General features: G+C 53.7%; 49 protein-coding genes, 2 tRNA genes and 1 other RNA gene (1 of these 52 running past the window's edge). 30 read left to right on the top strand and 22 right to left on the bottom strand.

Features of this window, described 5'->3' with window-relative positions; all coding sequences use genetic code 11:
- Positions 1–31, top strand: the final stretch of a protein-coding gene (locus QC823_RS05420) for a hypothetical protein (protein ID WP_309655336.1). 206 nt of this gene lie to the left of the window's left edge; 31 of the gene's 237 nt are visible here — the last part of the coding sequence; the start codon falls outside the window, past its left edge; its stop codon occupies positions 29–31.
- A 48-nt stretch (positions 32–79) separates the two neighbouring features.
- Positions 80–2,821, top strand: coding sequence for a sensor histidine kinase (locus tag QC823_RS05415; RefSeq protein ID WP_309655335.1), 2,742 nt, complete (start codon positions 80–82; stop codon positions 2,819–2,821).
- On the opposite strand, the gene QC823_RS05410 is transcribed toward QC823_RS05415, so the two are convergent.
- Genes QC823_RS05410 through QC823_RS05400 form a run of 3 tightly spaced genes read right to left on the bottom strand, consistent with a single transcriptional unit; the run spans position 2,781 to position 5,546 of the window.
- Positions 2,781–3,926, bottom strand: a complete 1,146-nt coding sequence (locus QC823_RS05410) for a DUF294 nucleotidyltransferase-like domain-containing protein (protein WP_309655334.1) — start codon at positions 3,924–3,926, stop codon at positions 2,781–2,783. The genes QC823_RS05415 and QC823_RS05410 overlap by 41 nt on opposite strands.
- Before the next feature lie 9 nt (positions 3,927–3,935).
- A complete protein-coding gene (locus tag QC823_RS05405; RefSeq protein ID WP_309655333.1) occupies positions 3,936–4,271 on the bottom strand; it encodes an HlyU family transcriptional regulator in 336 nt (111 codons plus the stop codon).
- A 54-nt stretch (positions 4,272–4,325) separates the two neighbouring features.
- A complete protein-coding gene (locus tag QC823_RS05400) occupies positions 4,326–5,546 on the bottom strand; it encodes an argininosuccinate synthase (protein ID WP_309655332.1) in 1,221 nt (406 codons plus the stop codon).
- A gap of 176 nt (positions 5,547–5,722) precedes the next feature.
- Between QC823_RS05400 and rnt the strand changes: the two genes are divergently transcribed.
- Both rnt and QC823_RS05390 read left to right on the top strand, forming a co-directional pair.
- On the top strand, positions 5,723–6,394 hold the full coding sequence (gene rnt / locus QC823_RS05395) for a ribonuclease T (RefSeq protein WP_309655331.1): 672 nt from the start codon (positions 5,723–5,725) through the stop codon (positions 6,392–6,394).
- Positions 6,395–6,573: 179 nt separating this feature from the next.
- A complete protein-coding gene (locus QC823_RS05390) occupies positions 6,574–7,833 on the top strand; it encodes a 6-phosphofructokinase (RefSeq protein ID WP_309655330.1) in 1,260 nt (419 codons plus the stop codon).
- An 82-nt stretch (positions 7,834–7,915) separates the two neighbouring features.
- On the opposite strand, the gene QC823_RS05385 is transcribed toward QC823_RS05390, so the two are convergent.
- Positions 7,916–9,637 carry a bifunctional protein-serine/threonine kinase/phosphatase gene (locus QC823_RS05385; protein WP_309655329.1) on the bottom strand — a complete coding sequence of 574 codons (1,722 nt, stop codon included), beginning with the start codon at positions 9,635–9,637 and terminating at the stop codon, positions 7,916–7,918.
- Between the two features lie 798 nt (positions 9,638–10,435).
- Between QC823_RS05385 and ppa the strand changes: the two genes are divergently transcribed.
- The 8 genes from ppa to purH all read left to right on the top strand — a co-directional run bounded on the left by ppa (position 10,436) and on the right by purH (position 19,407).
- Positions 10,436–10,966 carry an inorganic diphosphatase gene (gene ppa / locus QC823_RS05380; RefSeq protein ID WP_309655328.1) on the top strand — a complete coding sequence of 177 codons (531 nt, stop codon included), beginning with the start codon at positions 10,436–10,438 and terminating at the stop codon, positions 10,964–10,966.
- Between the two features lie 220 nt (positions 10,967–11,186).
- Entirely contained in the window at positions 11,187–13,061 is a 1,875-nt protein-coding gene (gene dsbD / locus QC823_RS05375; RefSeq protein ID WP_309655327.1) for a protein-disulfide reductase DsbD, read from the top strand.
- Between the two features lie 339 nt (positions 13,062–13,400).
- On the top strand, positions 13,401–13,856 hold the full coding sequence (gene accB / locus QC823_RS05370) for an acetyl-CoA carboxylase biotin carboxyl carrier protein (RefSeq protein WP_309655326.1): 456 nt from the start codon (positions 13,401–13,403) through the stop codon (positions 13,854–13,856).
- A gap of 30 nt (positions 13,857–13,886) precedes the next feature.
- Positions 13,887–15,224, top strand: a complete 1,338-nt coding sequence (accC, locus tag QC823_RS05365) for an acetyl-CoA carboxylase biotin carboxylase subunit (RefSeq protein WP_309655325.1) — start codon at positions 13,887–13,889, stop codon at positions 15,222–15,224.
- Between the two features lie 119 nt (positions 15,225–15,343).
- Positions 15,344–16,255, top strand: coding sequence for a 50S ribosomal protein L11 methyltransferase (prmA, locus tag QC823_RS05360; RefSeq protein WP_309655324.1), 912 nt, complete (start codon positions 15,344–15,346; stop codon positions 16,253–16,255).
- Between the two features lie 97 nt (positions 16,256–16,352).
- Positions 16,353–17,405 carry a tRNA dihydrouridine synthase DusB gene (gene dusB / locus QC823_RS05355; protein WP_309655323.1) on the top strand — a complete coding sequence of 351 codons (1,053 nt, stop codon included), beginning with the start codon at positions 16,353–16,355 and terminating at the stop codon, positions 17,403–17,405.
- Complete coding sequence (gene fis / locus QC823_RS05350) at positions 17,402–17,776, top strand: DNA-binding transcriptional regulator Fis (RefSeq protein ID WP_309655322.1); 375 nt, start codon at positions 17,402–17,404, stop codon at positions 17,774–17,776. Before dusB ends, fis begins: the two co-directional genes overlap by 4 nt.
- A gap of 50 nt (positions 17,777–17,826) precedes the next feature.
- Positions 17,827–19,407: a bifunctional phosphoribosylaminoimidazolecarboxamide formyltransferase/IMP cyclohydrolase gene (purH, locus tag QC823_RS05345; protein WP_309655321.1), complete on the top strand. Its 1,581-nt coding sequence runs from the start codon at positions 17,827–17,829 to the stop codon at positions 19,405–19,407.
- 205 nt (positions 19,408–19,612) lie between these two features.
- Here purH and QC823_RS05340 read toward each other — a convergent pair whose 3' ends face one another.
- Together QC823_RS05340 and folE are read right to left on the bottom strand one after the other, a co-directional pair.
- The gene (locus tag QC823_RS05340) at positions 19,613–21,070 is read right to left on the bottom strand and encodes an NAD-dependent succinate-semialdehyde dehydrogenase (RefSeq protein WP_309655320.1); all 1,458 of its coding nucleotides are present in this window, start codon (positions 21,068–21,070) and stop codon (positions 19,613–19,615) included.
- A gap of 124 nt (positions 21,071–21,194) precedes the next feature.
- Positions 21,195–21,746 carry a GTP cyclohydrolase I FolE gene (gene folE, locus QC823_RS05335; RefSeq protein ID WP_309655319.1) on the bottom strand — a complete coding sequence of 184 codons (552 nt, stop codon included), beginning with the start codon at positions 21,744–21,746 and terminating at the stop codon, positions 21,195–21,197.
- A gap of 390 nt (positions 21,747–22,136) precedes the next feature.
- Here folE and QC823_RS05330 point away from each other — a divergent pair, with 390 nt between their 5' ends.
- Positions 22,137–22,709: a hypothetical protein gene (locus QC823_RS05330; protein WP_309655318.1), complete on the top strand. Its 573-nt coding sequence runs from the start codon at positions 22,137–22,139 to the stop codon at positions 22,707–22,709.
- Between the two features lie 24 nt (positions 22,710–22,733).
- Here the strand turns inward: QC823_RS05330 and QC823_RS05325 are convergent, their stop codons facing one another.
- Both QC823_RS05325 and QC823_RS05320 read right to left on the bottom strand, forming a co-directional pair.
- Positions 22,734–23,708, bottom strand: a complete 975-nt coding sequence (locus tag QC823_RS05325; protein ID WP_309655317.1) for a serine/threonine protein kinase — start codon at positions 23,706–23,708, stop codon at positions 22,734–22,736.
- A gap of 79 nt (positions 23,709–23,787) precedes the next feature.
- Positions 23,788–24,501 carry a double zinc ribbon domain-containing protein gene (locus QC823_RS05320; protein WP_309655316.1) on the bottom strand — a complete coding sequence of 238 codons (714 nt, stop codon included), beginning with the start codon at positions 24,499–24,501 and terminating at the stop codon, positions 23,788–23,790.
- Positions 24,502–24,575: 74 nt separating this feature from the next.
- Here QC823_RS05320 and QC823_RS05315 point away from each other — a divergent pair.
- Positions 24,576–24,660 (top strand) — tRNA-Leu (locus QC823_RS05315).
- 343 nt (positions 24,661–25,003) lie between these two features.
- Positions 25,004–25,924 carry a hypothetical protein gene (locus tag QC823_RS05310; protein WP_309655423.1) on the top strand — a complete coding sequence of 307 codons (921 nt, stop codon included), beginning with the start codon at positions 25,004–25,006 and terminating at the stop codon, positions 25,922–25,924.
- Positions 25,925–26,078: 154 nt separating this feature from the next.
- On the opposite strand, the gene QC823_RS05305 is transcribed toward QC823_RS05310, so the two are convergent.
- A complete protein-coding gene (locus QC823_RS05305) occupies positions 26,079–26,840 on the bottom strand; it encodes an SDR family oxidoreductase (protein ID WP_309655315.1) in 762 nt (253 codons plus the stop codon).
- A 313-nt stretch (positions 26,841–27,153) separates the two neighbouring features.
- Here QC823_RS05305 and QC823_RS05300 point away from each other — a divergent pair, with 313 nt between their 5' ends.
- The 4 genes from QC823_RS05300 to QC823_RS05285 all read left to right on the top strand — a co-directional run bounded on the left by QC823_RS05300 (position 27,154) and on the right by QC823_RS05285 (position 30,843).
- Positions 27,154–27,651: an FxsA family protein gene (locus QC823_RS05300; RefSeq protein WP_309655314.1), complete on the top strand. Its 498-nt coding sequence runs from the start codon at positions 27,154–27,156 to the stop codon at positions 27,649–27,651.
- Positions 27,652–27,896: 245 nt separating this feature from the next.
- Positions 27,897–28,190, top strand: coding sequence for a co-chaperone GroES (locus tag QC823_RS05295; RefSeq protein ID WP_179930640.1), 294 nt, complete (start codon positions 27,897–27,899; stop codon positions 28,188–28,190).
- An 85-nt stretch (positions 28,191–28,275) separates the two neighbouring features.
- Complete coding sequence (gene groL, locus QC823_RS05290; RefSeq protein WP_309655313.1) at positions 28,276–29,919, top strand: chaperonin GroEL; 1,644 nt, start codon at positions 28,276–28,278, stop codon at positions 29,917–29,919.
- Positions 29,920–30,093: 174 nt separating this feature from the next.
- A complete protein-coding gene (locus QC823_RS05285; protein ID WP_309655312.1) occupies positions 30,094–30,843 on the top strand; it encodes an RNA methyltransferase in 750 nt (249 codons plus the stop codon).
- A gap of 29 nt (positions 30,844–30,872) precedes the next feature.
- On the opposite strand, the gene QC823_RS05280 is transcribed toward QC823_RS05285, so the two are convergent.
- On the bottom strand, positions 30,873–32,222 hold the full coding sequence (locus tag QC823_RS05280; RefSeq protein ID WP_309655311.1) for a Na+/H+ antiporter family protein: 1,350 nt from the start codon (positions 32,220–32,222) through the stop codon (positions 30,873–30,875).
- A gap of 264 nt (positions 32,223–32,486) precedes the next feature.
- On the opposite strand from QC823_RS05280, the gene QC823_RS05275 reads away from it, so the two are divergent.
- Positions 32,487–33,884, top strand: coding sequence for a GntP family permease (locus tag QC823_RS05275; RefSeq protein WP_309655310.1), 1,398 nt, complete (start codon positions 32,487–32,489; stop codon positions 33,882–33,884).
- Between the two features lie 116 nt (positions 33,885–34,000).
- Here QC823_RS05275 and QC823_RS05270 read toward each other — a convergent pair whose 3' ends face one another.
- The 3 genes from QC823_RS05270 to fabI form a co-directional block, all read right to left on the bottom strand.
- A complete protein-coding gene (locus QC823_RS05270; protein WP_309655309.1) occupies positions 34,001–35,233 on the bottom strand; it encodes an acetate/propionate family kinase in 1,233 nt (410 codons plus the stop codon).
- Positions 35,234–35,235: 2 nt separating this feature from the next.
- Entirely contained in the window at positions 35,236–36,660 is a 1,425-nt protein-coding gene (locus tag QC823_RS05265; RefSeq protein WP_309655308.1) for a bifunctional enoyl-CoA hydratase/phosphate acetyltransferase, read from the bottom strand.
- 93 nt (positions 36,661–36,753) lie between these two features.
- A complete protein-coding gene (gene fabI / locus QC823_RS05260; protein WP_309655307.1) occupies positions 36,754–37,527 on the bottom strand; it encodes an enoyl-ACP reductase FabI in 774 nt (257 codons plus the stop codon).
- Between the two features lie 163 nt (positions 37,528–37,690).
- On the opposite strand from fabI, the gene QC823_RS05255 reads away from it, so the two are divergent.
- The 4 genes from QC823_RS05255 to QC823_RS05240 are packed head-to-tail and all read left to right on the top strand — an operon-like array spanning position 37,691 to position 40,077.
- Positions 37,691–38,455, top strand: coding sequence for a DUF1538 family protein (locus QC823_RS05255; RefSeq protein ID WP_309655306.1), 765 nt, complete (start codon positions 37,691–37,693; stop codon positions 38,453–38,455).
- On the top strand, positions 38,455–39,246 hold the full coding sequence (umpB, locus tag QC823_RS05250; protein WP_309655305.1) for a Na,Li,K/H(+) antiporter subunit UmpB: 792 nt from the start codon (positions 38,455–38,457) through the stop codon (positions 39,244–39,246). The genes QC823_RS05255 and umpB overlap by 1 nt, the downstream gene beginning before the upstream one ends.
- Positions 39,247–39,291: 45 nt before the next feature.
- Positions 39,292–39,642 (top strand): P-II family nitrogen regulator, encoded by a 351-nt coding sequence (locus QC823_RS05245; protein ID WP_309655304.1) that lies wholly within the window; start codon positions 39,292–39,294, stop codon positions 39,640–39,642.
- A gap of 12 nt (positions 39,643–39,654) precedes the next feature.
- Complete coding sequence (locus tag QC823_RS05240; protein WP_309655303.1) at positions 39,655–40,077, top strand: CBS domain-containing protein; 423 nt, start codon at positions 39,655–39,657, stop codon at positions 40,075–40,077.
- A gap of 17 nt (positions 40,078–40,094) precedes the next feature.
- Here QC823_RS05240 and QC823_RS05235 read toward each other — a convergent pair whose 3' ends face one another.
- Entirely contained in the window at positions 40,095–40,385 is a 291-nt protein-coding gene (locus tag QC823_RS05235; RefSeq protein WP_309655302.1) for a metal ABC transporter permease, read from the bottom strand.
- A gap of 262 nt (positions 40,386–40,647) precedes the next feature.
- On the opposite strand from QC823_RS05235, the gene QC823_RS05230 reads away from it, so the two are divergent.
- On the top strand, positions 40,648–42,018 hold the full coding sequence (locus QC823_RS05230; protein WP_309655301.1) for a TrkH family potassium uptake protein: 1,371 nt from the start codon (positions 40,648–40,650) through the stop codon (positions 42,016–42,018).
- Between the two features lie 78 nt (positions 42,019–42,096).
- Here QC823_RS05230 and QC823_RS05225 read toward each other — a convergent pair whose 3' ends face one another.
- Together QC823_RS05225 and QC823_RS05220 are read right to left on the bottom strand one after the other, a co-directional pair.
- Positions 42,097–42,876, bottom strand: a complete 780-nt coding sequence (locus QC823_RS05225; protein WP_309655300.1) for a YiiX/YebB-like N1pC/P60 family cysteine hydrolase — start codon at positions 42,874–42,876, stop codon at positions 42,097–42,099.
- A gap of 149 nt (positions 42,877–43,025) precedes the next feature.
- On the bottom strand, positions 43,026–43,304 hold the full coding sequence (locus QC823_RS05220; protein ID WP_309655299.1) for a hypothetical protein: 279 nt from the start codon (positions 43,302–43,304) through the stop codon (positions 43,026–43,028).
- 238 nt (positions 43,305–43,542) lie between these two features.
- Here QC823_RS05220 and QC823_RS05215 point away from each other — a divergent pair, with 238 nt between their 5' ends.
- Entirely contained in the window at positions 43,543–44,655 is a 1,113-nt protein-coding gene (locus tag QC823_RS05215; protein ID WP_309655298.1) for an RNA-guided endonuclease InsQ/TnpB family protein, read from the top strand.
- A 541-nt stretch (positions 44,656–45,196) separates the two neighbouring features.
- Here the strand turns inward: QC823_RS05215 and ffs are convergent.
- From ffs to QC823_RS05200, 3 genes are all read right to left on the bottom strand, one after another.
- An RNA gene (ffs, locus tag QC823_RS05210) (signal recognition particle sRNA small type) lies at positions 45,197–45,293 on the bottom strand.
- Between the two features lie 71 nt (positions 45,294–45,364).
- A tRNA-Met gene (locus tag QC823_RS05205) sits at positions 45,365–45,441 on the bottom strand.
- A 100-nt stretch (positions 45,442–45,541) separates the two neighbouring features.
- Entirely contained in the window at positions 45,542–46,486 is a 945-nt protein-coding gene (locus tag QC823_RS05200; protein ID WP_422823591.1) for a choline ABC transporter substrate-binding protein, read from the bottom strand.
- 191 nt (positions 46,487–46,677) lie between these two features.
- On the opposite strand from QC823_RS05200, the gene betI reads away from it, so the two are divergent.
- From betI to QC823_RS05180, 4 genes are all read left to right on the top strand, one after another.
- Positions 46,678–47,295 (top strand): transcriptional regulator BetI, encoded by a 618-nt coding sequence (gene betI / locus QC823_RS05195; protein WP_309655296.1) that lies wholly within the window; start codon positions 46,678–46,680, stop codon positions 47,293–47,295.
- 144 nt (positions 47,296–47,439) lie between these two features.
- Positions 47,440–48,921 (top strand): betaine-aldehyde dehydrogenase, encoded by a 1,482-nt coding sequence (gene betB, locus QC823_RS05190; protein WP_309655295.1) that lies wholly within the window; start codon positions 47,440–47,442, stop codon positions 48,919–48,921.
- A 9-nt stretch (positions 48,922–48,930) separates the two neighbouring features.
- Positions 48,931–50,604, top strand: coding sequence for a choline dehydrogenase (betA, locus tag QC823_RS05185; RefSeq protein ID WP_309655294.1), 1,674 nt, complete (start codon positions 48,931–48,933; stop codon positions 50,602–50,604).
- Positions 50,605–50,801: 197 nt separating this feature from the next.
- Complete coding sequence (locus QC823_RS05180) at positions 50,802–53,294, top strand: acyl-CoA dehydrogenase (RefSeq protein ID WP_309655293.1); 2,493 nt, start codon at positions 50,802–50,804, stop codon at positions 53,292–53,294.
- Between the two features lie 92 nt (positions 53,295–53,386).
- On the opposite strand, the gene QC823_RS05175 is transcribed toward QC823_RS05180, so the two are convergent.
- The 3 genes from QC823_RS05175 to cobA form a co-directional block, all read right to left on the bottom strand.
- Positions 53,387–55,207: an SLC13 family permease gene (locus tag QC823_RS05175; protein WP_309655292.1), complete on the bottom strand. Its 1,821-nt coding sequence runs from the start codon at positions 55,205–55,207 to the stop codon at positions 53,387–53,389.
- Between the two features lie 194 nt (positions 55,208–55,401).
- A complete protein-coding gene (locus QC823_RS05170; RefSeq protein ID WP_309655291.1) occupies positions 55,402–56,448 on the bottom strand; it encodes a coiled-coil domain-containing protein in 1,047 nt (348 codons plus the stop codon).
- A gap of 163 nt (positions 56,449–56,611) precedes the next feature.
- Positions 56,612–57,445: a uroporphyrinogen-III C-methyltransferase gene (cobA, locus tag QC823_RS05165; RefSeq protein ID WP_309655290.1), complete on the bottom strand. Its 834-nt coding sequence runs from the start codon at positions 57,443–57,445 to the stop codon at positions 56,612–56,614.
- Positions 57,446–57,671 lie beyond the last annotated feature (226 nt).

Here is a 57,671-nt window from a genome sequence, read left to right as displayed (position 1 = left end):
TTGGTTAATGGAGCGTTCCGCCAAGCACTAAAACCCTGGAGCATTGAGACGGGTTTAGCGCCTTTGAGGAGTCACGCCGATGCGTACAGACCCGATAATCCTCACCGCGGCCTTTGGCTACTTAGCCTTGCTTTTTGTGGTGGCAGCGTGGGGGGATCGTCGCGCGGAAACGGGCCGCACGGTGATCGGCTCGCCGACGGTCTATGCGCTATCGATAGCGGTTTATTGCACGGCGTGGACGTTTTACGGCAGCGTCGGGCGTGCGGCAGAACACGGCCCCAGCTTTTTACTGATTTACCTGGGCCCAACGCTTGCCATGCTCACCGCGCCGTTTTTGCTGCGCAAAATGGTCCGCATCGCGGCGCGTGAACGCATCACCTCGATCGCCGACTTCATTAGCGCACGCTACGGCAAAAGCACCGGCCTTGGCGCGCTTGTGGCATTAATGGCGCTGATCACCATCACGCCGTATATCGCTTTGCAGCTCAAAGCGATTACCGTCAGCCACGCGATACTGATTAACTACCCCGATAGTGCTGATAACACCCTGACCAATGAAAGCTTCTGGATGGACAAATCCTTCTGGGTAGCACTCGTGCTCGCGGTATTTATTATTTTGTTTGGCACTCGCCACCTTGATGCCAGCGAACGCCATGAAGGGATGGTCGCCGCCATCGCGTTGGAATCCTTGGTCAAGCTCGCCGCCTTTCTCGCCGTCGGGCTATTCGTCGTTTTCGGGCTATTCGCCGGGCCAGGGGATTTGTTTCGACAAGTCGCCTTAACGCCTGAACTTACCCACTTAATGAGCCTCGACAACGTACCCGGCGGGGTTACCGGCTGGGTGGGTATGCTGATACTGGCGTTTTTAGCGTTTATTACCCTCCCCCGCCAGTTTCAAGTCTTGGTGGTCGAGAACGTTGATGAGCGCCACCTGAAACGCGCCAGCTGGTTGTTTCCGCTCTACATGCTGCTGATCAACCTCTTTGTTATCCCAATTGCACTCGCAGGCTTATTATTAGGCGAGGCGGCTGGCAATCCGGATAGTTTTGTCCTGACGCTGCCCCTGCTCGCTGGCACCGAGGCGTTGCCTCTGTTTGTCTTTATTGGCGGGCTTTCCGCTGCCACCGGGATGGTCATCGTCGAAACCATCGCGCTTTCCACTATGGTGAGTAACCAGCTCGTCATGCCGTTACTGCTTCGGCTTAAGCATCTGCATATCAACTACCAGGGTAGGCTCGCAGGGTGGCTTTTGGGCATTCGCCGCATTTCTATCATCTTGATTTTACTGCTGGGTTATCTCTATCACGCGTTGATAGGCGACTCTTATAGCCTGGTCACCATTGGGCTTGTCTCTTTTGCCGGAGCCGCGCAACTTGCACCTGCTCTTCTGCTGGGCCTTTATTGGCGCGGCGCGACCCGCCAAGGCGCAACGCTTGGGCTCATTGCCGGATTTGCCGTGTGGGGCTACACCCTGCTATTGCCGGGGTTTGCTCAATCCGGGTGGTTGAGCGCCACACTGCTTACCGACGGCCCTTGGGGCATTGGCTGGCTAACACCCTATGCGTTATTTGGTTTAAACGGCTGGGATATTTACACGCATTCATTGCTGTGGAGCATGATGGCTAATGTGGGCTTGATAGTGGGGGTATCGCTGTTCACACGACCAACACCGCTTGAGCAAACACAAGCAGCGCTTTTCACCCAAGCCTTGCACCCCAACCTGCAAACCACCTCACTCTGGCGTGGCCAAACCACGCAAGGGGAGCTGAACGAGCTACTTGAGCGCTACTTGGGAGCGACAGCCACAAAGCGCGTCTTCGCTAACGCCCTCCATCGCGATGATGCCACGGAACAACCAGCCTCCACAGAGCTTATTACGCGTGCCGAACAAGCGCTTGCAGGCTCGCTGGGTAGCGCATCGGCGCGAGTGCTGATCAACTCGGTGGTGCGCGGTGAGGCGCTTGACCTTGAATCCATCTTGAGCATCCTCGACACCACGTCGCAAACGCTAGAGTCCAACCGCGAACTAGAACAAAAATCCCAAGAACTTGCTCGCATCGGCGAAGAGTTACGCGCCGCTAATGAACGCCTACGCGAGCTCGACCGATTGAAAGATGAGTTTGTGGCCATGGTAAGCCATGAACTGCGTACTCCGCTCACCTCCATTCGCGCGTTTGCCGAAATTTTGCGCGACGGCGATGAGATGCCCAACGAAAAACGCCAGCATTTTTTAGGTGTTATTGTGCATGAAAGTCAGCGCCTCTCACGCTTAATTGAGGAGATCTTAGATCTGGCGCGTTTAGAAAGCGGCCGTTTGACGCTTAACCCGGAAACGCTGGATCTCGCTGCGCTTGCCCGTCATAGCGTCGATGCGATCTCGCGTTTGCAAGAAAACCGCGGCGTAACGCTAAACATCAAGATAGACGCCGAGCCCGCCATGATTGTCGGCGACAGCGACCGTTTAGAACAGGTCATCATTAACCTGTTAGATAACGCCGGTAAGTTTGCTGACCGTGACGACCCGCAGATATTGCTACGCCTTTATGCCCACAAAAAACACTTTCGCCTGAGCGTGGAAGATAATGGGCCAGGGATTAGTGCGGAAGAACGTGAGCGCGTCTTCGAGAAATTCCACCAAATCGAACAGTCAAGTGATACAGCCACTCGCGGGCGCCCCAAAGGCAGTGGGCTGGGGCTACCTATTAGCCGTGGGATTGTCGCTCACTTAGGCGGGCGTTTGTGGGCGGACGAAGGCGCGACGCTCGGTGGTGCTTGCCTGATCATGGAACTCCCGAACGCACCCGAGACTGAACGTGATTGACAAATTTGCGAATCTGCTGAAGATCGTATTTAAGCATATGCGTTTGGTCATCGCGCAGCCTCGCACTATCCACCCAGCCATCGGCCACTTGACCGAGCGACAGATTTTGGCGCTGCTGATCAAGCGTCAACTGCTGTAAACGCTCAAGCGTTGTCACAAGTCCTTCTGCCTGATCGCGTGTTACGCCGCTGGCGCTATGCTCCCCTAGTTCATGTAGCCGCTTGCGGGTACTTACTTTTCGCACACTAGTGTGAAGGCTTAAAAGTCGCACCGCGCTAACGAGCGGCATCAGCCCTTGGTGTTTAAGGTCGATAGCTCCAGAATACGGCGCTTCTTTTATGCTACCTTTTAAACGACCTAAGCGGTCTAACGCCACAGGCAACTCATCGAGTAGCGATGCCATTTCATCCATAAATAGCGCACGCTTAGGTACGATATCCGCCACGCTCTTTGATAGCGCCTGGGCTAGGTACGCCTCGCCTGCAACAGGCGTGAAATCCAACAAAATATTCGTTTGCTGCACGCGCTTAACGCGGCGCTCTTGCGTCCACAGCTCCAGCTGAGTACGCCACTCACCGAGACGTTTACGCCACATAGGCCAACGCGCCATCACATGGCCTTGGCAAAGCGGAATCCCGGCTTCATCCAGACGATCAGTAAAACGCTCGCCTAGCGCCTGAAAGTAACCGTCGATTTCCCGATGGCGGCTGTCGGGATAATCGTCGATAATCAGCGCATTGTCTTGATCTGGCCCGAGCAGGCTTTCATTGCGCGCGCCTGAACCAAGAATGAGTACGCAATAATCTACCGGAGGCGCGCCCCATCCTTGGCTTTGCATTTCATCCAACGAGAGCGTAATGGCTTGCCGGTAAAGTAAGGCGTTATGGTCGCTGATCAATTGACTAATACGCCAGGCGGGCAACTCATAACGCACTAGCGTTTCCACCAAGTGCTGCTGCCACTGATAGGCATTATGGAGGGGACTTTCGACGGGCGGTGCCGCGTCTAGCACATTTTTTAACGGCGCAAGAAATGTGCCCACATCGCCAGGCTGCCTATCTTCAAACAGGTTACGCCACGGCGACGAACGATAAACCCAGCGCAAGTAACAGCCCTACGCGCCGGATGAGTCAGCGGGCTTTTGACGCGGGTCGGGCTCAAACATCGCATCGCCCACTTCATCGATATAGCGTTTCGCCTTCGTCACCATCATCTCATCGCAGCCATCCCGGCTGGGCAGCATATCGGAGCGTTCAAAGCGGTGCTCACGCACATCGCCATCGTCTAGGCGTTGACGAATAATCCCGCTTACGCGGTATTGTCCACTTTGGTCATCCGGCTCGGAAATGATCACGTAGCCGTTATACTTGACCGCATCGGCCGCTTGAGGGCGGCTACCTTGCTGCGTTTTGTCACCGCCAAACAGGCCGGCAATTAGTTTTTTCAGCATAAAGGCTCCTTATACGCAAGGCGGCAGCCCTAAGGCTGCCGCAGGTCTTGCGAGTTAGCTTTGCTTACGGCCTTTACCGGCGGCAATACGCAAACGCAACGCGTTGAGCTTAATGAAGCCTTCCGCGTCTTTCTGATCGTAGGCACCGGCGTCATCTTCAAAAGTGGCAATCGATTCATCGAACAACGATTGCTCGGACTTGCGACCCACCGGAATCGCATTGCCCTTGTAGAGCTTCATGCGAACGACGCCACTGACGTTTTTCTGCGTTTCATCGATCGCCGCTTGCAGCATACGGCGCTCAGGGCTCCACCAGTAGCCGTTGTAGATCACCTCGGCGTATTTTGGCATAAGCTCATCTTTTAGATGCGCTTCCTCGCGATCAAGCGTCAATGACTCAATCGCACGGTGAGCGCGCAGCATGATGGTACCGCCCGGTGTTTCGTAGCATCCACGCGACTTCATGCCCACGTAGCGATTCTCAACGATATCCAAGCGGCCAATACCGTTATCGCCCCCCACTTTATTCAGATATTCGAGCACTTCATGCGCTTTCATGGCGGTGCCGTCGATCGCTACGATATCGCCTTTCTCAAAGGTCAGCTCAACGTAGGTCGGCTGATCCGGTGCGGCTTCTGGAGAGACGCTCCAACGCCACATATCTTCTTCGGCTTCGGCCCACGGATCTTCCAGAATGCCGCCCTCGTAGGAGATATGCAGCAAGTTGGCATCCATGGAGTATGGGGATTTTTTCTTCTTGCTGGAAAAATCCACTGGGATATTGTGCTGTTCGCAGTAAGCCATCAGCTTTTCACGCGAGGTCAGGTCCCACTCACGCCAAGGAGCAATCACCTTCACGCCAGGCTTAAGCGCGTAGGCGCCAAGTTCAAAGCGTACTTGGTCGTTGCCCTTGCCGGTGGCGCCGTGGGAAATGGCATCAGCGCCGGTCTCGTTGGCGATTTCAATTAGGCGCTTGGCGATCAATGGGCGAGCGATTGAGGTACCCAGCAAATATTCGCCTTCATAAATCGTGTTGGCACGAAACATCGGATAAACGTAATCGCGCGCAAACTCTTCGCGTAGGTCTTCAATGTAAATTTCTTTTACGCCTAGCGTTTGTGCCTTCGTGCGCGCAGGCTCGACTTCTTCCCCTTGACCGATGTCGGCAGTAAACGTCACCACTTCGCAGTTGTAGGTTTCTTGCAACCACTTGACGATAACGGATGTATCCAGGCCGCCGGAATAGGCCAGCACAACCTTATTAACATCGGACATTCTAAGCTCCTCTTGATCTAAAACGGCGCGGCTTTCGTATGCGCCTAATAGTGAAACAATGAGTATAGCGTTCTCACACCTCAACGAATACCTTCTACGGCGTGTCGACCTCAAAGCTGATAGAATGACTCGTTATTATCTGCTCGCTATTGACTATTTGCTTTAAGGAGAGCTGCATGAGCGAGGCAATTGCCCGCGATTTAATGGCCCAGCGATTTCGCAGTTACCTTCCCGTCGTGGTGGATTTAGAGACGGGTGGCTTTAACGCAAAGCAGGATGCCCTGCTTGAGATCGCGGTCGTAACGCTCACCATGGACCCGGAAGGCAACCTGCTACCCGATGCCACTTACGCTTATCACCTGAAACCGTTCGAAGGCGCCAACATTGAACAATCGGCACTGGATTTTACCGGCATCAGGCTTGATGACCCATTGCGTCAGCAAGTTGCCGTGACCGAAGCCGAAGCGCTGGGAGAGCTGTTTCGCCCCGTGCGCAAAGCGATCAAAGCCCACGGCTGCACCCGCGCGATTTTGGTGGGTCACAATGCCGCTTTCGATCACGGTTTTTTGAACGCTGCGTCCGAACGCTGCGGCATCAAACGTAACCCCTTCCACCCCTTTTCCAGTTTTGATACCGCATCACTTGCTGGATTGGTCTACGGCCAAACGGTACTCGCCCGCGCGTGCCGCGCTGCAGGCATCGAATTCGATAATAAAGCCGCACACTCAGCACGTTACGACACTGAACGCACGGCCGAGCTTTTTTGCGCAATGGTTAACCGCTATAAAGATTTAGGCGGCTGGCGTCTCGCTCAGCGCGAACAAGAAATGGACCGCACTGACGAGTAACGCGACAGATGCAGGGTGACTCCCTTTACGTTAATATGTCGCGCTGAAAACACCGTAATAAACCGATGTACTAACATGCCAGTCTCACAAAGCCAGTCTCTCAAAGCACCAACGCTTTTCGAGAGGCTTGCTTTTATCCTTATGTTATTCGCCCTGTTTCCAGGAGATAAAGCGTTTCCATGGCCCAGCACAATGCCTTTTATGCCCAGTCCGGGGGCGTCACCGCCGTCATCAACGCCAGCGCCTGTGGCGTTATTGAAGCCTGCCGTGAAGCAAACGATCAGATAGGCAAGGTATACGCCGGCCATAACGGCATTATCGGGGCGTTAACCGAAGACCTTATTGACGTCTCCCAAGAGAGTGAGGCGTCAATTACCGCCCTTCGCCATACTCCCGGCGGCGCTTTTGGCTCTTGTCGCTACAAGCTCAAAGATATTGACACCCATCGTGCTCAGTACGAGCGCTTGATTGAAGTATTTAAAGCACACGATATTCGTTACTTTTTTTACAATGGTGGCGGTGATAGCGCCGACACGTGTCTAAAAGTTTCACAGCTTTCGGAGAAAATGGGTTATCCGTTGACCGCTATTCACGTACCCAAAACCGTGGATAACGATCTGCCGGTGACCGACAACAGCCCCGGTTTTGGCAGCGTGGCCAAATATATCGCCACCTCGACCCGAGAAGCGTCACTTGATGTCGCTTCCATGTGCGCCACTTCTACTAAAGTATTTGTACTGGAGGTCATGGGTCGCCACGCTGGCTGGATCGCTGCCTCAGGCGGGTTAGCAGGAGAAAGCGAAGGGGAGCCGCCGCACTTGATTATCTTTCCTGAAATCGCCTTCGACCGCGAAGCCGTCATGGCACGGGTAGATAAATGCGTAAAAGAGTGCGGCTACTGTGTGATTGTCGTGTCCGAAGGGGCGCGTTACGAGGATGGCACTTTCTTGGCCGACGCGGGCAATACCGATGCATTTGGCCACCGTCAGTTAGGCGGCGTCGCCCCGACACTCGCCGGTATGATCAAGCAGGATTTAGGTTACAAATACCATTGGGCCGTGGCAGATTATTTGCAGCGCGCCGCGCGTCACTTAGCCTCAAAAACCGATGTCGAACACGCTTACGCCGTCGGGCGCGAGGCGGTCGCCTTGGCCCTGGCAGGCAAAAACGCGATGATGCCCGCGATTCGCCGTGTATCTGAGTCACCCTATCAATGGGATGTCATTTCAGCGCCGTTGAAAGAAGTTGCCAATCAAGAAAAGTTCATGCCGCGCGATTACATCAGTGAAGATGGTTTCTCTATCACACCGGCATGTCGAAGCTACCTCTCGCCGCTAATCCAGGGCGAAGACTTTCCGCCCTTTGAAAACGGTCTGCCCAAGGTCGCTAAATTGAAACTCGCCAAGGTGGAAAAACGCCTACCCGTTTTTACTCTTTAGGTAACGGCAATTCTAGGTACCGGTACTCACTAAGCAGCGGCATACTTTACGTATAACTGCCATGCATTAAGCTACCTGCGTACTAACGCAACAACCAAGATAGCACCAATAGCAGCAGCAAGATTCCCGCCACTCCTTGCCAGAAACGGCGGGGATCGCTGCGAGCCTCTTGGCGATCTTGTCCCCGCGGGCGCCCTAGCTGCAAACGCAGGGCATGCAAAAACTCTGACATACGCCGAAAACGCAGTTCACGTTGTGGGTCTAACGCCCGACGCAAGGCATCATCTAACGCGGGTGAAACTTCCGGATTAGCGGCCCGCGCACTGCGGTAACTCAACCCTTCCAAATCAGTATGGCTGCGCAAACGGTCGGGCGTTAGCACGTAAGGTGTTTGCCCGGTAAGCAACCAATAGGTGGTGGAGGCAAGTGAATACTGATCGCTGCGCCGACCAACACGATCACCTAAGGCATACTCCGGCGCGGCATGCTCGTTTAAGCCCACTTGGCGCAGCAACTCACCCGAATGGCGATGTCCGTCCACTTCACGCACGTGGCAGGCACTAAAATCGGTCAGCACGAGTTTGCCGTGAACATCTATCAGCACATTATCCGGGTTCACTTGTTGGTGAAGCACTTCACGATGGTGAAGCGCCTGCACTGCTTTGCCTAGTTGATTGGCAATTTCTAAGCGCTGGATCAACGTTGCTTGCGGATGGCGTGCCGCCCACTGGCGCAGCGTCTCGCCTTCTACATTTTCCATTAAGTAATAAAGGTAGCGCCGTGGCCGTGACGGCTCGACCACACGAACAACAAAGGGTGAATTAACGCGCTCGACAACCCACTGCTGCATCAAAAAATGCTCTAGGTAAGCATTGCGCAGAGAAAGCTCAGGACTGGGGGCTTTCATCACCACAGTGCGCTGCGTATTGATATCGCGAACCCGGTATACCCGCGACTGCGCTGTCCGTGATAGCACCTGAAGCACTTCAAAGCCGTCCAAGCGCTCGCCTTGACTCAACTCAGGCGGAATAGGCAAATCACCATACACTTGGCCGGGATGATCGCTCTCTTCGTCAGGTAATTCGTCAATACGCACCAGCTGAAAGCAGAACTGATCGCCACCGTAGCCCCGCTCTTGGGCGCGAGTTTTGGCCTCATTCGCCAAGCGCTCACAAGCAGCATCTAAGTCGCTGGCATCTTGACGAATTAAATGCACATAGTCAGACGGCAATAGCGTGCCGCGCACGGCTTGGGTGGTGAAGAGAAAAATATCCCCCTGCTTGAGCGGCATCTGGGTATAGTCAATATCGACGCTGCCATCTAACCCTAACGCCCGGGACGGATAGCGATAACCACCAATGTCGGTCACGTGGTCCCGTGACACTTGCTCAAACTCAGCGCCCCGTAAGCGAAACACCAAGGTATCGCCCATATGAAACAAGTGCGCTTCCCGTTGGCGAAACACTAACGCTGACATTGACGAAACAAAACTGCCTTCATGTACGTGTTGGCTCTGGCTATAGCACCAGCTATTAAGCGCACAAAGCACGCGGGTCGCTGAGGTTTTGACATCCCAGTGATCAGGAGTGGAAAAGTAATCAGCCAAAAAACCCCTTACGCTGAGATCACCCGCCTGCTTTGCCATGGTGTTGCGAGATATCGAATCACTGATAACGGCACAACCGCCCTTCGCTTGCAGTAGTGGCGTATCAGGGATTTGTACCGACATCGAACTACGGTGTCGACGCCGATCAGGCGCAACGAAGTCTTGGCCATAACTAATAAGCAATTGGGCGTGCGCCAAGTTCACCTCCAGGGAAGCGTGGAAACCGCGGTTAAGAGCCTAGAGCCTTTCTATGCGGCAATGCATTGCGTAGACGCTATGATACACATGCACCATCATAAACACAGTGGCGTAAAAGTGCCTATGAATCCGCCACCGACCTATGTTTTGTAAACCCGATCTATGATTTAGAACCCCGACGTTTTAGAAACCCGACCTATGTTTTAGAAACGTAGGTCGCATTGGCAATTCACTTATCATGTTCGTATAATCCAACGCCATAAATGTTGGCTTATTTTTTACTTAGCCACTTTCACGTTTATCAGTTACGGTCTTTTAAGAACGCTTAAGGAAATCACGGTCAACTACCTCCGCCTGAAGGCGGAGGCTTGTGAAAACAAGCCCGGTTGACCAGCCTAAGCCCGCCTGACAGGGATAGTCGAAAGGGGCTACGTGTGCAACAGGTCGCCAAGACTCACCGCCAAATGCTTCCTCAGTTTGGCGCTCTGAAAGGTCAAGATCATGCTGGCGCAAGGTAAAACGCCGAAGGTTTTGATCGCCGCGCAAGCGGGAGCCGGTTGCACACATTGGCGAGGGGAGATTGGGCGAAAGCCCCGCGACACTAGGCCTTTACGGGCAGAGCTTAACGGCCCAGCAGGTGGAAAGCCTGCACCTTAATTTAGCACGGTGGTGGCAATACCCATCACTTGACACACACTCAGCCAAAAGGAGTCGCGGACAGGGAACCCCACGTCGTGCTGCGCACGACGCGCTATCCCTCCCGGCGCTAAAAGCACCGGGTTTCCCGCGCAAAATCTGATGAATTTTGACAACATCCCCGCCGGCAAAGATCTGCCCAACGACATTTATGTGGTGATTGAGATCCCGGCTCACCATGCACCGATTAAATATGAAATCGACAAGGATATGGGCTCTTTGTTGGTGGATCGTTTCATGGCAACTCCGATGTTTTACCCGGCTAACTACGGTTTTATCCCACACACGTTGGCTGACGATGGTGACGCACTCGACGCACTCGTCGTTACCCCACACCCAGTTCAACCGGGAAGCATCATCCGCGCTCGTCCAGTAGGTGTTCTCAACATGACCGATGAAGCTGGTGAAGACGCTAAACTGGTGTGCGTACCCCATGCCAAGCTTTCTTCGCTTTACGACGATGTTCAAGAAGTGACCGACCTACCGGAACTTTTACGTCAACAAATTGCCCATTTCTTTGAGAATTATAAAGATCTCGAAAAAGGTAAATGGGTAAAAGTGGAATCTTGGGAAGGTGCTGAAGCTGCGCGTAAAGCAATTGAAAAATCCGTTGCGGCATACCAAAAAGCATAACGCGCTAAGGCATTATATGTTATCAGACGGGCTGCCCTCACAGGGGCGGCCCGTTTATCTTTGGTAGGGCCGTTAAGGCATCATTAAATTCTGCGTCATGTTAGCGCACTCAAGCACGCCAACGTATTGACTGAGTTACGCTATTCTACGCTATGGCTATCGCCCCATGGCGAAATTGCGTATTTACCATTTCTCGACGCTGACGATTTAAGGAGAGTTCGTGTTGTCGCTTCGACGTCCGCTACTCGCGCTAAGCCTATTATTGGCATTATGGCTTATTCCACTGTCTGCTAGCGCACAGTGGTTTTCTTCGTCTGATGCGCAAGGCGATTACCTTCCTGTAATGGAAGCCTTTCAGCCTGACGCCTGGCACGATGGCGAGACGCTCTTTATCGGCATGGAAATCGCTGATGATTACTACCTCTACCGTCATCAGTTTGCTGTTGAAAGCCAAGACGAAAACATTACGCTTCAAGCCCCCAACTTGCCGGAAGGCACCTTCACTACCGATGAATTTCTTGGCGATGTGTTCATTTTTCGCGAACGTGTGGTATTCGAGGTACCTTTCGAATCATCGCATCGTGGGCCGTTGCCAGTTCAGCTGACCTTTCAGGGCTGTGCTGATGCGGGGCTTTGTTACCCACCAGAGCGCACCTCCTTGCAGGCAACGGAATCCGAGGCACCGCCCGCGTTTGTCGACTGGGATAAAACCGAGACAGTAACGCAAGACGAGTCCCAACGGGATTCCGCGACATTTTCTGCATCTGACGCCAGTTTTGATGGCCCACAAAGCGATGATCGCCGTTTTACCACGTTGTTAAACGAAGCGAGCTTACCGTTAGCCCTAGGGCTCTTTTTTATCGCCGGGCTCGGGCTCACTTTTACTCCCTGCGTGCTACCGATGATCCCTATTTTGTCGTCGATTGTGGTCGGTCAAAACCCGACGAAGCCGCGCGCTTTTATTCTCTCAACGAGTTATGTCTTGGGCATGTCGGCAACGTACGCACTCGTTGGCATTCTCATGGGGCTATTCGGTGCCGGCTTAAACTTGCAGGCACATTTGCAATCGGCTCCGGTACTTCTGGTATTCGCCCTACTGTTTATTCTTTTTGCGCTTGCCATGTTTGGTGCCTTTGACCTGCGCCTGTCACCTCGCTTGGCAGGTCGCGTGGAGGCATGGCAAACGCGAGCGCAACAAAGTGGGCCGCTAGGCTTAGCGGTCGCCGGCGCGCTTTCCGTATTAGTGGTATCGCCCTGTGTCACCGCACCACTCGCAGGTGCCCTTGTGTTTATCTCCTCCACGGGCGATGCCATGCTCGGCGGTGCCGTACTCTTTGCCTTAGGCCTTGGCATGGGCGTCCCATTGCTGCTTGTCGGCACCTTTGGCGCGACGTTACTGCCGCGCTCAGGCGCGTGGATGAATGGCATCAAAATCGTCTTTGGCCTACTTCTCTTGGGCGTCGCTATTTGGATGGTTGAGCGCTTAGTTCCCGCCACGGTGGCGCTACTGCTATGGGCGGCACTCGCGATTGGCAGCGCTCTGGCACTCGGCGCGCTGCAGTTAAATCAACCACAAGGATGGGCGCGCGCGCGTCAAACATTAGGTATTTTGCTACTCGCATGGGGCATCGCTTTGGTCATCGGTGCCGCTCAAGGGGGCACCAACCCGTTACGTCCACTACAGTTCACATCAACCAATACGGGCACCAGCAACGAGCAAACGCTGGCGTTTCAAGAAATCGACCGGCTTAGCGAGTTAGATGCCGCTTTAAACGCTGCCGCCGACCAGGGGCAGCCCGCCTTCGTTCACTTCACCGCCGATTGGTGTATCTCCTGCAAGCAAATGGAGCGGGAAGTCTACCCTAACCCCGAGGTCGCGCGGGCGCTGAAGGAGTACACGCTAATCAAAGCCGACGTTACCCAAACAAATGAACAAAGCCGCCGCTTACTTGAGCGCTACAACTTGTTTGGCCCGCCGAGCCTACTCTTTTTTCATCACCGTGAAGAGATTCTTGATGCGCGTATTCAAGGAGAAGTCAACGCGGCCGAGTTAGAACAACACTTGCAAACACTAAGCCGCTGGATTGCCGGCTGATGGCGGTCGCTTAAGGTCGAGCTTAATAATCAACGACGCTCCCCTGCCGCGAACGTCGTCAAACATCTGTTTAAATACCCCTTCTATGGCATATCAGATGCCATTGCTGGACAACCTCGCCCTTTTTCGGCAAACTCTATTGCAAATTGGTTAAAATTTAGCGCTTTAAACGGCTAGCATAGGGGTAACGTTCGCTAACGTGTCGCGTTCTCTTATGTTTTAAATCAGGTTTACTGCGCTAGCAGGCACCGCGCCAACGCGCTTCATACCCCTGCTATTTGATACCGTTTATCAGCTTGCTAATTGATTTTTTACCACCTTTAAACATAAGGCCACGTCATGGATATTCGCAAAGTCAAAAAACTTATTGAGCTGCTGGAAGAGTCAAACATCAGCGAAATCGAAATCCAAGAAGGCGAAGAGTCGGTTCGCATTAGCCGTCACCCCGACGGTAGCAACCAGCCACCGCAAGCGATGCCGCCGCAATATACTCCGCAACCGGCAACTGCCCCGCAAGCCGCCGCGCCGACCGTCAGCGAAGACGCTGGCATAAGTCATCGCGGCGAAGCCGTTAACTCACCTATGGTGGGCACTTTCTACCGTAGCTCGGCACCAGGCGCAAAATCGTTTGTCGAAGTCGGCGATATGGTGAAGCAAGGCGATACTGTCTGCATCGTGGAAGCGATGAAGATGATGAACCAGATCGAAGCCGACTGCGACGGCGTCATTGAGGCGATCCTAGTGGAAGACGGCGAGCCGGTCGAATTTGACCAACCCATGATCGTGATTGCTTGATCTTCTCTTTCTGACACGGGTGGACTCACCATGCTGGACAAGGTACTTATCGCCAACCGCGGCGAGATTGCCCTACGCATTTTGCGCGCATGCAAAGAATTGGGCATCAAAACCGTGGCGGTACACTCTAAAGCCGACCGCGAACTCATGCACGTGCGCCTTGCAGATGAAGCCGTTTGCATAGGTCCGGCGTCTTCTGCGCAATCTTATCTTAATATTCCCGCGCTGATCAGCGCTGCTGAAGTCACCGACTCAAGTGCTATTCATCCCGGCTACGGTTTTCTTTCCGAAAACGCTAATTTTGCTGAACAGGTAGAGCGCTCAGGCTTTACCTTCATTGGCCCGCGGGCTGAAACGATCCGCCTGATGGGCGACAAAGTCAGCGCGATCGAAGCGATGAAAAAAGCCGGTGTGCCTACCGTACCTGGCTCCGATGGCCCGCTAGGTGACGATGATGAGGCTAACCTCGCCACTGCCCAGCGCATTGGTTACCCCGTGATCATTAAAGCGGCCGCTGGCGGTGGCGGGCGTGGCATGCGCGTGGTTCACACTGAAGGCCACTTGCTCTCGGCGATCAATGTGACACGCACCGAGGCTCACTCGTCTTTTGGCGATGGCACGGTCTACATGGAGAAATTCCTCGAAAAGCCCCGCCACGTGGAAGTTCAAGTACTGGCCGACGGTCAGGGCCACGCGATTCACTTGTATGATCGCGACTGTTCATTACAACGTCGCCACCAAAAAGTGCTCGAAGAAGCTCCCGCGCCAGGCATTGATCCGGCTGCCCGCGAAAAAGTGTTAACCGCGTGTCGAGACGCTTGCCTCAAAATTAACTACCGCGGCGCAGGCACCTTCGAGTTCCTTTACGAAGATGGCGATTTCTTTTTTATTGAAATGAACACCCGCGTGCAGGTGGAGCACCCAGTCACCGAAATGGTGACTGGGGTGGATATCGTCAAGGAGCAGCTACGCATTGCCTCTGGCTTACCGCTCTCCATCACGCAAGATGATGTTAAAGTCCGCGGGCACGCGTTTGAGTGCCGTATTAATGCCGAAGATTCGCGTACTTTCATGCCATCTCCCGGCAAAGTCTCGCTTTACCATTCTCCGGGCGGCTTAGGCGTACGGATGGATTCGCATCTGTATACCGGTTATACCGTGCCGCCGTATTATGACTCTCTCATTGGTAAGCTGATCACGTGGGGTGAGGATCGTGATATTGCGCTCACGCGTATGCGTAACGCGCTGGACGAGCTTCTCGTAGAGGGCATTAAAACCAATATCGATCTGCAAAAAGATCTGGTACGGGATAGTTACTTCCGCCAAGGTGGGGTCAATATCCACTATCTCGAAAAGAAACTCAGCTAAGCTATTGCCGTGAGTGCTCCATAAAACGGGGTGGCCATGCTGCCCCGTTTTTATTTATTGCCGATGCCCACCTTCATTCCCCGCTTTTTTTGACTGCCGCGCCTTTTGGAGACCACATCATGCCTTGGCTACAACTCAAAGCCCACGTAGCCCCCGAGCAAGCAGAGCTATTGGAAGAGCTTTTGCTAGACGAAGGTGCCACCGCGATTGGCTTGCAGGATGCCCACGATGATCCGGTGTTTGAACCGGAACGTGGCACGACGCCACTATGGCAAGATACGATATTAACCGGCCTTTACGACGACCTCGAAGGAATCGATGCCATGCTTGGGCGTATCCATGCCGCCTGGGCAGAGCAGATACCTGGCGAGCCGTGTCCCGAGATCGAGTATGAACTACTTGCCGACCGTGATTGGGAACGCGAGTGGATGGAAGATTTCACGCCGCTGCAGATGGGTGAACGCCTTTGGATTGTACCAAGCTGGCATACGCCACCGCAGCCGGGAGCAGTAAACCTCGCCCTCGACCCTGGCCTTGCCTTTGGTACCGGCACCCATCCAACAACGGCGCTTTGCCTGGAGTGGCTAGATGGCTTGGCTGTTAACGGCGAGCTAGCTGACAAAAAAGTACTCGATGTCGGCTGTGGCTCGGGGATTCTCGCTATCGCGGCCCTAAAACTGGGCGCAGCAAGCGCTGATGCCACCGATATCGACCCTCAAGCCCTTCAAGCCAGCCGCGATAACGCCGAGCGCAACGCCATTGATGAGCAGCAACTTGCACTTTACTACCCTGAACAGCTACCTGCTGGCACCTATCCCGTAGTAACGGCTAACATTCTCGCTGCACCGCTGATTGAAATGGCCAAGACCATTGCAGGGTACGTTGCCCCTGGGGGACGCTTAGCGCTTTCAGGAATCTTGGCTAACCAGGCCGAGGAAGTGCAACACGCTTACCAAGCCCAAGGGCTTCTAATGCAAGCGCCCATACAGCGCGAGGGCTGGATGAGATTGACCGGCACACGAGCGAGATAACGTTATACCCACTAAAGCCGGCCTTCACCCTAGCAGTGAGTCGGCGTATCATGCATACCCTTCTCACCAATGACTCGCTGCTACGGCCTGCCATGCTATGACACGCAATACCCTAAATTTAGGCCAACAACTGCCGACGATTGGCAACCACACGCTGATGAATCGCGCTATTTTAGCGCCTATGGCAGGGGTAACCGATCGACCTTTTCGCCAACTATGCCGCCGTTTAGGCGCCGGTTGGGTCGTAGGCGAAATGGTCACCTCAGACCCCAATCTTTGGCACACGCGCAAATCTCAACAACGCATGGACCACTGCGGTGAGCCCTCGCCCCGCGTGGTACAAATTGCCGGTGGAGACGCGAGCATGCTCGCACACGCCGCCCGTCTCAACGCCGAACTTGGCGCCGAGGTTATCGACATCAATATGGGCTGCCCAGCGAAAAAAGTATGCAACAAAGCCGCGGGCTCGGCGCTTTTGCGTGATGAAACCCTCGTTGCTTCGATTGTGAATGCCGTTGTTGCGGCGGTCGATATTCCGGTGACACTTAAGATCCGCACCGGTTGGTGCGCCGAGAGCAATAACGCCGTACGCATTGCTAAGATAGCCGAAGATGCCGGCATCCAAGCGCTAGCCGTGCATGGCCGCCACCGTCAGCAGCGCTACACCGGTTACGCGGAATACGACACCATCGCCGAGGTTAAGTCTCGCGTTTACTTCCCTGTTTTTGCCAACGGTGATATCACCAGTGCGACGCAAGCCGCCGATGTACTGCGTTACACCCAAGCTGATGCAGTGATGGTGGGGCGTGGGGCTCAAGGTAACCCGTGGATTTTTCAACAAATCACCCACTTCCTAGCGCATGGACAACACCTGCCTGCGCCAACGCTTAACGAGCGACGCACCGTTCTGAGCGAGCATCTTTTGGCACTCCACGACTTTTACGGTCATGTCATGGGACCCAAAATCGCCCGCAAACATATCGGCTGGTATATCAGTGCCGATACACGCTTTAACGACGCCGAACAACGCGCGCTAAAGCGCCAATTTAATGCTCTCACGTCACCCGAATCGCAAATTGAATGGATCAACGACGCCATGTCTTGCAATGCAAGTGCGCGTCTTTTCGCTAAAGGAAGCCATGCCGCATGAGTGAACGCAATCTTTTATCCCAGTCCCCTGCAAGTCACTCAACGTTGTCGGCACCTAGGTCCACAAGCGATGCACGGTCCACAAGCGATGCACCTACTTCATCAGCGCCGCAACCGCTGCGTGAGGCCGTTGAAGCTTCCATGCAGCGCTATTTTGAGCATTTGGACGGCGGCGACACCACCGACCTTTATGCCATGGTGATGGCAGAGGTCGAAGCACCGCTTCTGGCGTCGGTGATGGCGTACGCCGAAGGCAACCAGACGCGCGCTGCGACGTTGCTCGGTTTAAACCGCGGCACACTGCGCAAAAAGCTGAAATGCTATGGCCTGCTTGACAAAGACTCAGGCCTTCTTGAAGGTGATGCCCCTTGATCGGGGTGTTGCTGTTTTTTTATTGACCGATCCTCAACGTGAGCACACCCATGGCTGATAGCACTGCAACACCCGTTCGTCGCGCTTTATTAAGCGTGTCTGATAAAACAGGCATTGTCGACTTCGCTCGTGGTTTAAGCGAACATGGCGTTGAACTTCTTTCAACCGGGGGTACCTTCCGTCTACTGCAAGAAAATGGTATTGCGGTTACAGAAGTCTCTGAACATACCGGTTTTCCTGAAATCATGGATGGTCGCGTCAAAACGCTGCATCCCAAAATTCATGGCGGTATTTTAGGGCGCCGCGGGCAGGATGATACTGTCATGGCGGAAAATGAGATCGCCCCGATTGACATGGTTGTGGTCAACCTATACCCCTTTGCCGCCACGGTGGCGAAAGCCGACTGCACGCTAGAAGATGCGATCGAAAATATTGATATCGGCGGCCCGACCATGGTCCGGGCCTGCGCTAAAAACCACGCCTACACCACCATTGTGGTCAATACGGGCGACTATGCCCGCGTACTCGGTGAATTAACGGCGCATGGTGGCCACGTCAGTGACGCTACCCGCTTTGATCTAGCCGTTAAAGCCTTCGAACATACCGCCGGCTACGATGGCGCCATTGCCGACTATCTTGGCCGTCAGATCAGCAACGCTGATGCGCAGTTCCCACGTACGTTCAACCTGCAACTTCAGAAAAAGCAGGACATGCGCTACGGTGAAAACCCCCACCAAAATGCAGCGTTTTATATCGACCCTCACGCCCAAGAGGCAAGCGTCGCCACCGCACGAATTCTTCAAGGGAAACCGCTTTCGTTCAATAACGTCGCCGACACTGACGCTGCCTTTGAGTGCGTCAAAGCCTTTGACGATATCGCCTGCGTGATCGTTAAACACGCCAATCCTTGCGGGGTTGCTGTAGGCCAAACCGCACTTGAAGCGTATGACAAGGCATTTGCAACCGACCCCACCAGTGCGTTCGGCGGCATCATTGCCTTCAACACACCGCTTGATACGGGCACTGCGCAAGCGATCATCGAGCGCCAGTTTGTGGAAGTGATTATTGCCCCCGGCGTTAGCGATGAAGCAGCTGCTATGGTTGCCACCAAGAAGAACGTGCGGCTGCTCGACGTTAGCGCCCATTGGCCAGGTGTAACCCAGCCAGGACTCGACTTTAAGCGCGTCAACGGTGGCTTACTGGTGCAAGAACGTGATCAGGGTATGGTCGGCCGCGAGGAACTCACCGTTGTGAGTGAGCGTGCACCCAGCGAGCAAGAATTGCGGGATCTCGCCTTTGCCTGGCGGGTGGCAAAGTTTGTGAAATCCAACGCCATTGTTTATGCCAAAGAGGGCCAAACCATTGGCGTTGGCGCAGGACAAATGAGCCGCGTTTACTCAGCCAAAATAGCCGGTATTAAAGCTGCCGACGAAGGCCTCTCGGTGCCGGGCTCGGTGATGGCATCCGACGCATTTTTCCCCTTCCGCGACGGTATTGACGCTGCCGCTGCCGCTGGCATCACCGCAGTGATTCAACCAGGCGGATCAATGCGCGACCAAGAAGTTATCGATGCGGCCAATGAAGCGGGCATTACCATGGTATTCACCGGTATGCGTCACTTTCGCCACTGACGCATGATGACGCTTTCGCCTTGACAACAAAACCAGCGGTATTTGCCGCTGGTTTTTTCGTGCTTGTTTTTTCGTGCTTGTTTTTTCGTGCTTGTTTTTTCGTGCTTGTTTTTTCGTGCTTGTTTTTTCGTGCTTGTTTTTTCTTGCCTCGTTTTTTATCACGCCCTATGACTTATCAAGCACGATTGTAATGGGCGAACGAAAATCACCCTAGGTCAATACACACATATTTGGTCTCGAGGTATTCTTCTAACCCTTGATGCCCGCCTTCACGGCCAAGCCCTGAGGCTTTGACACCACCAAAGGGGGCCGCCGCGTTCGAGATCAAACCGGTGTTAACGCCCACCATGCCATATTCTAATGCCTCAGAAACACGCCACACACGCGCTAAATCTCGCGAATAGAAATAAGAGGCCAAGCCAAATTCAGTATCATTCGCCATGGTGATAGCGGTTTCTTCATCATCAAAGGGAAACACGGCTGCCAGTGGGCCAAATGTTTCTTCTTTAGCGACTTTCATTTCACTGGTCGCAGAACTAATTAATGTTGGCGAGAAGAAGTTGCCACCTAGCGTGTGCGGATGACCACCCAACAGTAGTTGTGCGCCGCGATCTACCGCGTCTTGAACGTGTTCGCTCACTTTTTTGACGGCATTGTGATCAATCAGCGGCCCTATATTGACATTGGGCTTACTGCCATCTCCCACGTGTAATTCGCTGTTCATGGCAACTGCCAGCTTTTCACAGAAGGCGTTAACGACACTTGACTGAACCAAAAAGCGGTTGGTGCAAACACACGTTTGTCCCGCATTGCGAAACTTAGCCGCCATCGCACCCTCTACCGCGGCATCCAAATCCGCGTCTTCAAACACGATAAACGGTGCGTTGCCGCCCAACTCCAATGAGATTTTTTGGATGTGCTCGGCCGCTTGAGTCATTAACTTGCGCCCGACTTCGGTAGAGCCGGTGAAGGTAATTTTACGCACTTTGGGAGATGTCGTTAGCGCCTCGGCAATCTCAGACGCTTGTCCGGGTACCACGTTAAACACACCGCGCGGAATCCCTGCACGCTCAGCTAAAAGCGCTAACGCAGTTGCCGAAAATGGAGTTTGGCTCGCCGGTTTCACGACAATTGTACAGCCCGCGGCCAGAGCAGCACCGGCTTTGCGAGTTATCATGGCGGCTGGGAAGTTCCACGGGGTAATCGCGCCAACAACACCCACTGGCTGCTTGGTCACCACGATACGCTGACTTGCTTTTGCCGCAGGAATCGTTTCGCCATAAACACGCCGCGCTTCCTCAGCGAACCAGCGCAAGAAACTGGCCGCGTAGGCGATCTCACCTTCTGCCTCTTTCAGCGGCTTACCCTGCTCAAAGGTCATCAGCATGGCAAGGTCTTGCTGATGCTCCAGCATTAAGTCATGCCACTTCAATAACAGGTCCGCACGCTCTTGTGCCGTCAATGCGCGCCAGGCGGGCAAGGCCGAGTCGGCGGCGTCGACTGCCCGAAGTGTCTCCGCCTTGCCCAAGCGCGGCATATCGCCAACTAACACTTGCGTGGCTGGGTTATAGACGTTGATCTGCTCACCGCTATCGGCGGCTACCCAACTACCGTCGATGTAAGCAAATGGGCAATAAAGATGGGTTTCTTTTAGCGCTTCCATGTCAAACTCCTGACCAAATGATGGCCCCAAAGTAAATGATGACAATCATGCTAAGACGAAACGCCCCATTTGACCAATTAGAAGCAACAATTTTGCGCACCAAAAAGCCAATGTCACCGCTTACCTAGCTGACAAGGGTAAGAAATTCTTGGCGCGTGGCTTGATTCTCACGGAAATCACCTAGCATCACCGATGACGTCATACTGGAATTTTGTTTTTCCACGCCGCGCATCATCATGCACAGATGCTGGGCCTCCACCACCACGGCCACACCGCGCGCTTGAGTGACTTGTTGAACCGCTTCTGCAATTTGGCGAGTCAAATTTTCTTGAATCTGCATCCGGCGGGCAAACATGTCGACGATGCGAGCAAACTTCGAAAGCCCCAATACTTTACCGCTGGGGAGGTAGGCTATATGACATTTACCGATAAAAGGCAGTAAATGATGCTCACACATCGAATAAAGCTCTATATTTTTCACTAACACCATTTCGTCGGTTTGCGATTTGAACACCGCACCGTTGACAATATCTTCCAACGACTGTTGGTAACCCGCATTGAGAAACTGCATCGCTTTAGCGGCACGCTTGGGCGTATCACGCAGCCCTTCACGGTCGGGGTTTTCACCTAACTGTTGAATGATTTGGCGGTAATGGTGGGCGATATCATCGGTCATGTTCAGCCTCGTGATTAAATACAACTCGACTTGGCACTTCGGTTTACCGTGTTACTTGGCCAGCCGATCAGGGGGATTTATGCATGTTTATTGTGACGATTTAGCCACGATGACAGTCACGCCCGGAGCGCTAAAACCACCTTGTCCGCAAGTCGCTACTTACTGACGGCTAAATTCAGTACAAAATGTATACGCTTAGCATTTCTTGTACAATAAAAAACAGACCAGACCTATTCTATCGCACTCCTAGCCCCTGTGGCAGAGTGCCACGCTGACGCATCACGAGCGATTGGCGCTATGTTATAATACTAACTAACAGCTAATACGTTGCTGATGGCATTTGTGCTTCAACTTACCAGCAATATCTTATTCATTCAGCGAGAGCCCGTTATGTCGTTTAAATTGCCTTTAAGGTTGACAACCACCTGGTTCGCTGCACTGGCCGCACCGCTTTTAGCCATGCCGCTTTATGCCGCCGAAGAAACCTTGTCATTGCCTGATAACGCCACTATAGGCGTAGAGTTCGTTGACTCTATCGCGTTTAGCGAAGGAGAAACGCGCAAAGAAGGCATCCTGCTCCGGCCAAGTCATTACAACGATGCATCTCACGTTCTGCCGGACTATTGCGTCTTCATTGGTGATGCTCAGCTTTCGGAAAACCGTTTGCGTGTTACCGTTAACGATGTCACCTGCATCGAGACAGATAATGCCGACAGCGCTATTTTTTCAGGTGCCATTAGCGCCAGCGCTTATGACAGCGACGGTCAATATGGCCTCGCCTGCGATAACAACCAATGCATCAAATTACCAGGGCATAGCTTCTCGCTCACGCTAAGCGAGGCGCTTGAAATCGAAGCGCAAGACAACCCTTCCGCGGAAATTAACGCACAGCGCCGTCAAGCCAACGGCGATGGTGACGCAAACCCCACCCCCTCGGAACGTTCGGACTCAGAGGATCAGTAGCCCCTGGGTTCTCTTGAGCCTCCCTCATGCCAGCCACTTGGGTGACGCCAGCTGGAGCCTTTGTTGCTCTAGCTGGCGAATGTGCTGATCCCAGTAGCCATTGCCAGCCACCCAGGGAAACGCTTGCGGAAAGGCTGGGTCATTCCAACGGTCCACCAGCCAGGCGCTGTGGCGCACCAAGCGATAGCTCCGTAATGGCTCAATCAAGTCCAGCTGATCATGGGGAAACGCCCTTTCTTCCTCATATCCCTCTGAAATCTCACTAAGTTGCGACCGCCAAGTTTGGGGGTCATCTATCGCCAGCAGCATCCAGATGTCCTGTATCGCAGGCGCCATCAAGCAGTCGTCGAAATCGACCAGGGTAAAGTCCTCGTCTCGGCCTAAAATATTGCCCAGATGACAATCTCCGTGACAGCGAATCGTTGCTACCTTTTTGGCTTGGTACGAGGCGGTTTGCTCTTGCAACTGAGTGGTCACACGCTCATAGGCGCGACGCTGATGCGTAGTCAACCAATCACTCGACAAAACATGCTCACGCGCCTGAACGATTCCTGCTGGCATATCAAGCGTGGCCCGATCGGTAAACGCTTTCCTCTCTCCAACGCGGTGCAATTTCGCAAGCAAACCGCCTAACGCAAAAAGATGGGCGGGATTATCCAACTCTGGGGCTTGACCAATGCACTGGGGAAACAGAGCAAAATCATACCCGGCATAGTGATGAAGCGAACGTCCCTCGCGATCACGCCAAGGAGCCATGACCGGAACTCGGGCGTCGCTGAGTTCGTGTAAAAAATCATGCTCTTCCTGAACGGTGGCCTGCGACCAGCGCGCTGGTCGATAAAACTTCACCACCCAACCGCGACGTTCATCATCACGAAACATCAGCACGCGATTTTCATAACTATTAAGCGCAAACGGCTCACTCGTCGGCCAAAATCCAATGGATTCTATCGCCGACATCACAACGTTTGGGGATAGCGCGTGATAAGGATGCGGCATACAGGGCTCCTTTCTATTGGAAGCAACATTCTACCAGCTCAACTACCTCACTCGGCCAATAGAGGTTTTGCGTCAATTTTTAGCGCCGCGGCGTACGTGCAAGGGCATAGACATCCACCTTCTCCGCCCCTGCCTCTTTCGCCACCAATGCCAACGCATGAGCTGTAGCCCCCGTTGTCAGTACATCATCCATTATTACCACGTGCTTAGGCAGACGGGCTGTTATCGCAAACACCCCTTCTAAATTACGTTGCCGCGCCGTACGTCCGAAGAGACGTTGGCTCGGTGTATCGACCGTGCGCAGCGCCTTTATTATGGGAATATCCCAGGTTTTACGCAGCTCCTTTACCAGCCATTGCGCTTGGTTAAAACCACGCTCCTGCGAGCGCTTTTGATGCAACGGCACAGGAATCAGCGCCTCCGCAGGGCATTGAGCTAGCGTTTCTTTAAACAGCGCCATCAGCAGCACGCCCGCCCGTGGCGACGCGTGAAATTTGAATTCACGAATGAGTTGTCGAACCTGCCCTTGATATAAAAATGGTACATGTGCCCGCGTAAAGGCCGGGGGCGAATCCACACAGTCACGACACGGCATTGCCTTCGCAAAAGAAAGCGGGTCGCCACAGCACTGGCACGCTTGTCCATTCCAAGGAAGCGAGGCAAAGCAAGTACCACACCACGCCTGTCCAAACGATACTTCTCCTAAGCAAAAAGCGCAGTAACCTGGTAGTGCTAAACGCAGCTGCCGTTCTATCCACCCACTGAGATCACGCCCAATCCGTTGCGTTTGCATTTTTTGCTCCTTGCCATTAATTCACATCGATAATTGACTTCTTAAAATTTGCTGCTAATATGTGCGCCAGTTATGCGGATGTGGTGGAATTGGTAGACACGCTAGATTTAGGTTCTAGTGCCGTAAGGCGTGGGAGTTCAAGTCTCCCCATCCGCACCAACTTTCTTAAAAAGCTTTACTCATTGTAAAATTGTGACACCGTAAATATCCCCTTCCCCCCCCCCTCTCAAGTTAAATAATTCATAACCTAATGTCATAACACTGTGAACTTTGATGTTTTTACTTTTTAATTAGCATAACATCAACTAGTGCACTAATTATGTCTGTTCGATTCGCTCTTCTAAAGCTGTTAATGTTTTTCTTTCGCCGGATCGCCATTCCGTGCATAACGATGCTGAAATATCGACAGATAAAAAATTCTTTAGAAAGGGCCTCGCCTGTGAAAAAAATTGTAGTGCTTGGATGGCTGAGCTTATTAAGCAACGCTTTTATTAGTACAGCAATGGCGAATGATAGCGACTTACCCCAATGGGCTAGCGACAGCATTGAGCCTACGCGCGAGCGTGTTGGCGGCTGGGTCGACAACACCTCACGCAATATCGACAATTTTTTTGGCACCCATGAAAGTATGAGCGTCGAAAACGAGTCGTATCTTCGCCTAGGCCAAGAGTTCGATTTTATGGAAGGCGACGGAGTCAACGCAGAGACGACTCTTCGCTACCGAATTGATTTACCGACTTCTGAAGAGCGTTTGCGCCTCATTATCGAAAGTGACCCCGAAGAGTCTCAAGGCACATTAGAAGAGCAAGGCTCTGGGCGACTCGCTAACGATCAACGCGACAGGCGTTCCTCAGTCTTGGGGTTAAACTGGTTAGAAAAACGCGATAAACGCGAACACTGGAGCAACGATGTTAGCGCCGGGGTACGTTTACGTTTGCCGCTAGATCCTTATGTGCGCTTTACCAGTGAGCGGCTGTGGGATTTAGGCGAGAGTCCTTGGCAACTTGAATCCAACAACCGGCTTTCATGGTTTAACAATGAAGGCTATTCCGCGCGAACACGATGGGATATAGGTAAGCTGTTAAATAACGCTCAACACCTTCGTTTTATAACCACGGTACAATGGCGCGAAAAAGAAGACACGCTAGAGTTTAGCGAAGTAGCAGAGCTCAACCACCGGCTCAACGAGCGAAGCGCCCTACGCTACTCGGCCATCGCCATTGGCGAAAGCGCGTCTAATCCACATATGACCAATTATTATTTGCAAACCCGTTATCGCCGCGATGTGCATAAAGGGGTACTGTTTGCTGATATCATTCCTGAATTGCACTTCCCGCGTGAAGCAAGTTACGACCCACGTTGGGCCATGACATTACGCCTTGAGATGTATTTTCAGCGCCGCATTCAGCGCAACTATTTTTAGTGCTGAGTGAGCATACTACCTTCACACTTACTCAAATGGCGAAAGGTTACGCCAATGCGATGCCCCTCCCCCTCTTTCATGAAAGGCTTTTGCTTGCCATCACCCAAGAGGCGCGCATTTTTTATTAACGGCTTTGTCAATGACGATAGTTAACTTACAAACGCAAACCACCATCGCACTCAATAATACGGCCTGAGAAGTAGTTGTTAGTCAGAATAAACTCTACGCTTTGGGCAATATTATCGGCTTCACCGAGTCGCTTAAGCGGCACCCCTGAGGCAATACGCTCTAGCATATCTGGCCGCATCGCAGCGGTCATTTCGGTATTAATAAAGCCAGGTGCCACCGTACCGGTCCGAATCCCATAGCGTGCGAGCTCGTTGGCCCAGGTTACCGTGAGCGCATGAATCCCCGCTTTGGCGGCAGAGTAGTTACTTTGCCCCATATTACCCGCGCGAGAAATGCTGGAAATGTTAACGATAACGCCTTCTTTGCCTGCTTCGATCATATGAGTCGCGGCTTCACGTCCGCATAAAAAAACGCCGGTAAGGTTCACATTGATGACACTTTGCCAATCATCAAGCGACATGCGCTTTTGCACTTCGCCATCTTTTGCCTTTACCAGCAACGCATCTTTCGTAATCCCTGCATTATTCACCAAGCCGCTGAGCGTACCCATCTGCTGAGCAATATCCGCAAATGCCTGGGTAACGGAAGCTTCTTCCGCTACATTAACCACAAATGCTTGGGCATCAATATCTTCACTTGCCAGTTTCGAAACGGCACTATCTAACGCCTCTGCATTCATATCCAACAAAGCCACTTTCGCGCCTTGCTGGCCAAGACGTCTTGCGGTCGCGAACCCCAGGCCGCGAGCGCCGCCTGTAATCGCGATAATATGGTTATTTAATTCCATCTGTCTTCACCTTTAATCAATTTACAACCGCACCGAGCATGGTCGGTGCATTAAAATCGGTACTCACTGTTATGCCCATAAAAGCCCTGAGCTGCTGTCGCAATAACAGTCCTGAGTAAAGCATTCAGTCACGTACTAAACATAGCACCAATGATGCGGTGCAGCATAGTAAAGGCAGCAAGAAAATTAAACCGCAGTAATAAGAGCTCACTGCCAAAACCGCAACAGATGACGTCAAGCCTCGCTCCGGTTAACTCTTGCTTTAATGCCTCAGCGTCTCCATATTCTCAACTGCACATTGTTGGAGCGAATTATGCCCGTATTGCTTTTTATCTCCCTTTTTACACTGCTCGATTTTGTGGTCCTTTTTTCCATAGGTGGTCAAATCGGGCTTCTTGCCACTTTGTTATTGATTTTAATCACGGGCATAGGCGGGCTTCATCTTATCCGCCGCGAAGGTGCCTCCACACTAGCCCGCGCGCGCGAAAAAATGAACGCTGGGGAGATTCCTTCGACTGAGCTATTAACCGGCGCTGCACTCATTTTTGGCGGCGCCTTGTTAATGGCACCGGGCTTTTTATCTGATGCCCTTGGGTTAGCGTGCTTACTACCCAATGCGCGTCGCGTAATGCTCAAGCTACTCACCTGGCTTGGGCTCAAAGCTAGTGTGAACACGCAACAGCAAGCGGGCAATCAACAAAGCCGTAAATCTCATACTCATACGAACTCGGATACCTCATCCAATTCCCGCCAAGACGCTCCGCTCGAAGGTGATTTCATTAGCCGCGATGAACCGCACCACCGTCGCTAAATTGCCAATAGCGCGGCGGTGGAAAAAAAAGCCATTTTTTTCCTCTCTCCCCCTTGAAAGGCTAACGCTAGCCCCCACTTTTGAGGCAGTACACAAGTTCGGCGAAAGCACATGCTTATCGCCATTAACAATGAAGGTCACACGACCTTCACTTCTCGTTGGCAAGGTCTTTTAACCAAGCCATGAGAAGCGTCATTTGGAAACCGCCCTTTAGGGCTCAAAACGATACTCAGGAGAACGTGAGCATGAATATCCGTCCTTTGCACGATCGCGTCGTGATCCGTCGCGTAGAAGAAGAGCAAACCACTGCTGGTGGCATCGTGCTCCCGGGCAGCGCCCAGGAAAAACCCACACGTGGCGAAGTACTCGCCGTGGGTAATGGCCGGATTTTGGAAAACGGCGATGTCCGCGCGCTGGATGTCAAAGTAGGCGATAGCGTAATTTTCAAAGATGGCTTTGGCGTCGAGAAACAAAAGATCGATGGCGAAGAAGTCTTGATCATGAGCGAAGCCGATATCCTGGCTGTCGTTGAAGGCTAAGTAGCGGAAGGCGATTATCCCCTTCTGACTATTTGCCAACCCATTTCATAGTTCATCCATATTTAACTGTTAGGAAATTACGAACATGACAGCTAAGCAAGTTAAGTTCTCTAATGATGCACGTGTGCGCATGGCACGCGGTGTAGACGTTCTTGCCAACGCGGTAAAAGCGACTCTCGGTCCGAAAGGCCGCAACGTTGTGATAGAAAAGTCTTTCGGCGCCCCCACCGTCACTAAAGATGGTGTCTCTGTCGCCAAAGAAATCGAGCTGAAAGACAAGTTCGAAAACATGGGCGCACAGATGGTCAAAGAGGTCGCCTCGCAAACCTCTGACGCCGCCGGTGACGGCACCACTACCGCTACCGTACTGGCCCAAGCGATTGTGACGGAAGGCCTTAAGGGTGTGACCGCGGGCATGAACCCGATGGATCTTAAGCGCGGTATTGACCAAGCCGTCAATGCGTCTGTGAAAGAGATTAAAGCGCTATCCGTGCCGTGCACAGATTCCAAAGCGATTGCCCAGGTTGGCACCATTTCCGCCAACGGCGATGCACGCATTGGTGAAATCATTGCCGAAGCGATGCAGAAAGTCGGCAAAGAAGGCGTTATCACCGTCGACGAAGGTCGTGGCTTCGAAGATGAGCTGGAAGTCGTCGAAGGTATGCAGTTTGACCGCGGCTACCTCTCGCCCTACTTCGTCACCAACCAAGACACCATGGCGGTTGAGTTGGAAGATCCGTTCATCCTGATGGTGGACAAGAAGATCTCCAACATTCGCGAATTGCTGCCGACTCTTGAAGCCGTGGCAAAAGCTGGCAAACCGCTGGTGATTATCGCCGAAGATATTGAAGGCGAAGCGCTGGCAACACTGGTCGTCAACAACATGCGCGGTATTGTAAAAGTCGCTGCCGCTAAGGCGCCGGGCTTTGGCGATCGCCGCAAAGCTATGTTGCAAGACATCGCGATCCTGACCAACGGCACTGTGATCTCTGAAGAAGTAGGCCTCACACTTGAGCAAGCGACCCTGGATCATCTGGGTACTGCCAAGCGCGTCACCATGTCCAAAGAGAACACCACCATCATCGATGGCGCCGGTGTTGAAGGCGATATCGAAGCTCGCGTTGGCCAGATTCGCGCGCAAATCGAAGAGACTTCCTCTGATTACGATAAAGAGAAGCTCCAAGAGCGTGTCGCTAAGCTTGCTGGCGGTGTTGCCGTTATCCGCGTGGGTGCGGCTACCGAAGTAGAAATGAAAGAGAAGAAGGCTCGTGTTGAAGACGCGTTGCACTCAACTCGCGCCGCCGTGGAAGAAGGCGTTGTCCCTGGTGGTGGTACCGCACTGATCCGCGTACTTACCAAAGTAAAAGGCTTGACCGGTGAGAACGAAGACCAGAACCACGGCATCAACATGGCACTCCGCGCCATGGAAGCACCGATGCGCCACATCGTTACCAACGCCGGTGTTGAAGCCGCGGTTGTCATTAATCGCGTGAAAGATGGCGAAGGTAACTTTGGCTACAACGCACAGACCGGCGAATTCGGTGATCTGTTTGAAATGGGTGTACTCGACCCAGCAAAAGTCACGCGTACTGCTCTGCAGTCTGCGGGCTCCGTTGCTGGCCTGATGATCACCACCGAGTGCATGATCGCCGATGATCCGGACGAGAAAGACGCCGCACCGGATATGGGCGGCATGGGTGGAATGGGCGGTATGGGTGGCATGATGTAATGCACCCTTGAGCCAACCGCTCATTTGACGCCAAAACGTCAGCAAGAACCCCGCTTCGGCGGGGTTCTTGCGTTATGGGCATGTTAATATTGCGACTTAGTGACTCTCTTACTTAACTGTTTACTTAATTACTCAATCACATACTAACCACCGCCTGTTTAGGGTTTGAATTCCGTGCTTTCCAATATCCGCATTATCCTGGTTCAGACGTTTCACCCCGGTAATATTGGCGCCACTGCCCGCGCCATGAAGACAATGGGTCTTGAGCACCTCACGCTAGTCAACCCACGCGTTTTCCCCGATGACGAAGCGACACGACTCGCCGCCGGCGCCACGGACGTGTTGGAAAACGCACACGTTGTCAGCTCGCTGGATGAAGCTGTTCAAGATTGTGTGCAGGTGGTGGGCGCCAGCGCGCGGCTTCGCAGCATGCCGCTACCGCATTTTGACGAGCCGGATGAGATGGCCCAAAGCGTGATAGAAAACGCCGCGGCAGCGCCCGTCGCGCTAGTATTTGGAAGGGAACGTTCGGGGTTAACCAACGATGAAATCCGTGTTTGCACCCATCAGGTCAGCATCCCGGCGAACCCGGATTACGGCATCCTCAACCTTTCTCAGGCGGTGCAAATTCTCGCCTACGAGGTTCACCGCTGCTTTCGCAAACGCCCCGACAGCGGCTTTACTTACCAAACGCCGACGCAGGCAACGCCGCCCAGTCGTGAACAGTTTGGCTATTTTCAAGATCACTTACATCAGGTGATGCACAAAAGCGGTTTTATCACTCAACCCCACGCGCGCACAGAGGAGCAGTTACAGGCCTTATTCGCCCGCGCAGAGCCTTCACGGCGTGAGCTTTCGCTGCTGAGAGGGTTATTGAGCGCGGTAGAAGCACATTTGCCGGATGAGCCCACCCCGAAAGAGTGAGCCCAAGGCGGCAAATGCATAAAAGCACGTTACAGCATCATGGCAGCGAGCCAGCCAAAGCCGATCAACGGTAGGTTGTAGTGGATAAACGTCGGCACAACGCTATCCCAAATATGGTCGTGCTGGCGGTCGACGTTAAGCCCTGACGTTGGGCCGAGCGTGGAGTCGGAGGCGGGAGAACCGGCATCGCCGAGCGCCGCCGCCGTCCCTACCAGCACCACGGTTGCCATGGGTGAAAAGCCAAACTGCACCGCTAACGGCACAAAAATCGCCGCGATAATCGGGATAGTAGAAAACGAGGAACCAATCCCTAACGTGATGAACAAGCCCACCAGTAGCATAACCAAGGCGGCCAAACCGCGGTTATCACCAAACAGGGCAAACGCCCCTTCCACCAGCGAATCAATGTCCCCGGTGGTTTTCATCACCTCGGCAAACCCGGCAGCGGAAATCATGATAAAGCCAATAAGCGCCATCATTCGCATACCGCTGGTGAAAAGATCATCCGCCTCGCGCCACTTAAAAATACCGCCAAGCGATAAAAGCGCCACACCCACCAAGCCGCCCAAAATCATCGAGCCGCTATAAAGCTGCAGCCCCAGTGCTGCGGCAATGGCCACGCCCGACATGACAAGCCCCAAAGTGTGCGGCTCTTGAGGGGCAGAATGCCCTTCATGAGCGTTAGTGCTCACGACATCGGCGCTGTTGTAGTGGCGCGGCTTGCGATAGCTGAAGAAAAGCGCCACGGCTAACCCCAACGCCATACCGCCTACAGGAATCGCCATCGCCATTGGCACCATGCCACGGGTAATCTCAAGCCCTAACGGTTCGCCGGCGCTATTCAAGTTGGCAAGCAAAATGTCGTTTAGGAAGATCGCGCCAAAACCGACCGGTAGCAGCATGTAAGGCGCCGTTAACCCAAACGTTAGCACGCAAGCCACCGCCCGGCGGTCAAGATTGAGCTGATTCATCACTTTTAACAGCGGCGGAATCAAAATCGGAATAAATGCGATATGGACCGGGATCAGGTTTTGCGATGAAATCGCCACCAGCAGCACGGCGGTCAGCAGTAGTGTTTTCACACGTGACTGATGCGCGATGCTGGTTTCTTGACCGAGTAAGACAATCAACCGTTTGGCGAGTAAATCGGGTAAGCCCGAACGAGAAATTGCCACCGCAAACGCCCCTAGCGTGGCATACGCCAAAGCCACCTGTGCGCCACCACCTACGCCCTGATGAAAAGCATCCAGCGTTTGTTCAAGCGTCAATCCGCCTACCACACCGCCCACAAGCGCGCCAACGACCAATGCAAACACCACGGAGACCCGCGCCAGCGATAGCACCACCATCACCAGTACGGCAATAATTACGGCATTCATGAGATTTCCCAAAAAGAAGCGTCAGTGAGTGTATGAGTAATGAGTTTATGCGTAAGAGAGTTCGCAAAAGCGGGGGATTTTAGCAGATAGCGCAGGAGTAAAAAGCCAAAGCCAGTAAATAAACCTTAATACCCTGGCTAGATCATAACGTTTGCCCCTAATGCTTGCTGCCATCGCCTTCGCTGCTTACCATCGCTGCTTCGTTTAACGTTAAACATTGTTTAACGCTAAAGCTGGTAAGCCGCCAATTCCCTAGGAGTCCCAATGAGCACTATCGCCATTGTCATTTCGCTACTTTTGCTGATGTTTCTTGCCTATCGCGGAATATCAGTGCTGCTGTTAGCGCCTCTACTGGCCATGCTCGCGATCGTCATTTCTGGCGATGCGCCGCTCTTGCTCCCCACCTATACCGACACTTTCATGGGGGCGATGAGTCGCTATGTCTTTCAGTTTTTCCCGCTATTTCTTCTCGGCGCGCTGTTTGGGCAGTTGATGGCGGACTCAGGGGCAGCGCAGGCCATCGCAAACGGCATCGTCAATAAACTCGGTACCCATCACGTTGTATTGACCGTTGTAATCGCCTGCGCGGTACTAACCTACGGTGGTGTTTCGCTATTTGTGGTGGCATTTGCCATATTTCCTATCAGCCGCGAGCTTTTTCGTCGTGCCAATGTGCCCAAACGCTTGATTCCCGCGACCATCGCGCTGGGCTCTTTCACCTTCACCATGACCGCACTACCGGGCACGCCTGCCATTCAGAACGCCATTCCCATTCCCTACTACGAAACCAATAGTTTTGCCGCACCAGGGCTTGGCATTATCGCCGGTATTATTATGCTCACCCTCGGCACGCTTTATATTCAGTCTCGTGTGCGCAAAGCTGCGGCCAAGGGTGAAGGTTACGGGGTGGAGGTCGCACCGCACACCACACCCGCCGACACAGATGACATTCCAGCCTCTCCCAACATGTCACTTGGCTTAGCGTTAATTCCGCTGGTGATGGTCATCGCGCTGAATGCGCTATTTACGTACGCGGTATTTCCCTCGCTTGATCTAGGCTATATCAGCGATGCGTTCGAGAATGTCTCGCCTAGTAGCCAGACCGGCCTGTGGGCGATTCTGGTGGCACTCATCACGTCTTCCGCTTGGCTGATTATTACCCGCTGGAAACACTGGGCCGACTTAAAAACCACGGTAAACAAAGGCTGCATTGGCTCATTGCTGCCGATCTTCAATACGGCGTCCGAAGTGGGCTATGGGGCGGTGATCGCAAGCCTAGCCGGCTTTGCCATTATCCGCGATGCGGTATTGACCATCTCCGATAACCCGCTGATTTCGGAAGCAGTGGCCATGAGCGTGCTCTCGGGCATTACCGGCTCATCCTCTGGTGGGCTTTCCATTGCGCTACAAACGTTAGGCAGCGAATATTTGGCCATGGCGCAAGCGGCAGGCATTGACCCTGAGCTGATGCACCGCGTGGCAACACTGGCCTCCGGCGGGATGGATACGCTACCCCATTCCGGTGCGGTAATTACCTTGCTTACGATTTGCGGCCTTACCCATCGGCAGTCTTACGGCAACCTTGCCATGGTGACCATTGTGCTACCGCTTGCCGCGCTGGTTAGCGTCATCACGCTAGGCACGCTGTTTGGCAGCTTTTAAAATGCCAAAAACGCCCATGCTTATTACGTCAATGTATGGACGTAAAAGTATGGGCGCGAAAATATGAACACGAAAGTATGAACGCCGGCGCGAGTGGCAACGTCGTGTGTGGGTCGCTAGACTAAACCAAGCTGCGTTAAACAGTCGCTTGCGATCACACGCTCTTCATCGGTTGGGATCACCCACATGCCCACGCGGCTATCAACGTGAGCAATTCGTGTTTCGTTGCGTGCATTGGCATCGTTATCAAGTTGCACACCCAGCCACTCGCACTGCGCGGCTACCTGTTCGCGCACGCGGGCAGCATGCTCACCAATACCGGCGGTAAATACCAACTGGTCTACCCCGCCTAACGCGGCGGCCAAACTGCCGATTTCACGAGCAATGCGATAGCAATAAAGATCAATCGCCTCATGTGCCTCTGGCGCATCACTTGTCAAAAGCTCGCGCATATCGCTGCTAATACCGGAAACGCCCAAGAGCCCCGATTGCTTGTACAAGAGCGTGGAAACATCCTTGACTGACATGCCCTCATGTTCGATCAAATGCAGCACAAGACCCGGATCAAGCGTACCCGAGCGGGTGCCCATTACCAGCCCTTCCAACGCGGTAAAGCCCATGGTGGAGGCAACACTCTTGCCGTTATGTATCGCACAGAGGCTGGCGCCGTTACCTAGGTGTGCCACGATCACGCGCTCACACGCAGCAGCATCAGGCAGCACCTCGGGAAGCGTGCGATTGATGTAATCGTACGAGAGCCCATGAAAGCCGTAACGGATCAGCCCTTTGACCGTCAGCTCCCGAGGTAGCGCGAACTGTTTTGCCACCCAAGGCTGGTCAGCATGGAAAGCGGTATCGAAGCTTGCAACTTGGGGCACCTCCGGATAGCGCGCCATCAAGAGTTTAATCGGCGCCAAGCAGTGCGGCTGATGTAATGGTGCTAAGCTTGAAAGCGTCTCCAACTCATCCACGTCTTTGGCGCTCAATACCACGGCTTCGCGATAACGCTGTCCACCGTGAACGACGCGATGACCGATCCCGTCAAGGGCTCCCCCTCCCTCACGGCTGGCAAGCCACGCCATCAACTTGGTGATGGCACCTTCATGGTTATCGGCCACGCTTAATTCGTCGAGGGCGTGCTCCTGACCATTTTCGGCTACCTGCTTGAGCGAAACGGCAGCTCCCTTCGTGCCCAAGCCGGAAAAATGCCCCCGGTAGGTCAGCGACAGCGCTTTTAATGCCGGGTCCTTGTTTGCTTCTGACGTCGCGGTGGTGCTCTCCGTCGTGTTGGCATAAAGCGCAAACTTGAGGCTAGAGGAACCGCTGTTAAGTACTAAAATCTCGCTCATCATCACTCTCCTTTTTGCGCGGCGGCGGCAAATGCGCGGTGCTGCTGATCCGCCAACAAAAGCGCCAGCGCGCATGAGGCCATACGGGTTAAGGCGTCATCGGCGCGGCTGGTGAGAATAATCGGCACGCGGGCACCCACGACCAGGCCAGCACCGGTGGCATCAGCTAAGTGGCTTAGTTGCTTCATTAGCATGTTGGCCGCCTCTAAATCGGGCGCTAGCAAAATATCCGCGCGCCCCGCCACCGGCGACACAATTCCTTTGGTTTTGGCAGCGGCTTCTGAGACAGCGTTATCAAACGCCAAAGGGCCATCCAAGGTACCGCCGGTGATTTGACCACGGTCCGCCATTTTGCACAGCGCAGCGGCATCCAGCGTTGAGGAGATTTTAGGGTTGATCGTCTCAACAGCAGACAGTATCGCCACTTTTGGGTCAAGATTGCCCAACGCATGCGCAAGCTCAATGGCGTTTTGGACGATATCGCGCTTCTGATCCAGCTTTGGATAGATATTGATCGCCGCATCGGTAATCAACAGCGGGCGCGGGTAAGTCGGCACGTCGAAGGCCATCACATGGCTTAGGCAGCGCTCAGTACGCAGCCCACTTTCCCGATTCACCACTTCGTGCAGCAGTTCATCAGTGTGCAGCGCCCCTTTCATCAAGGCATCCACACTACTTTGGCGGGCAAGCGCCACGGCTTTTTCTGCGGCGGCGTGACTATGCGGTGTATCGATTAGCTCAAAGTCACTGATATCCACCTCGGCTGCCTCAGCAGCGGCGCGAATTTTCTCCTTCGGCCCCACCAGCACCGGGATAATCAGCCGCTGCGCGGCGGATTCCACCGCACCGCGAATAGAGCTTTCATCCACGGGGTGAACCACGGCGGTACGCATGGGTTCAGGGTGATCGGCCGCGGTGAGAATCTCGTGTAAACGACCGCGCTCAGTTAAGCGCACTTTAGGCATAACCGTGCGCGGGCGGCGAATTTTTTTGGTCGGCGCCAGCACTCTCGCCTCCCCTTCGATCACCGTATCACCGCGCTGATTTTCGCAGCGGCAGGCGAAGGTGATCTGGTGGCGCTCCTGGTCCTTCTCTAACACCTTAACCGACACCCTTAGCACATCGCCAAGCCGCACCGGTGCCTTAAAGCGAAGCGTTTGCCCCACGTAGACGGTTCCCGGCCCAGGTAACTGCGTACCAAGTACGGTCGAAATCAGCGCGCCACCCCACATGCCGTGGGCAATCACTTCTTGAAAGCGACTGCTTTTGGCAAAGTCATCATCCACATGCGCCGGATTCACGTCGCCGGACATGATGGCAAAAAGCTTGATATCTTCCATCGTCAAGCGTTTTTCCAAGTGCGCTTCATCGCCCACACAAATTTCATCGAAGGTACGATTTTCAATCACGTCGTCCAGTTCACTCATCTGCTCCCCCTTTTACTTTACCTAGCTATTCGGTTCAGCTTTACAACATAACTGTTCAAAAAAGCAGTCAAAAACTTGATCAAAAAAAAACAGTTAAAACCGAATGTGATGACCAGCATCGACATAATGAGTGATGCCGGTGACTGCCGAGCCCGCTTCAGAGGCTAAATACACCACCGCGTTGCCAACGTCGCGCGTACTGGCTAAGCGGCGAAGCGGCGAACGGCTTTCACCGTCGCGGGCTAGCTCGTCGAATGCCTCAAGACCCGAAGCAGCGCGAGTACGGATGGGGCCCGGTGAAATGGAATTTACGCGAATGCCTTGGGTACCAAGCTCCTCAGCCAAATAGCGGGTGGTGGATTCCAGTGCCGCTTTTACCGGTCCCATCATGTTGTAATTATTGACAACTTTTTCGCCGCCGTAATACGTCATATTAAGCAAGGCACCGCCATCGCTCATTAGCGACTCGGCCTGCTTAGCCATACGAATGAAGGAGTGACAAGAGACATCCATCGCCAGCGCAAAGCCGTCTTGGGAGCTGTCGGTTACCCGGCCATGCAGATCCTCTAGCGGTGCAAAGGCGATGGAATGAATGACAAAATCGACTCGCCCCCAGCGTTCTTTAGCGCGTGTGAATAGCTCGTCAAGCTGATGCTCTTTCTGTACATCGCAAAGCATCAACTCAGGCCCTCCCATTTCAGGCAATAACGGCGTGATAAAACGCTCCGCTTTGGGGGAAGCATAGGTCACAATACATTCGGCCCCTGCTTCATGCAGTGCCTGTGCACAGCCAAACGCGATACTGTCTTCATTGGCAAGACCCGCTACAATGCCGACTTTTCCTTGCATCGAAAATACGCTGGGCACGATGTCCTCCTTTGCAATAGACGTCACAATCGCTCTTATACTGCACTGCAATATATGAACCAAGCAAGACCGTTTAGAAAAACTTCACATGTAAAGCTGTTAGTATTAGCGCTAAATCATGACACCTTAACGAATGGCTCACTTAACCTTTTACGGATACCTGATGGATTTTTTCATTTCACTTTCTCGGCAGCTAAGGGATAGCCTACGGGACCTCGCACCGGTGGTACTGGTCATTGGCTTTTTCCAACTCGTCGTGATCCGCCAACCTTTACCTGACACACTGTCCGTGCTCGACCTTGCCTTGGGGCTGGTGTTTGTCGTTGTGGGCCTAACCCTGTTTATCAAAGGGTTAGAGTTAGGGCTTTTCCCCATTGGCGAAAATCTCGCACGCGCTTTTGTGCAAAAAGGTTCGGTGTCTTGGTTACTGGTCTTTGCATTCGCCTTGGGGTTTGGCTCCACGGTGGCAGAACCAGCGCTCATTGCCGTTGCTGCCCGGGCGAGTGAAGTCGTGTCTGAAGGTGGGCTGATCGCCAGCACCGAAGCCGCGCAACAGTCGTTTGCGTTTATTTTGCGCATGGTGGTCGCGGTTTCTGTCGGCACGGCCGTGATCATCGGGGTACTGCGGATTCTGAAAGGGTGGCCGCTGCACCTGATAATTATCGGAGGGTATGTCTTAGTCCTATTACTGACACTGCTCGCTCCCAGTGAAATTATCGGTATTGCTTACGACTCTGGCGGTGTCACTACGTCCACGATTACCGTGCCGCTCGTAACGGCACTGGGCGTTGGCTTAGCCACCGCCATTAAAGGACGTAACCCCATGCTGGATGGTTTTGGCTTAATTGCGTTTGCTTCAGTCATGCCGATTATTTTCGTCCTGCTTTTCGGGATTTTTGGCCTTAACTTTTTTGCTGGGAGCGCCTGATGACGTTAGTCGCCACTTTCTGGGATACGTTACTCGATATTTTGCCCATAGCCGCCATTATCTTTGGTTTTCAATACTTGGTGATTCGCAAGCGCATTAAGCGGCTTTCTCAAGTATTGACCGGGTTCTTTATGGTGTGGGTGGGGCTTTCGTTCTTTTTGGTCGGGCTCGAACAAGCGCTCTTTCCCATGGGCGAATTAATGGCCACACAGCTCACCGATCCTCATTTTCTCCCTGAGCTTGCCGCCGGTGCCGAACGTCACTGGAGTGACTATTATTGGGTTTACCTGTTCGCGTTTACCATTGGGGCGAGCACCACCATCGCCGAGCCTTCTCTTATTGCCGTGTCGCTTAAAGCCGGTGAAATTTCCGGCGGTACCATTAATCCGCTCATGCTGCGTATTTCAGTGGCTTTGGGGATGGCGTTCGGGATTACGCTGGGCACTTGGCGGATCGTGATGGGGTGGCCGCTACAGTGGTTTGTGCTAGTGGCTTATATTCTCGTGATTATTCAGACATTCCGCTCGCCTCGCAGCATTATTCCGCTGGCGTTCGACTCAGGCGGTGTCACCACCTCGACTATCACCGTCCCCATTATTGCTGCGCTAGGGTTAGGACTTGCTGCCACGATTCCAGGCCGAAGCCCCATCATGGATGGCTTTGGCATGATTGCATTGGCTTGCTTATTCCCCATCATAACCGTGATGGGGTATGCCCAAATTGCCGAGTGGTTAGAAAAAAGAAAACCTTCATCAGACATCACTCACAGTCACTCAGATCACACGACATAACACTTGCACGCCTAACTATATATCTGGCGTTATAAGGAGAATGGAATGCGTTTTAAGTTAATTCTGGCGCTCGTTGACGATGAGCGCACCGACGCCATCCTCAAAGCGGCACGTAATGCAGGTGCAACGGGCTCAACGGTGATCAACAACGCGCGCGGGGAAGGCTTAAAAAAAGCCCGTGGTATTTTCGGAATGGAAATTAATTCACAGCGTGATGTATTGCTATTTCTCGTTGAGGAGCATATCAGCTGCACTATCCTTGAAGCGATTGCAGACGTGGGGGAGTTTGATGAAACACCGGGTACAGGCATCGCCTTTCAAGTCGATGTTGAAGATGCTATCGGTGTAAACCATCAAATCAAATCGCTATCGGATACGGTCAACCAGGCACTATAAGGAAAGCACCCCATGTCAACTCAAGAGAGCGCTATTACCGCGCGGGATATCATGCATCAACACTACCTTCTCGTTGATGGATTTGTCACCGTTGCAGACGGCATTAAATTATTGTGTGAACGGAACGCAACCGTTTTGGTGATCAAAAAACGCAATGAAAATGACGAGTACGGCATTGTGCTGCCATCTGACATTGCGAAAAAAGTCCTAGCGCCAAATCGTGCGGCAGAACGTATCAACTTGTATGAAATTATGAGTAAGCCAGTGATAGGCGTTCGCCCCGAAATGAACGTACGTTATTGCGCACGCCTATTTGATCAGTTCGGCTTAGCGCTCGCCCCCGTCATAGATCACCAGCATCAGGTAATGGGGATTGTTGACTATTCAACCTTGGTCCTGCATGGCCTTGCGCCACAGCACGGTATTTGCGTTTAACCCCACTTTTACTGCATTTATGAAGATATCATGCGCCAGCGCCGCCACTGGCGCATGATCACGCCATGCTTGGATGAAATTAACAAAGCCATGAGAAACAAGCCGGTGGCAACCAGGACAATGGCGCCGCCGGAGGCCACATCCAGCACAAACGAGAGCCACAGCCCAAGCACCGCCGAACTCACGCCCACCATCACCGAAAACCACAACATAGTGGCAAAACGATCGGTTAACAGATGCCCCGTCGCGCCGGGGGTAATGAGCATCGCGACCACTAAAATCATGCCGACTGTTTCAAGACTTGCCACAACCGACCGCGCCCTGAAGCGATCCACATTGAATGTAAGTAACCTGTCTCAGGGACAACTAAATAATCAATAATCATTTAATTCTGGCGAGTGGCATTGTCGGGGCCATCGGGTGGGCGGCCTGTTACGGCCTTCTTCCGCAAGCGTCGACGAATCACCTCTCCCCCATCAGACGAGAGCAGCCAACATGGCGCGTCGAGATCATCCAAGATTCAGGCTGAGTATCTACCGTAGACTAGGCGCAATCGCTACCGGCAAACCAATGGCCCTGCTCATCAGGATCGGCGATGCGCTTACCGCCAGTCACCAGCGTATGATGCATTCCTGGCCAATCAGCCCTCCGCTCTTGCTAATTGCTGGATTCTTGATATTGATCCTTGTGGGAACGGCACTGCTCAAGCTCCCCCTTTCCGTTGACGCTCCCATTTCATGGCGTGAGGCCCTCTTTACCGCTACCTCCGCGGTAACCGTCACCGGTCTGGTTGTCGTCGACACCGGCCCCACCTTCAGTGTCTGGGGCGAGGCTGTCATTCTTGTATTGATGCAGGCGGGTGGTCTGGGTCTCATGACATTCGCCGTCATGGCCTTGCTGTCACTCGGTGGGCGCATCAGAGGCCAAAACCACTTGGTTGCTAGTGGCTACTACAACGAAACCCACCCTCGGGACGTCCTGCGTACCGCCAAGGTGGTAGTCAAACTGGCGCTGGTAATAGAGGGTGTCGCCCTGGTTCCCCTGGCACTGGTCTGGGTGCCCGAACATGGCTGGATGCAGGGGCTCTGGTGGTCACTGTTCCACACCGTTTCCGCCTTCAACAATGCCGGCTTCACTCTTTCACCCGACAGCCTCATGGCATACACCGGACACCCGGTCATCAATACGGTAATCCCCGCCCTCTACCTCATCGGAGGCTTCGGCTTCATCGTGATCATGGGAATTCTCGACTATCGCCCCAGTCGGCAACTGGACATCAACGTCAAGGTCGTGCTGTTCGGCACCTTGGTATTGAGTCTCATGGGAGGCGCGATGATCTACATGCTGGAATCGGATAACCCGGCGACATTGGCAACCCTACCCAGTCTTTCCGATCAGCTCTGGGCCTCTTGGCTGCAGGCGACGACACCGAGAACCGCAGGTTTCAACACCCTGGATATCAGCGCCATGACCCAGCCCACCAGCCTCGTGCTGATGCTGCTGATGTTCATTGGGGCGGGGGCCAACGGTACCGGCAGCGGCATCAAGGTCGCCACCCTGTTCGTCCTGCTCTCCGCCACCTGGACCTACATTCGTCGTCGGCGCGAACCCACGCTATTTTCGCATACCATTGATACGACTACCCTGCTCAAGGCGCTTGCGGTAACGGTGATGGCTGTCCTCGGCACCTTCATGGGCACCCTGGCCCTGTCCATCACCGAAGACGCCGATCTGCTGACGGTGGCGTTCGAAGCCACGTCCGCTCTTGGCACCGTGGGACTGACGCAGGGCTTGACGTCGGAGCTTTCCGGCTGGGGCCAGATGATTGTCATGATGATGATGTTCGTGGGGCGCGTATGCCCGCTGACGGTGGCCTATCTGGTCGGCTCCGCCTTTGCTTCCTCCCGAGACTCGACGAAGACAGAGCTGCATATTGGCTAGAAGCTAGAGGCTAGCGGCATGACGATGACAACTAATGGATCACGCTGTTCGGCTGGCGCCTGGCCTGTCCCACCACGTTCATTGCTCGGTCGCGGACCCATCTAAGTCATCCCAGCACAGGCGGTGAGGGTCGAAGTCGCCTAACACCGCCGGCTTGACGATCTGGAAATAGGGCGAGAGATCGAAGTCACGAGGCGTGAACAGGCTGTGGTGGCGACGACGCAAGATCTGCCGCCGACATCCAATACACTGCTGCTCATCCTGCTGCCACTCCTCGATAGGCAGGATCGGATAACGAATGGACTGGAACGCCTCGGCGATCAACGTCGAACAGATTGCCCGGGTCGGTTCGCCGCTGCCAAGTGCCAACATGCCCCGCCGCCAGCGCGCAGGCAGAGGCGGGAGCGGTAGGAAATAGCGAGCCAGATCAAAGATATTACGCAGATCGTAGCGATGCCCCACGCGGCCTAGGGCATAACCTGTCAGCGTCTCGATCTCGGCAGGCGAGAGGCCCACCGGACGACAGATCCTCAGCGGCATCCCCACGAATTCTTCTGGCCCTACGCTGCGGACGCCCTCGGCCACGTCTGCCTCGATGAAGCAGCAACCCTCGATGGGGCCACCGACACGCTCGACCGCCTGAGTACCGATGAATAACGCCGCATGGGACCAGGAGGACTGGGTCAGGTACTTGATAACAGTGCTTAAGCGTGACGATCCCTCCACCAGCAGCACGTCGCCCGGTTCGAGGCAGCCCAGCAAATCACGCTCGACCCGGCTCTCCATCTGAAGCCAGGGGCGCGAAGCCGTCAGCCAGCAGCTAAGACGATAGCCACAACCTTCGAGTATCTTGGACATGTGCGCCTCCCCCGCCCCTATAGGCTCTCTTGCAGCTCATGTCGATAAATCGCCATATCGACCGATGCCTTATGAGGGACATAAGACAGAATGCCCCGCACACAACCCGCCCGACAGATGCCGGGCGGGTGGATATCGCTGACAGGTGATCAACGAAGTTCAGTGGTCAAATAGTATTGCTGCGTAGCCCTCTGGCGCGCCCCCTGTGTACCTTGCACTTCCAAGGTGTAGCGGCCAGGCAGCAGGCTATGCTGAAGAATGAAGTCACTTCCCCGAATGTGGGAACGGGCCACCACGTTACCGTTGCCATCCCGAAGTTCTGCTTTCATCCGGCCAGAGATCCCCTCGGGGCTCCACTGCTGGCTGGCCACGCGCAGCTGACTTGGGCCATCCACTTTGACGCGGTAGTGATCGACGCCGGGAATCATAATGACTCTCCTTTCTCTGCCTTTCATTAAAAGGATCACAGAGCGTGAATCCTTGTTAATTAGTAGGAAAGGAGAGAGTTTACTTACGATATCCCAGACAAAAATCAGGTGATATTTTTTTATCGATAAGCGCGGAATACCCCCACCCAAGCCACGTATTGGATGGGGATGGATAGCGCGGCGCCCATTGGACGCTTGAGTCTTGCTTTCTTACATAATACTGACTATTTTGTAAGGTATGAAAACCGAACGCGCTTTCAAATACCGTTTCTACCCAACGCCTGAGCAAGAAGCCTTGCTGGCGCGGACGTTTGGGTGCGTGAGGTTTGTCTGGAACGCCGTGCTGCGCTATCGCATCGATGCGTTCTATGAGCGTCAGGAAAAAATCGGCTACAACGACGCTAGCGCGTTCTTAACCCAGTTAAAAAAGCACCCCGATACCGTCTTTCTCGCCGAAGTTAGCTCGGTACCGCTGCAACAATGCTTGCGCCATCAGCAATCAGCGTTTAAAAACTTCTTCGCCAAGCGTGTCAAGTACCCACGCTTTAAATCGAAAAAGAATCGTCAGTCAGCAACGTTTGCCAGTTCGGCATTTTCGTACCGCGATGGCCAGATCACGCTGGCCAAATGCAGCGAGCCGTTGAATATTCGCTGGAGCCGTAATCTGCCCGCCAAACCGAGCAGTGTCACGGTGTCTAAAGACCGCGCGGGTCGTTATTTCATTAGCTGCTTGTGCCAAGTGGAAACAGAAGCCTTAGACATCGTGCCGACAATGGTTGGTATCGACCTGGGGCTGAAAGACCTGTTCGTGACCAGTGACGGCCAACGGGTCAATAATCCGCGCCATACCGCACGGTACGAACGCAAGCTAGCGAAAGCGCAGCGTCGCCTGAGCCGTAAGCAAAAAGGCTCCAACAACAGGGCCAAAGCCAAGCAAAAGGTGGCCAAGTGCCACGCCAAAATCGCCGATACCCGGCTAGATCATCTTCACAAACTCACCCGCGAGATCGTTAACGAGAACCAAGTGATCGCAGCGGAGAGTTTGCAGATAAAGAACATGGTCAAAAATCGCCATCTGGCCAAGGCCATCAGCGATGTGGGCTGGGGTGAACTGGTGCGCCAGCTTGCGTACAAGACGGATTGGGCGGGACGACAGTTCGTCCAAATCGACCGCTGGTATCCCAGTTCAAAACGCTGTTACCACTGCGGGTTTGTGAAAGAGTCGCTATCGCTGGACGTTCGCACTTGGGATTGCCCAGATTGCGGCACCCAAGGCATAGACCGCGACATCAATGCCGCGCGCAACATTTTGCAAGCCGGTACGGCGCTATTAGCCGGTGCCGAAAGTTGAGGTAAATACCGAGGGGCACTCGGAAATAAACGCCTGTGGAGTTTGTGTAAGACCGGCAATGCCAAGGCATTGAGGCAACGGACAACGAAGCAGGAACCAGAAAGGTGACGACCTGGGAATCTCCATCCTAAAACGCGCCAGCGCTGAAGGGTGGGGAGGATGTCAAATCTACAACTGCAGTGCTTGAGATGAATTTCATGATTTTAAATAGCTAGCTGTAGGGTTCCGGGCAGTCAATCATCCGGTGCCCTAAAGCTAGACTGACATCTTTTATTGCAAAACAATTTAATTCATTGTTTTAAACAGTCTTCGCTCACGAAAAAGCTAATGTAATCAATTGCTGTTGCGCTTAGGATGCAAGGTAGTCGGGTGCACAAATATTATTGCGAGAGGGTGACGTCGGGTCGCTGCTGAGTTTTTCATCAGCGCCGTGCATTGCAGAAGGCGGACAAGGTAGGAAATTTACGTAGTAAAAAGCAATTTGCCAGTTTTTATTGCAAAATTTGTCATTTTTCATTGCAAACGACAGAAATGGAGGCGGCCCCGAAAGCCACATCCCGGCACACACATCCACCACTACCGTTGCTCCCTTCCGGGCCTGGCGGGGTTCGCGGTTTAGCGTTGCGGGAGGACCTAAGGGGCCACCATAATCGCGAGTACTTGCAACTGTTATATCTTAAGTTACATCGTACAAATTTTGCGTACGCTGTGGTGGCTACGCCCTGATTTGAACAGGGGACCCCATCATTATGAGTGATGTGCTCTAACCAACTGAGCTACGTAGCCTTTCCGTCACAGCGGGTGCAGATTATGCCTATCTTGATAGGTAAAGGCAAGCCAGATTGCGGCTTGCCTTTTACATCACCCGATGCGGACGATCAAAACGTTAGTTAAGAGCGGCACGCACGGCAGGCAAGCCAGGCTCACCATCAAGAGTCGTTACGCCGTCAAGCCATGCTTCTAGCAGCTCATCGTCAGCCTGCTGAAGATAGTCACGTGCTGCGTCGCGCGGGTCTTCGCCGTCATCCATGATCTCGGCCATCAGCTGGTTTTCCATCTCCAGTGTGAATGTCATGTTATTAAGCAGCTTGCCCACATTCTCGCACTCTTGCGCGTAGCCACCACGAGTATTGGTATACACCGTTGCGCCGCCCAAATTAGGGCCAAAATAGTCGTCAGCGCCTGAGAGATAGGCCATATCGAAGTTGGTGTTCATCGGATGCGGCTCCCAACCAAGGAACACCATCCAATCTTCGTTGGGTACCCGCGCGCGCAACTCCGCGAGCATGCCCGCTTCGCTGGAATCGACCAAACTCCATTCACCTAGACCGAAGGCGTCGTCATCGAGCATTTGCTGAATCAGCTCGTTACCGTCATTGCCGGCTTCAATGCCGTGCACATCGCTGTCAAACTTCTCGGCGTGTTCGTCGAGGTCGGCAACCGAGGTCACGCCAGCGTCATACACATACTGCGGGACGGCCAGGGTGTACTTAGCCCCTTCCAAATTGGCAGACAAACGATCAACACTACCGTCTTCTACATAGGGATCGCTGATGGACGCCATTGACGGCATCCAGTTACCCAAAAAGACATCAAAATCACCATTTTTCATGCCCGAGTAGGCAATAGGGACTGAAACCGTATCGATACGTGTCTCGTACCCCAGGGCTTCTAGCACCTCGGTGGCAAGCGCTGTGGTCGCGGTGATATCGGTCCAGCCGACTTCAGCAAAGCGTACTTCTTCGCATTGATTCGCTTGAGCTGTGATCGGCAGACCGGCGGCAATAAGCAGCGTTCCCGCCAAGCGATAACGTGTAGTTAATAATGGCATAGTCATCTCCTTCAGTGAGGTTTTTACAAGATATAGAGTGGATCAATGGCCAATAAAATAGCAAAATCTTTTTATTAATTGAACGTTCAATAAAAAGATGTCACACTACACAGGTAATCACGCTTAAAGGTGAGATTCAAGTCAACCACGCATGTCACGACCGCCGCCGGAACGTCGATAAGGAGGGCACGATGCCAAAAGTCGGAATGGAACCCATACGCCGCCAGCAACTAATTCACGCAACCATGTCGGCCATTGATGATGTTGGCTTGGCTGAGGCTACCGTGCTGCGTATTGCGCGCCATGCAGGGGTGTCAGCCGGCATAATCAGCCACTACTTCGGCGGTAAAGACGGCCTGTTAGAAGCCACTATGCGGCAGATCTTGACTGACCTCAGCAATGCTGTGGCGGCGCGGCGGCGTATACTGACCGATAACTCGCCGCGAGCGCATATTGGCGCCATCATTGAGGGTAACTTTGACCGCACCCAGGTCACAGGTCCCGCAGCTAAAACATGGCTCGCTTTCTGGGCCAGTAGCATGCACAAGCCGATGTTGCAGCGCCTGCAAAACGTCAACGACCGACGTCTTTATACCAACCTCTGTCACCAGTTTCGGCGCGTGATGCCGCGCCCGCAAGCGCGCAACGCGGCTCGTGGCTTGGCCGCGATGATTGATGGTTTGTGGTTACGTGGTGCGCTAACCCCGGAAGGCTTAGATGCTGAGCAAGCGCGTACGCTCGCCCACGCATATCTCGACCAGTTACTTTCTCCAGAAACGGTTCAAAAAACAGCTCAAACATGGGTATGAAAGCCTTTGCCACTTCCCGTGTCAGCACACTTTTTAAATGTTTAATCGACCCAGCTATTGACCGACTTAACTTTTAATCGACTCAATTTTGAATTAACAGTTTTTGCAATTCCCATTTTTGCGATAAACGAAAAGGAGCAACGCATGGCTCAACAAGACACGCTGTCAAATACCCTTCCGCTTTACATTGACGGTTGCCACGTAAAGGCCACGTCCGGCGAGACGTTTGACATTACCAACCCGTTTGATGGCAGTCCGTTGGCAACGGTCGGCCAAGCGAGTCAGGCAGACGTCGACGCAGCCGTTGAAGTGGCCAAACGCGGTCAGCGCGAGTGGGCCGCGATGACCGGCATGGAGCGCGCACGCATTCTGCTACGCGCCGTCGCTTTGCTGCGCGAACGCAACGACGAATTGGCTGAGCTTGAAACCCGCAATACCGGCAAACCGATCAGCGAAACCGCGAGTGTGGATATCGTCACCGGTGCTGACGCGCTGGAGTACTATGCGGGCCTCGCCCCCGCCATCGAGGGTAGGCAAATTCCACTGCGCGATAGCTCGTTTGTTTACACCCGTCGCGAGCCGCTGGGCGTGATCGGGGCTATTGGCGCCTGGAACTACCCGATTCAAATCGCTTGCTGGAAAGCCGCCCCGGCGCTAGCGGCAGGCAACGCTATCGTATTTAAGCCCAGCGAAGTCACGCCGCTCACCACCATGAAGCTTGCCGAGATTTTCACCGAAGCCGGCCTGCCCAACGGTGTGTTCAACGTGGTGCAGGGTGACGGCCGCGTCGGCGCCATGCTGACCGCGCATGAAGGCATTGCCAAGGTCTCCTTCACCGGCGAAGTGGGTACCGGCAAAAAAGTCATGGCGGCAGCGGGTAGCTCAACGCTTAAAGACGTCACCATGGAGTTGGGCGGCAAATCGCCGCTAATTGTCTTTGAAGATGCCGACCTTGACCGCGCCGCCGATGCCGCGATGATGGCGAACTTCTACTCCAGCGGCCAAATCTGCACCAACGGCACACGGGTATTTGTCGAAGCAAGCGTCAAAGAGGCGTTTGAAGCCAAACTGGTGGAGCGCGTTAAGCGCATCAACGCCGGCGACCCAATGGACCCCAACGTTAACTTTGGCCCGCTGGTGAGCTTTGAGCATCAGGAAAAAGTGCTTTCCTACATTGCGCTGGGCAAAGAACAAGGCGCGCGCGTTTTGATCGGTGGCGACGACTGGAACAGCGGCAACTACGCTGATGGCGCTTGGGCCGCTCCAACGATCTTTACCGATTGCACCGATGACATGCGTATTGTGCGTGAAGAAATCTTTGGCCCCGTGATGTCAGTGCTCGCATTTGACGACGAAGCAGACGTGATCCGTCGTGCCAACGATACCAATTATGGCTTAGCTGCGGGCGTGTTTAGCGAAAGCCTCAACCGTGCGCACCGCGTGATTCATCAGCTGGAAGCGGGCATCTGCTGGGTCAACACCTGGGGTGAATCGCCTTCCGAAATGCCGGTAGGCGGTTACAAAGAGTCCGGCATTGGTCGTGAAAACGGCGTCGAAACCCTCGCCCACTACACCCAAACCAAATCGGTACAGATCGAAATGGGTCAATTTGAGTCGGTGTTTTAAGGAGCTGATATGGCGCAAGTTAAAGAGTTTGATTACATCATTATCGGCGCGGGTTCAGCGGGCAACGTGCTGGCCACGCGGTTAACCGAAGACAGCAACGTCAGCGTGCTGCTATTGGAAGCCGGTGGTCCGGATTATCGTTTTGATTTTCGCACGCAAATGCCCGCTGCCCTTGCCTACCCGCTGCAGGGCAAACGCTACAACTGGGCGTTTGAAACCGACCCTGAACCCTACATGGACGGTCGCCGTATGGAGTGCGGCCGTGGCAAGGGGCTTGGCGGCTCCTCGCTGATCAACGGTATGTGCTACATCCGCGGCAATGCGCTTGATTACGATAATTGGGCGAAACAGCCCGGGCTCAACGATTGGGATTACTTAAGCTGTTTACCGTATTTTAAAAAGAGCGAAAGCCGCGATATAGGCCCCAACGCGTATCACGGCGGTGATGGCCCCGTAAGCGTGACCACCCCGAAGGCAGGCAACAATCCGCTTTATCGTACCTTTATCGAGGCCGGAAAACAGGCGGGTTATCCTGAAACAGAGGACGTCAACGGCTACCAGCAAGAGGGCTTTGGCCCCATGGACCGTTTCGTCACGCCTAAGGGCCGCCGCGCCTCTACCGCGCGTGGCTATCTGGATACCGCCAAGCAGCGCGACAACCTCACCATCGAAACCCATGCGGTTACCGATGTGATCGAGTTTGACGGCAACCGTGCCGTTGGCGTGCGCTATGAGCGCAAGGGCCAAGCCCAACAAGCTCGTGCCCGCCGTGAAGTGCTGCTGTGCGGTGGCGCCATTGCCTCGCCGCAGATTCTGCAGCGCTCCGGTATTGGCAACCCAGAACTGCTTAAAGAACTCAATATTGAGACGGTTCACGCCCTGCCCGGCGTCGGTGAAAACCTCCAAGACCACTTGGAAATGTACATTCAGTACGAGTGCAAAGAGCCCATTTCGCTCTACCCAGCACTCAAGTGGTACAACCAGCCCAAAATCGGTGCTGAATGGCTACTTAAAGGCACCGGCATTGGCGCTAGCAACCAATTTGAATCCTGCGGTTTTATCCGCAGCCGCGATGAAGAAGCATGGCCCAATCTGCAGTACCACTTCCTGCCCATCGCGATCAGCTACAACGGTAAAAGCGCGGTGCAGGCCCACGGCTTTCAAGCTCATGTCGGTTCCATGCGCTCCGACAGCCGCGGGCGCATCCGTCTGACATCCAAAGACCCGCACGCCGCGCCCAGCATTCTTTTCAACTACATGTCGAAAGAGAAAGACTGGGAAGAGTTTCGCGATGCCATTCGCCTTACCCGCGAGATCATCGCCCAACCGGCGTTTGCGCCATACCGCGGTCGTGAGATTGCGCCTGGCCCGGATGTACAAAGCGACGAAGAACTAGACAGCTTCGTTAAACAGCACGCTGAAACCGCCTATCATCCTTGTGGCAGCTGCCGGATGGGTGAGGACGATATGGCCGTCACCGATGGCGAAGGCCGAGTGCACGGTGTTGAGGGGCTGCGGGTAGTCGATGCCTCGCTATTTCCTCTTATTCCCACCGGCAACCTTAACGCGCCGACGATTATGCTCGCGGAAAAAATTGCTGACCGCATCCGTGGCCGCGAACCACTGCCCCGCGCTAACGTTGATTATTATGTCGCTGATGGGGCTCCCGCCAAACAGCACTGACACACAACACTGACACAAGCCTTTACGAGTAAACGCGATAACGTCGTAGCCAAGTGCTGCGGCGTTTTTTTTTTTTTTTATGTCCGCAAAAATGCCGAAATGCTTGCACTAAACGGCACCGGTCTGCCAATATTCAAACAGGTGTTTAAATACGTCTATGACCTCTACCGCTATACCCACACACTTGGAGTGATTCTATGCTCACCCTACTATTAATTGTGCTCGCCGTTATCGGCTTGCTCGTGGTAATGCGCCGCGAAGCTGGGGCAACACCCGCGCTTGCGGTGCTTGCCGTGCTTGGCGTTATCGGGCTTGTTGTCGATGCGCCGGTTATCGGCATACTGCTGTTGATCGGCGCTGCCGCTATCGCCATTACCGGTTTGCCCGCCTTGCGCCGAAAATGGCTCACCCCACGCTTATTTGCGGTGTTCAAAAAAGTTGCGCCCAAGGTCTCCGATACCGAGCGGACCGCGCTCGAAGCGGGCACTGTCTCTTGGGACGGTGAGCTGTTCTCCGGTAAGCCTCAATGGAACAAGCTGCTTAACTTTAAAGACGACGGCCTACGCGACGATGAGCAAGCCTTCCTCGATAATCAGTGTGCCAAGGCTGCCGGCATGTGCAACGCCTGGGACATTGCTCAAGAGCGCGCCGATTTACCGCAAAAACTTTGGGACTACCTGAAAAAAGAAGGTTTCTTCGGCATGATTATTCCGAAGGAGTACGGTGGCTTAGGCTTCTCTGCCAAAGCGCAGTCCATGGTGCTGCAAAAGCTCTCAGCCAACGAAACCTTGATGGTAACAGTGGGCGTACCTAACTCGCTCGGCCCGGGCGAGCTTTTGCTCAAGTACGGCACGCAAACGCAAAAAGATCATTACCTGCCTCGCTTGGCTGATGGTCGCGAAATTCCGTGCTTTGGTTTGACTGGCCCTCGCGCCGGTTCGGACGCCACCTCGCTGCCGGATACCGGTATTGTCTGCAAGCAGACGATTGACGGAAAAGATGTGGTCGGCGTGCGGCTGAACTTTGAAAAACGCTGGATTACGCTCGCCCCGATTGCCACCGTTGTCGGTTTGGCCTTCCGCCTGTTTGATCCCGAAAACCTTTTGGGCGACGAAGAAGATCGCGGCATTACCTTAGCGCTGATTCCCCGCGATACCGACGGCATGGAAATTGGTCGCCGCCACCACCCGATTGGCAGCCCGTTTATGAACGGCCCGATCAAAGGTAACGACGTATTCGTGCCGCTAGAGACCATCATCGGTGGTGAGAAGATGATTGGCGAAGGCTGGCGCATGCTGGTTGAGTGTCTGTCTATCGGTCGCTGCATCACCCTACCCTCCGGCGCCACCGGCACCGCCCGCTATGCGCTGGGATGGAGCGGTGGCTTTACCAGGGTGCGCCGCCAGTTCAACGTCCCCGTGGCGGAAATGGAAGGCGTGCAGGAACCTTTAGCGCGCATGGCATCGCTTGGCTATATCTCGCAGGCAACGGTGTATCAAACCGCCAACCTGATCGACCACGGCGAAAAGCCCGCGGTACCCTCGGCAATTCTGAAAAGCCAACTGACCGAGTTCCAGCGTGACATCCTGGCCGATGCAATGGACGTACACGGCGGCAAGGCAGTAACGCTTGGCCCGCGTAACTACCTGGGTATCGGCTACAGCGCCAACCCGGTGGCGATCACCGTGGAAGGCGCCAACATTATGACGCGCAACCTAATGATCTTTGGCCAAGGTGCGATTCGTTGTCACCCTTACGTGCTAGATGAGTTGGCTGCGAAAGACGCCAATGACATCAAAGGCTTTGATAAAGCGTTCTTCGGCCACGCCGGCTTGATCTTTGGCAATGCCGCGCGCGCCTTTACCCATGGGCTGGGGCTAGGCAAACAATCGACACCGTTTGACCGCCCCGCCCACGTATACGCACAAGATATCGCCCGCCTCTCGGCTGGCTTTGGCCTGTGCGCCGATGCAGCCATGGCAAGCCTTGGCTCGGCCTTGAAAAAGCGCGAAATGCTGTCAGCCCGTCTCGGCGATGTGCTCTCCAACCTTTATCTGGCGTCCATGGTACTCAAACAGTGGCAAGCCGGTGACAAGGTGGAAGGCGAAGAAGCCCTGCTACATTACAGCTGCCGTTTCTTGCTCCAGCGCGCGGAACAGGCGTTTGTCGAGATTTTCGATAACCTCCCCAACCGGGCACTGGGCAAAATACTGAAAGTGATCGTGATGCCGACCGGCCGCCGCTGGAATCGTCCACACGATAACTTGGCGCGCGATATTGCTAAGCGCGTTTCCACTCACTCGGCACTTCGCACTAAGTTATTAAACAACACCTGGGATAAAGACGACGGCGACGAACGTAACCCGCTGGCCCGTTACAATGCACTTCTGCTGGATTACGACCGCGCTGAAGGCCTCTATCGCACGCTAAACAAAGCCTATGCCAAGGGCGAGTTGCCACAAACGGCTCTTCATCCCGAGCAGCGTGTCGAGGCCGGGCTAGAAAAAGGCCTGATTAACGAAGAAGACGCGACGTTCATGCGCGATTTTGAAAAAGAAGTGTTAGAAATGCTCACCGTTGATGACTTCGCTTACGATGCGTTTGCGAACGATAAATCGACGCTGATCAACCACAACTCGGAGCCCAGCACGACCATTCCGGCTGCCGCGGCAGAAGCCAACGTCAAATAACGTTTACGTAGGACTACCATTTGCGTTGACGCACAACGAGCCGGCCTTTCGAGGTCGGCTTTTTTATTAGCCCGATTTTGTTTGCACAGTGGTTAAAGCGGCCACACCCACAAAATCATAGGGATCGCAACCGTCATTACCACCATGGATAACGGTAACCCCATTTTCCAGAAATCACCAAAGCGGTACCCGCCAGGCCCCAACACCAAGGTGTTTGACTGATGGCCAATCGGTGTTAGAAACGCGCACGATGCGCTCACTGCCACTACCATCAAAAAAGGGTCTAAGGAGGCGTCAAAACCTCTCGCTAGGCTTGCGGCAATCGGTGCCATCAGCACAGCGGCAGCGGCATTGTTCACCACGTTGGAGAGCACCATTGAAAGTATAAAAAGCCCGATTAGCGTCACCACCACCGGCCACTCGCTGCCAAAGTGCAAAAGCGTATTGGCAATCAACGCTGCCCCACCGCTAGTTTCTAGCGCCTGTCCCACCGGAATCATCGCCCCTAACAACACAATCACTGGCCCATCAATTGCTTGATACCCTTCGCGTAAAGGCAGAACCCCCACAAGCAGTGACAGCAAAGCGGCCGAACTCAGCGCCACCGCGGTAGGCAATATATCCAATAGCATGGCGATAATGGCTAAGGCAAAAATCGCCACTGAGAAAAATAGTTTACGCGGCTGACCGAGGTTGAGTTCGCGCTTAGCAAGCGGCAGGCATCCAAGCGTGGCCAGGCTTTCATTGATTTCGTTTTCACCGCCTTGGAATAACAGCACATCGCCCCCTTGAAAGCGAATATCACGCAGGCGCTGTTTTAGCCGCGAACCGTCCCGCGCGACTGCGACCAGATGCAACCCAAACTGGTGATGTAAACGCAGTTGACGAACACTGCGATTGACCATCATGGAGTCAGTGCGCACAACAGCTTCCACCAGCTGAAGTCCTTGTGTGTCGACTTGACGCGCTGGCGTGTCATCATCGTTTTCACTATCCGCCTCCTCAGGTTCCACGACCACACTCAACCCGGCTTTATCCTCCAAGAGCTTAAGTTCATCGGGACCGGCTTCGAGCAGCAAAATATCGCCTTCCCGCAGAGAATCGTAAAACGCATACCCTGCGCGGCGCTTGTCATCACGCACCACGGCCAAAACGGGAATTGTCTCTTCCAGCTCCTCTTGTAGCTGCTGAAGGGTCAAGCCATTTGCTTTGGCCTCTTCATCAACGCGGAGCTCCACGAGATAATTGGCGGTATCAAACATATCTTCAGCGGTTGCCTGCCCCGCTCGTTGGGGAGTTAAACGCCAGCCGAGCACTACAATAAATAAAAGCCCGACAACCGCTACGCTCGCGCCAACCGGGAAAAAACTGAACATACCGAAATTTTCCCCCACCACATCGCCGCGGTAGCTCGAAATAATAATGTTAGGCGGTGTGCCGATCAGGGTGGTTAAACCACCCAATAGCGAGCCAAAGGCAAGCGGCATTAATAATAGCGATGGAGACGTATTGTGTTCACGCGAGACCCGCATCGCCACGGGCAGAAGTAGAGCTAATGCCCCCACGTTATTCATCACACCGGATAGCACCACGACGGTGCCAACTAGCACCGTCAGCTGAAGCAGCAATCGTTCCCCTACTTTCAATACCTGGTCGGCGATAAGGTCCACGACGCCGGCACGCTCAAATCCACGGCTTAATACCAGCACGGCCACCACGGTGATCACCGCCGGATGCCCAAAGCCGTTAAATGCATTTTCCGCCGGTACCAACCCAAGCATAACCGAGCCCAAAAGAGCCGCCAGTGCAACTAAATCATAGCGAAAGCGCCCCCACATAAAGGCGATAAGCGTAAGACCCAACACACTAAATACCAGCGTACTCTGCGCCATCCCTAAAGCATCAAGTTCCATAGTGGCCTCATATGCCTCATATGCCTCATATGCCTCATGTGCCTCATGTGCCTCATATGCGAGGACAAAAGCTACTACCAAGCATTAACGAAAACGGGCACCTATTTTCACAGGTACCCGTTACTGCTCGCCTGTGCATTAATGTGGCGAGAGTCACACGTTTATCAGCAATTCATCATGTATTCAGCAGCGTCTTAATTACTGTTCGTAGTGCTTTCATCACTGTTCGTAGTGCTTTCACCACTATCAACGTCGTTGTTAGCGCTTTCCTCGCTCGCGCGATTCTCTAAAGCGTTTAGCTCGTCACGCCAATCTTCCAACTGGTTGTTTAATCGCTCAAGCTGAGACTCGCGCTCGTCAATATTCGTATTGATGCTTGCCAGCTCATCGCGGCCAATATCCAGCGCGACCAACAAATCATCCAACTCGCTGCGTGTTTGCGCCAAGCTTTGCTGCTCCTCTTCGTGCAGCGCTTGTAGTGACTCTATTTCACTATTTAACTCATCGCGCTCGGCGGCAAGCGCATCACGCTCTTCTACCATCGCGTCATACTCTTGTTGCAAGGCATTCATGTCTTCATTGAGAGACGTAAGCTGAGTGTTAGCCTCTTCAATGTCGGCATTCAGCGTTTGCAGTTCCGCTTCGGCTTGTTCGCGTGCCGCTATCGCATCCTCACGCGCCTGTTCTGCCTGGTCGCGAGCCTCAATGGCTTCCTGGCGAGCCTCTTCCGCGTCTTGGCGCGCTTGTTCGGCAGTGTCGCGAGCGGCTTCGGCTTCTTCTTTCTCGGTTTCTACTTGCGCATATGTCTCACGCAGCTCGTCAAGGCGGCTCTGGGTCTCTTCTATTTGCTGGTTGAGCGTGTCTAACTCCTCTTCACGAGTTTCACGTTCTGTGACTAATACCGACAGCTCTTCTTCAGCATTGGCAATATCTGCTTGTGTTGACGCCAGGGTGGCTTCAGCGTCGGCTTGTTCAATCTCAAGCGCGTCCATCTCCTGACGCATTGAGGCCAGGTCCATTTCTGCTTGCTCAACATCGGATAATTCTGAGTTCAGCGCTTGGCGCTCGCGCTCGGCTTCTGCGAGCTGCTCTTCTAGCACTTCGACACGCTCAAGCCGCGTCCCTGCACTGGATTGCGCTACGATCGCCCAAATCACGGCAATGGCGGCAATCCCCGCAATGGCTCTGACGCGATTATCTGCTAGGAGTGTTTTCGTAGTAGGTTTATTGGCTTCTGTCATTGGTGCGTCCCTCTTTGGCTAACACTACCGCGGGCGGTAGCGAACGAGTGTATGCATGACGATTCAAATAGCTCACCTTGTACAGCATACACAGCTAGACATTTCTAGCCAGTCGCACTTTAGCGCAAAGCGTTAAAACACCTTACGTTTCGCTGCATAATGTTCAATTGACGCATTGCAAAAGAGGTGGATTACGTTTACTGAGAAAACCGCTTGCCTGCCCGGCGGGAGCATCAAACCACGCTAGCGTCCCGAGAAGCGCCACGACCTCTCCCACAATCAGCAGGGCTGGCGAGACGATTTCACCTGCTATAAAGCGCTCGGGAAGTGCAGCGAGAGTGCCTATATCCACCCGCTGACTACGGGTCGTTCCATGCGACACCAGTGCCAACGGCATGTGTGCGGGTAGGCCATGAGCTAAGAGATGTTGGCTAATCTCACTTAAGCTCCCCAAACTCATGTAGAACACGAGTGTTTGACCTGGCCTCGCTAGGGATTGCCAATCAAGCTCACATCGACCACTTTTTAAATGTCCGGTTACAAAACTCACCGATTGGGCATAATCGCGATGCGTCAGTGGTATACCGGCATACGCCGCGCAGCCCGATGCAGCGGTAATACCAGGAATAACCTCAACAGGAATTTGCTCAGCCGCTAACGCTTCGAGTTCCTCGCCGCCACGGCCGAAAATAAAAGGATCACCGCCTTTTAAACGCACGACGGCATTGCCGACCTTTGCCCAATCCACCAGTGCTTGGTTAATATTGTGCTGCGGAACACTATGGCGCGAGCGCGCTTTCCCTACGTAAAAACGTCGAGTTTTTTCAGGGATCATATCCAGTACTTCTTGGCTCACCAAGCGGTCATAAAGCACGATGTCGGCCGCTTGCAAGCGACGATAAGCCTTCAACGTAAGCAGTTCAGGATCACCGGGGCCAGCGCCTACCAGGCTCACGCTGCCGGATGGTTGTTCAGAAGTCGAATCAAAAAGAGCCAAGTCTCACCTCAAGGTGGAAAACAGTTTCAACTAGTGCCCACGTTAGCGAATCCCGAAAAGAACAAAAAGAAATAAATAATAAGATTTAAATTCCAAAAAAGAATATAGGAAGAATATCGCTTTGTCTTCCCTAGCTGTTTGGTCCCGGATGATGAAATCGCCCATAGAAGTTATCCTCTGCTAGCAGCCAGGGAGCTTCTTCATCAATTTATCCGGGAGCAGGTTC

It is taken from the genome of Vreelandella vilamensis (assembly GCF_031451755.1).
Lineage (GTDB): Bacteria > Pseudomonadota > Gammaproteobacteria > Pseudomonadales > Halomonadaceae > Vreelandella > Vreelandella vilamensis.
The sequence above is the reverse complement of the archived record's forward strand: the minus strand, read 5'-3'. Positions and strand labels throughout refer to the sequence as shown.

What these genes read in the sequence shown, in the direction of transcription:
- QC823_RS05415 (WP_309655335.1), top strand. Translation starts at nt 80, where the DNA reads ATGCGTACAGACCCGATAATCCTCACCGCGGCCTTTGGCTACTTAGCC.
- QC823_RS05405 (WP_309655333.1), bottom strand. Translation starts at nt 4,271, where the DNA reads ATGCTGAAAAAACTAATTGCCGGCCTGTTTGGCGGTGACAAAACGCAG.
- QC823_RS05400 (WP_309655332.1), bottom strand. Translation starts at nt 5,546, where the DNA reads ATGTCCGATGTTAATAAGGTTGTGCTGGCCTATTCCGGCGGCCTGGAT.
- rnt (WP_309655331.1), top strand. Translation starts at nt 5,723, where the DNA reads ATGAGCGAGGCAATTGCCCGCGATTTAATGGCCCAGCGATTTCGCAGT.
- QC823_RS05390 (WP_309655330.1), top strand. Translation starts at nt 6,574, where the DNA reads ATGGCCCAGCACAATGCCTTTTATGCCCAGTCCGGGGGCGTCACCGCC.
- ppa (WP_309655328.1), top strand. Translation starts at nt 10,436, where the DNA reads ATGAATTTTGACAACATCCCCGCCGGCAAAGATCTGCCCAACGACATT.
- accB (WP_309655326.1), top strand. Translation starts at nt 13,401, where the DNA reads ATGGATATTCGCAAAGTCAAAAAACTTATTGAGCTGCTGGAAGAGTCA.
- accC (WP_309655325.1), top strand. Translation starts at nt 13,887, where the DNA reads ATGCTGGACAAGGTACTTATCGCCAACCGCGGCGAGATTGCCCTACGC.
- prmA (WP_309655324.1), top strand. Translation starts at nt 15,344, where the DNA reads ATGCCTTGGCTACAACTCAAAGCCCACGTAGCCCCCGAGCAAGCAGAG.
- dusB (WP_309655323.1), top strand. Translation starts at nt 16,353, where the DNA reads ATGACACGCAATACCCTAAATTTAGGCCAACAACTGCCGACGATTGGC.
- fis (WP_309655322.1), top strand. Translation starts at nt 17,402, where the DNA reads ATGAGTGAACGCAATCTTTTATCCCAGTCCCCTGCAAGTCACTCAACG.
- purH (WP_309655321.1), top strand. Translation starts at nt 17,827, where the DNA reads ATGGCTGATAGCACTGCAACACCCGTTCGTCGCGCTTTATTAAGCGTG.
- QC823_RS05340 (WP_309655320.1), bottom strand. Translation starts at nt 21,070, where the DNA reads ATGGAAGCGCTAAAAGAAACCCATCTTTATTGCCCATTTGCTTACATC.
- folE (WP_309655319.1), bottom strand. Translation starts at nt 21,746, where the DNA reads ATGACCGATGATATCGCCCACCATTACCGCCAAATCATTCAACAGTTA.
- QC823_RS05330 (WP_309655318.1), top strand. Translation starts at nt 22,137, where the DNA reads ATGTCGTTTAAATTGCCTTTAAGGTTGACAACCACCTGGTTCGCTGCA.
- QC823_RS05325 (WP_309655317.1), bottom strand. Translation starts at nt 23,708, where the DNA reads ATGCCGCATCCTTATCACGCGCTATCCCCAAACGTTGTGATGTCGGCG.
- QC823_RS05320 (WP_309655316.1), bottom strand. Translation starts at nt 24,501, where the DNA reads ATGCAAACGCAACGGATTGGGCGTGATCTCAGTGGGTGGATAGAACGG.
- QC823_RS05310 (WP_309655423.1), top strand. Translation starts at nt 25,004, where the DNA reads ATGGCGAATGATAGCGACTTACCCCAATGGGCTAGCGACAGCATTGAG.
- QC823_RS05305 (WP_309655315.1), bottom strand. Translation starts at nt 26,840, where the DNA reads ATGGAATTAAATAACCATATTATCGCGATTACAGGCGGCGCTCGCGGC.
- QC823_RS05300 (WP_309655314.1), top strand. Translation starts at nt 27,154, where the DNA reads ATGCCCGTATTGCTTTTTATCTCCCTTTTTACACTGCTCGATTTTGTG.
- QC823_RS05295 (WP_179930640.1), top strand. Translation starts at nt 27,897, where the DNA reads ATGAATATCCGTCCTTTGCACGATCGCGTCGTGATCCGTCGCGTAGAA.
- groL (WP_309655313.1), top strand. Translation starts at nt 28,276, where the DNA reads ATGACAGCTAAGCAAGTTAAGTTCTCTAATGATGCACGTGTGCGCATG.
- QC823_RS05280 (WP_309655311.1), bottom strand. Translation starts at nt 32,222, where the DNA reads ATGAATGCCGTAATTATTGCCGTACTGGTGATGGTGGTGCTATCGCTG.
- QC823_RS05275 (WP_309655310.1), top strand. Translation starts at nt 32,487, where the DNA reads ATGAGCACTATCGCCATTGTCATTTCGCTACTTTTGCTGATGTTTCTT.
- QC823_RS05270 (WP_309655309.1), bottom strand. Translation starts at nt 35,233, where the DNA reads ATGAGCGAGATTTTAGTACTTAACAGCGGTTCCTCTAGCCTCAAGTTT.
- QC823_RS05265 (WP_309655308.1), bottom strand. Translation starts at nt 36,660, where the DNA reads ATGAGTGAACTGGACGACGTGATTGAAAATCGTACCTTCGATGAAATT.
- QC823_RS05255 (WP_309655306.1), top strand. Translation starts at nt 37,691, where the DNA reads ATGGATTTTTTCATTTCACTTTCTCGGCAGCTAAGGGATAGCCTACGG.
- umpB (WP_309655305.1), top strand. Translation starts at nt 38,455, where the DNA reads ATGACGTTAGTCGCCACTTTCTGGGATACGTTACTCGATATTTTGCCC.
- QC823_RS05245 (WP_309655304.1), top strand. Translation starts at nt 39,292, where the DNA reads ATGCGTTTTAAGTTAATTCTGGCGCTCGTTGACGATGAGCGCACCGAC.
- QC823_RS05240 (WP_309655303.1), top strand. Translation starts at nt 39,655, where the DNA reads ATGTCAACTCAAGAGAGCGCTATTACCGCGCGGGATATCATGCATCAA.
- QC823_RS05230 (WP_309655301.1), top strand. Translation starts at nt 40,648, where the DNA reads ATGGCCCTGCTCATCAGGATCGGCGATGCGCTTACCGCCAGTCACCAG.
- QC823_RS05225 (WP_309655300.1), bottom strand. Translation starts at nt 42,876, where the DNA reads ATGTCCAAGATACTCGAAGGTTGTGGCTATCGTCTTAGCTGCTGGCTG.
- QC823_RS05220 (WP_309655299.1), bottom strand. Translation starts at nt 43,304, where the DNA reads ATGATTCCCGGCGTCGATCACTACCGCGTCAAAGTGGATGGCCCAAGT.
- QC823_RS05215 (WP_309655298.1), top strand. Translation starts at nt 43,543, where the DNA reads ATGAAAACCGAACGCGCTTTCAAATACCGTTTCTACCCAACGCCTGAG.
- QC823_RS05200 (WP_422823591.1), bottom strand. Translation starts at nt 46,486, where the DNA reads ATGCCATTATTAACTACACGTTATCGCTTGGCGGGAACGCTGCTTATT.
- betI (WP_309655296.1), top strand. Translation starts at nt 46,678, where the DNA reads ATGCCAAAAGTCGGAATGGAACCCATACGCCGCCAGCAACTAATTCAC.
- betB (WP_309655295.1), top strand. Translation starts at nt 47,440, where the DNA reads ATGGCTCAACAAGACACGCTGTCAAATACCCTTCCGCTTTACATTGAC.
- betA (WP_309655294.1), top strand. Translation starts at nt 48,931, where the DNA reads ATGGCGCAAGTTAAAGAGTTTGATTACATCATTATCGGCGCGGGTTCA.
- QC823_RS05180 (WP_309655293.1), top strand. Translation starts at nt 50,802, where the DNA reads ATGCTCACCCTACTATTAATTGTGCTCGCCGTTATCGGCTTGCTCGTG.
- QC823_RS05175 (WP_309655292.1), bottom strand. Translation starts at nt 55,207, where the DNA reads ATGGAACTTGATGCTTTAGGGATGGCGCAGAGTACGCTGGTATTTAGT.
- QC823_RS05170 (WP_309655291.1), bottom strand. Translation starts at nt 56,448, where the DNA reads ATGACAGAAGCCAATAAACCTACTACGAAAACACTCCTAGCAGATAAT.